This is a genomic window from Pseudomonas sp. GW821-FHT03A09, from assembly GCF_059421065.1.
In genome coordinates, this window is sequence record NZ_JBWKUX010000009.1 from 229,787 (window position 1) to 276,061 (window position 46,275).

41 protein-coding genes and 1 pseudogene (1 of these 42 running past the window's edge) are annotated in these 46,275 nt (G+C 60.3%); 24 read left to right on the plus strand and 18 right to left on the minus strand.

All coding sequences use genetic code 11. The features are described from left to right. The 3 genes from AC07V4_RS18315 to AC07V4_RS18325 form a co-directional block, all read left to right on the plus strand. Positions 1 to 1,250: the 3' portion of an ATP-binding protein gene (locus AC07V4_RS18315; protein WP_492637919.1), read on the plus strand. The gene continues 517 nt to the left of window position 1, outside the view; only the last 1,250 of its 1,767 coding nucleotides appear in the window; the start codon falls outside the window, past its left edge; its stop codon occupies positions 1,248 to 1,250. Then, positions 1,244 to 2,569 carry a sigma-54-dependent transcriptional regulator gene (locus AC07V4_RS18320; protein WP_492637920.1) on the plus strand — a complete coding sequence of 442 codons (1,326 nt, stop codon included), beginning with the start codon at positions 1,244 to 1,246 and terminating at the stop codon, positions 2,567 to 2,569. The genes AC07V4_RS18315 and AC07V4_RS18320 overlap by 7 nt, the downstream gene beginning before the upstream one ends. Positions 2,570 to 2,958: 389 nt before the next feature. Next, complete coding sequence (locus tag AC07V4_RS18325) at positions 2,959 to 4,278, plus strand: MFS transporter (protein ID WP_492637921.1); 1,320 nt, start codon at positions 2,959 to 2,961, stop codon at positions 4,276 to 4,278. Positions 4,279 to 4,416: 138 nt separating this feature from the next. Here the strand turns inward: AC07V4_RS18325 and AC07V4_RS18330 are convergent, their stop codons facing one another. Next, positions 4,417 to 5,172 (minus strand): COG4705 family protein, encoded by a 756-nt coding sequence (locus AC07V4_RS18330; RefSeq protein WP_492637922.1) that lies wholly within the window; start codon positions 5,170 to 5,172, stop codon positions 4,417 to 4,419. A 191-nt stretch (positions 5,173 to 5,363) separates the two neighbouring features. Here AC07V4_RS18330 and AC07V4_RS18335 point away from each other — a divergent pair, with 191 nt between their 5' ends. Next, entirely contained in the window at positions 5,364 to 5,984 is a 621-nt protein-coding gene (locus tag AC07V4_RS18335) for a flavin reductase family protein (protein ID WP_492637923.1), read from the plus strand. 159 nt (positions 5,985 to 6,143) lie between these two features. On the opposite strand, the gene AC07V4_RS18340 is transcribed toward AC07V4_RS18335, so the two are convergent. Beyond that, complete coding sequence (locus AC07V4_RS18340; RefSeq protein WP_492637924.1) at positions 6,144 to 6,389, minus strand: hypothetical protein; 246 nt, start codon at positions 6,387 to 6,389, stop codon at positions 6,144 to 6,146. A gap of 42 nt (positions 6,390 to 6,431) precedes the next feature. Then, positions 6,432 to 6,773 (minus strand): antibiotic biosynthesis monooxygenase family protein, encoded by a 342-nt coding sequence (locus AC07V4_RS18345; protein WP_110621500.1) that lies wholly within the window; start codon positions 6,771 to 6,773, stop codon positions 6,432 to 6,434. Positions 6,774 to 7,101: 328 nt separating this feature from the next. Here AC07V4_RS18345 and AC07V4_RS18350 point away from each other — a divergent pair, with 328 nt between their 5' ends. Beyond that, positions 7,102 to 8,031: an AraC family transcriptional regulator gene (locus tag AC07V4_RS18350; protein ID WP_431751193.1), complete on the plus strand. Its 930-nt coding sequence runs from the start codon at positions 7,102 to 7,104 to the stop codon at positions 8,029 to 8,031. A gap of 123 nt (positions 8,032 to 8,154) precedes the next feature. Here the strand turns inward: AC07V4_RS18350 and AC07V4_RS18355 are convergent, their stop codons facing one another. The 4 genes from AC07V4_RS18355 to edd form a co-directional block, all read right to left on the minus strand. Beyond that, the gene (locus AC07V4_RS18355; protein WP_492637925.1) at positions 8,155 to 9,624 is read right to left on the minus strand and encodes an ATP-binding protein; all 1,470 of its coding nucleotides are present in this window, start codon (positions 9,622 to 9,624) and stop codon (positions 8,155 to 8,157) included. Further along, positions 9,614 to 10,348: a response regulator gene (locus AC07V4_RS18360; RefSeq protein WP_492637926.1), complete on the minus strand. Its 735-nt coding sequence runs from the start codon at positions 10,346 to 10,348 to the stop codon at positions 9,614 to 9,616. Before AC07V4_RS18360 ends, AC07V4_RS18355 begins: the two co-directional genes overlap by 11 nt. 129 nt (positions 10,349 to 10,477) lie before the next feature. Then, positions 10,478 to 11,434 (minus strand): glucokinase, encoded by a 957-nt coding sequence (locus AC07V4_RS18365; protein WP_492637927.1) that lies wholly within the window; start codon positions 11,432 to 11,434, stop codon positions 10,478 to 10,480. Continuing rightward, positions 11,431 to 13,257: a phosphogluconate dehydratase gene (gene edd, locus AC07V4_RS18370; protein ID WP_492637928.1), complete on the minus strand. Its 1,827-nt coding sequence runs from the start codon at positions 13,255 to 13,257 to the stop codon at positions 11,431 to 11,433. The genes AC07V4_RS18365 and edd overlap by 4 nt, the downstream gene beginning before the upstream one ends. A 221-nt stretch (positions 13,258 to 13,478) precedes the next feature. Here edd and gap point away from each other — a divergent pair, with 221 nt between their 5' ends. The 8 genes and pseudogenes from gap to AC07V4_RS18410 all read left to right on the plus strand — a co-directional run bounded on the left by gap (position 13,479) and on the right by AC07V4_RS18410 (position 22,506). After that, positions 13,479 to 14,480, plus strand: coding sequence for a type I glyceraldehyde-3-phosphate dehydrogenase (gene gap / locus AC07V4_RS18375; protein WP_492637929.1), 1,002 nt, complete (start codon positions 13,479 to 13,481; stop codon positions 14,478 to 14,480). 221 nt (positions 14,481 to 14,701) lie between these two features. After that, complete coding sequence (locus tag AC07V4_RS18380) at positions 14,702 to 15,220, plus strand: RNA polymerase sigma factor (protein WP_492637930.1); 519 nt, start codon at positions 14,702 to 14,704, stop codon at positions 15,218 to 15,220. A gap of 62 nt (positions 15,221 to 15,282) precedes the next feature. Next, on the plus strand, positions 15,283 to 16,251 hold the full coding sequence (locus AC07V4_RS18385; protein WP_492637931.1) for a FecR family protein: 969 nt from the start codon (positions 15,283 to 15,285) through the stop codon (positions 16,249 to 16,251). Positions 16,252 to 16,367: 116 nt separating this feature from the next. Further along, entirely contained in the window at positions 16,368 to 18,926 is a 2,559-nt protein-coding gene (locus tag AC07V4_RS18390) for a TonB-dependent receptor (RefSeq protein ID WP_492637932.1), read from the plus strand. A 135-nt stretch (positions 18,927 to 19,061) separates the two neighbouring features. After that, the gene (locus AC07V4_RS18395; RefSeq protein ID WP_492637933.1) at positions 19,062 to 19,670 is read left to right on the plus strand and encodes a biliverdin-producing heme oxygenase; all 609 of its coding nucleotides are present in this window, start codon (positions 19,062 to 19,064) and stop codon (positions 19,668 to 19,670) included. Between the two features lie 156 nt (positions 19,671 to 19,826). After that, positions 19,827 to 20,228 (plus strand): YbaN family protein, encoded by a 402-nt coding sequence (locus AC07V4_RS18400; RefSeq protein ID WP_492637951.1) that lies wholly within the window; start codon positions 19,827 to 19,829, stop codon positions 20,226 to 20,228. A gap of 280 nt (positions 20,229 to 20,508) precedes the next feature. Continuing rightward, positions 20,509 to 21,648: pseudogene (locus tag AC07V4_RS18405) on the plus strand (methyl-accepting chemotaxis protein); the annotation flags it as partial. A 102-nt stretch (positions 21,649 to 21,750) separates the two neighbouring features. Further along, positions 21,751 to 22,506 (plus strand): methyl-accepting chemotaxis protein, encoded by a 756-nt coding sequence (locus AC07V4_RS18410; protein WP_492637952.1) that lies wholly within the window; start codon positions 21,751 to 21,753, stop codon positions 22,504 to 22,506. A 134-nt stretch (positions 22,507 to 22,640) separates the two neighbouring features. Here the strand turns inward: AC07V4_RS18410 and AC07V4_RS18415 are convergent, their stop codons facing one another. After that, positions 22,641 to 23,204, minus strand: coding sequence for a nitroreductase family protein (locus AC07V4_RS18415; protein ID WP_431750533.1), 564 nt, complete (start codon positions 23,202 to 23,204; stop codon positions 22,641 to 22,643). 139 nt (positions 23,205 to 23,343) lie between these two features. Between AC07V4_RS18415 and AC07V4_RS18420 the strand changes: the two genes are divergently transcribed. The 3 genes from AC07V4_RS18420 to AC07V4_RS18430 are packed head-to-tail and all read left to right on the plus strand — an operon-like array spanning position 23,344 to position 26,967. Beyond that, complete coding sequence (locus AC07V4_RS18420) at positions 23,344 to 24,771, plus strand: di-heme oxidoreductase family protein (protein ID WP_492637934.1); 1,428 nt, start codon at positions 23,344 to 23,346, stop codon at positions 24,769 to 24,771. Positions 24,772 to 24,802: 31 nt separating this feature from the next. Further along, positions 24,803 to 25,867 (plus strand): imelysin family protein, encoded by a 1,065-nt coding sequence (locus AC07V4_RS18425; RefSeq protein WP_492637935.1) that lies wholly within the window; start codon positions 24,803 to 24,805, stop codon positions 25,865 to 25,867. A 2-nt stretch (positions 25,868 to 25,869) separates the two neighbouring features. After that, on the plus strand, positions 25,870 to 26,967 hold the full coding sequence (locus AC07V4_RS18430) for a DUF1513 domain-containing protein (RefSeq protein ID WP_492637953.1): 1,098 nt from the start codon (positions 25,870 to 25,872) through the stop codon (positions 26,965 to 26,967). 53 nt (positions 26,968 to 27,020) lie between these two features. Here the strand turns inward: AC07V4_RS18430 and AC07V4_RS18435 are convergent, their stop codons facing one another. The 5 genes from AC07V4_RS18435 to colR form a co-directional block, all read right to left on the minus strand. Continuing rightward, positions 27,021 to 27,248: a hypothetical protein gene (locus AC07V4_RS18435; protein ID WP_431749745.1), complete on the minus strand. Its 228-nt coding sequence runs from the start codon at positions 27,246 to 27,248 to the stop codon at positions 27,021 to 27,023. Then, on the minus strand, positions 27,245 to 27,964 hold the full coding sequence (locus AC07V4_RS18440; protein WP_492637936.1) for a lipopolysaccharide kinase InaA family protein: 720 nt from the start codon (positions 27,962 to 27,964) through the stop codon (positions 27,245 to 27,247). Before AC07V4_RS18440 ends, AC07V4_RS18435 begins: the two co-directional genes overlap by 4 nt. Before the next feature lie 4 nt (positions 27,965 to 27,968). Further along, positions 27,969 to 28,649, minus strand: coding sequence for a class I SAM-dependent methyltransferase (locus tag AC07V4_RS18445; RefSeq protein ID WP_492637954.1), 681 nt, complete (start codon positions 28,647 to 28,649; stop codon positions 27,969 to 27,971). Positions 28,650 to 28,837: 188 nt separating this feature from the next. After that, positions 28,838 to 30,118, minus strand: a complete 1,281-nt coding sequence (locus AC07V4_RS18450) for a sensor histidine kinase (protein ID WP_431749748.1) — start codon at positions 30,116 to 30,118, stop codon at positions 28,838 to 28,840. Continuing rightward, positions 30,108 to 30,791, minus strand: a complete 684-nt coding sequence (gene colR, locus AC07V4_RS18455; protein ID WP_431749749.1) for a two-component system response regulator ColR — start codon at positions 30,789 to 30,791, stop codon at positions 30,108 to 30,110. Before colR ends, AC07V4_RS18450 begins: the two co-directional genes overlap by 11 nt. A 205-nt stretch (positions 30,792 to 30,996) precedes the next feature. On the opposite strand from colR, the gene AC07V4_RS18460 reads away from it, so the two are divergent. The 4 genes from AC07V4_RS18460 to AC07V4_RS18475 all read left to right on the plus strand — a co-directional run bounded on the left by AC07V4_RS18460 (position 30,997) and on the right by AC07V4_RS18475 (position 36,519). Beyond that, positions 30,997 to 32,937, plus strand: a complete 1,941-nt coding sequence (locus AC07V4_RS18460; protein ID WP_492637937.1) for an LTA synthase family protein — start codon at positions 30,997 to 30,999, stop codon at positions 32,935 to 32,937. A gap of 78 nt (positions 32,938 to 33,015) precedes the next feature. Further along, positions 33,016 to 33,714, plus strand: coding sequence for a response regulator (locus tag AC07V4_RS18465; protein WP_431749751.1), 699 nt, complete (start codon positions 33,016 to 33,018; stop codon positions 33,712 to 33,714). Then, positions 33,704 to 35,005, plus strand: coding sequence for a sensor histidine kinase (locus AC07V4_RS18470; protein WP_492637938.1), 1,302 nt, complete (start codon positions 33,704 to 33,706; stop codon positions 35,003 to 35,005). The genes AC07V4_RS18465 and AC07V4_RS18470 overlap by 11 nt, the downstream gene beginning before the upstream one ends. A gap of 86 nt (positions 35,006 to 35,091) precedes the next feature. After that, complete coding sequence (locus AC07V4_RS18475; protein ID WP_492637939.1) at positions 35,092 to 36,519, plus strand: family 8 glycosyl hydrolase; 1,428 nt, start codon at positions 35,092 to 35,094, stop codon at positions 36,517 to 36,519. A 76-nt stretch (positions 36,520 to 36,595) separates the two neighbouring features. On the opposite strand, the gene groL is transcribed toward AC07V4_RS18475, so the two are convergent. The 5 genes from groL to AC07V4_RS18500 all read right to left on the minus strand — a co-directional run bounded on the left by groL (position 36,596) and on the right by AC07V4_RS18500 (position 41,221). Beyond that, entirely contained in the window at positions 36,596 to 38,242 is a 1,647-nt protein-coding gene (groL, locus tag AC07V4_RS18480) for a chaperonin GroEL (RefSeq protein ID WP_492637940.1), read from the minus strand. Positions 38,243 to 38,291: 49 nt separating this feature from the next. Next, positions 38,292 to 38,588 (minus strand): co-chaperone GroES, encoded by a 297-nt coding sequence (locus tag AC07V4_RS18485; protein WP_016975516.1) that lies wholly within the window; start codon positions 38,586 to 38,588, stop codon positions 38,292 to 38,294. 247 nt (positions 38,589 to 38,835) lie between these two features. Further along, positions 38,836 to 39,312, minus strand: coding sequence for an FxsA family protein (locus AC07V4_RS18490; RefSeq protein ID WP_053257817.1), 477 nt, complete (start codon positions 39,310 to 39,312; stop codon positions 38,836 to 38,838). Positions 39,313 to 39,378: 66 nt separating this feature from the next. Beyond that, positions 39,379 to 40,110, minus strand: coding sequence for a HugZ family pyridoxamine 5'-phosphate oxidase (locus AC07V4_RS18495; RefSeq protein ID WP_431749755.1), 732 nt, complete (start codon positions 40,108 to 40,110; stop codon positions 39,379 to 39,381). Between the two features lie 103 nt (positions 40,111 to 40,213). Then, complete coding sequence (locus tag AC07V4_RS18500) at positions 40,214 to 41,221, minus strand: DUF481 domain-containing protein (protein WP_492637941.1); 1,008 nt, start codon at positions 41,219 to 41,221, stop codon at positions 40,214 to 40,216. Positions 41,222 to 41,366: 145 nt separating this feature from the next. On the opposite strand from AC07V4_RS18500, the gene AC07V4_RS18505 reads away from it, so the two are divergent. The 4 genes from AC07V4_RS18505 to AC07V4_RS18520 all read left to right on the plus strand — a co-directional run bounded on the left by AC07V4_RS18505 (position 41,367) and on the right by AC07V4_RS18520 (position 46,190). Continuing rightward, positions 41,367 to 41,729 (plus strand): MGMT family protein, encoded by a 363-nt coding sequence (locus AC07V4_RS18505; protein WP_431749757.1) that lies wholly within the window; start codon positions 41,367 to 41,369, stop codon positions 41,727 to 41,729. A gap of 43 nt (positions 41,730 to 41,772) precedes the next feature. Then, on the plus strand, positions 41,773 to 43,305 hold the full coding sequence (locus AC07V4_RS18510) for an AmpG family muropeptide MFS transporter (protein ID WP_492637942.1): 1,533 nt from the start codon (positions 41,773 to 41,775) through the stop codon (positions 43,303 to 43,305). Between the two features lie 195 nt (positions 43,306 to 43,500). Further along, positions 43,501 to 45,216 carry a proline--tRNA ligase gene (locus tag AC07V4_RS18515; protein WP_492637943.1) on the plus strand — a complete coding sequence of 572 codons (1,716 nt, stop codon included), beginning with the start codon at positions 43,501 to 43,503 and terminating at the stop codon, positions 45,214 to 45,216. A gap of 20 nt (positions 45,217 to 45,236) precedes the next feature. Further along, positions 45,237 to 46,190: a hypothetical protein gene (locus AC07V4_RS18520; protein WP_492637944.1), complete on the plus strand. Its 954-nt coding sequence runs from the start codon at positions 45,237 to 45,239 to the stop codon at positions 46,188 to 46,190. Positions 46,191 to 46,275 lie beyond the last annotated feature (85 nt).

The following is a 46,275-nucleotide window of genomic DNA, read 5'->3' on the forward strand; positions in this document are numbered from 1 at the left end:
AGCAGTTTCTCGGCGCCATGGTGGTCAAGCTGGAGTTCCCCGAGCTGGAACGTGAATGGGCCCAGGGCAATGACCTGCTGCTGGTCAGCGATGCGCGCGGCATTGTGTTTATCGCCAACCAGCCGGGCTGGCGTTATCGCAACCTGCGCCCGTTGTCGGACAGAGATCTTGCCGATCTCAAGGCCACCCGCCAATACGACAAAAAGCTGCTGCAACCACTGGAAACCCAGGCCCTGCAACGCTTCGATGAAAACAGCCACCTGATGCGCGTCAACGGCCCTGACGGCAGCGCCAATTACATCTGGGAATCGCTGCCGCTAAAAGCCGAAGGCTGGACTCTGCACCTGCTGCGCAAACCTCAGTTTGCCTTTGAAGACCAACGCAACGCCGGCCTCGCCGCCGCCGGTTCCTGGCTGGCGCTGGTGTTCCTCGTGTTGTTCTTGACCCAGCGCTGGCGCCTGGCCCGTTTGCGCCAGCGCAGCCGCGAAGAACTCGAACAGCTTGTGGAAGAACGCACCCAGGCCCTGCGCACGGCCCAGGACGGCTTGGTGCAGTCAGCCAAACTGGCGGCGCTAGGGCAGATGTCTGCCGCCCTCGCCCATGAAATCAATCAGCCCCTGACTGCCCAGCGCATGCAATTAGCCACACTGCGCCTGCTGCTGGACCACGGCCGCGTGGACGATGCCTACAAAGCGCTGACTCCGCTAGACGACATGCTCACGCGCATGGCCGCGCTCACCGGCCACCTCAAGACGTTCGCCCGCAAAAGCCCCAGTGGCTTGCGCGAACGCCTGGACCTGGCCACGGTCGTGGACCAATCCCTGCACCTGCTCGACGCACGCCTGCGCGATGAAACCATTGGCGTGGTGCTGGACCTGACCCGCCCCGCGTGGGTACGAGGCGATGCGATCCGCCTGGAACAGGTGTTGATCAACCTGCTGCGCAACGCCTTGGACGCTATGGCCGACAAGCCGCGCAAGCGCCTGCAGATCCGCCTGCACGCCGATCAGCAACTGTGGCAACTGACGGTCAGCGACAGCGGCGGCGGAATTGCCGACGAACACCTCAGCAGCGTGTTCGACCCCTTCTTCACCACCAAGCCGGTGGGTGACGGGCTGGGCCTGGGGCTGGCCGTGTCTTACGCTATCGTGCACGAACTGGGCGGACGCCTGACTGCCGGTAACCGGGGCGATGGCGCCGTGTTCACCCTCACCTTACCCATCGCACTGGAGACTCCCGCCCCATGTTGAACGCGGTGATTGTGGTCGATGACGAAGCCAGCATTCGCACGGCCGTCGAACAATGGTTGAGCCTGTCGGGGTTTGACGTGCAGTTGTTCAGTCGCGCCGAGGAGTGCCTGGCGCAACTGCCCAAGGACTTTCCCGGCGTCATCTTGAGCGACGTGCGCATGCCTGGGCTCAGCGGCCTGGAGCTGCTGGCCGAAGTGCAGCGCCGCGATGCCGACTTGCCGGTAATCCTGCTCACGGGCCACGGCGACGTACCGATGGCGGTGGAAGCCATGCGTGACGGTGCCTACGATTTCCTGGAGAAACCCTTCAGCCCCGATGCCCTCCTCAATGGTCTGCGTCGTGCCCTGGACAAGCGTGGGCTGATCCTGGAGAACCGCCGCCTGCATCAACAGGCCGACCATCGGACGCAGTTGGAATCGACGCTGCTGGGCGTGTCCCGTGGCCTGCAAACCTTGCGCCGCCAAGTGCTCGACTTGGCGACTTTGCCGGTCAACGTGCTGATCCGTGGCGAGACCGGCTGCGGCAAAGAAATGGTCGCCCGTTGCCTGCATGATTTTGGCCCGCGGGCGAAGAAGCCGTTTGTGGCGCTCAACTGCGCCGCCATACCCGAGCAACTGTTTGAAGCCGAGCTGTTCGGTCACGAAAGCGGTGCCTTCACCGGCGCCCAGGGCAAACGGATTGGCAAGTTGGAATACGCCCATGGCGGCACACTGTTCCTGGATGAAATCGAAAGCATGCCCCTGGCCCAGCAAGTGAAACTGCTGCGTGTGCTGCAGGAACAGAAGCTGGAACGGCTGGGCTCCAACCAGAGTATCCACGTGGACCTGCGCATCATCGCCGCCACCAAACCCGACCTGCTGGAAGAAGCCCGCGCCGGGCGTTTTCGTGAAGATTTGGCCTATCGCTTGAACGTCGCGCAATTGCGCCTGCCGCCGCTGCGTGAACGCCGCGAAGATATCCCACTGCTGTTCGACCACTTTGCACAAAGTGCCGCCGAACGCCTGGGCCGTAGTGTGAAACCGTTGAGCGGCAGCCAGCTCGGGCGGCTGCTCAGTCATGACTGGCCGGGCAATGTGCGTGAACTGGCCAACGTAGCCGAGCGTCAAGTATTGGGGCTGGGCGAACCAGAGCCGGAAGGTATCGAGGCAGGGCAATCCCTGGCCGCGCAACAGGAAGCCTTCGAAGCACATTGTTTGAAGGCTGCGCTGACCCGGCACAAGGGCGATATCAAGGCGGTGCTGGCGGAACTGCAACTTCCGCGACGTACCTTCAATGAAAAAATGCAGCGGCATGGGTTGGTGAGGGAGATGTTTCTCTAAACAGATTTTTGCATCACCCCTGAAGCCGCCATCGCAGGCAAGCCAGCTCCCACATTTGACTGCGTTCACAATTCAAGATGTGGGAGGGGCAGTGTGATTCTCTAAGCCAATTTTTGTGGCGCCTACCAGGCCGCCATCGGGGCAAGCCCCCTCCCACATTGTGATCTGTGAACACATTCAAGTGTGGGAGCGGGCTTGCCCGCGAAGAGGCCGGCAGCCATAAGCGGATTTCCGCTCACCACCTGAAAATAATCAGCGAATTTCCGCTCAAAAAAATCCTGTAACCCTTCTAGACCGGGCCTTCACCTACCTGGCACAGCTTCTGCTATAGCTCGGACCAGGCTGCGCTCGCGCCGCTCCATAAAAACAACTAGATGAAGGATCCTTCAATGGATAACTCCAACGCCCTGCCTCTGGGGTCGGCGGCCGCGCCGGCGAAAGAGCGCACTACCTCCAGCCGCATCAAGTCGATTTTCAGTGGTTCCGTCGGCAACATGGTCGAGTGGTATGACTGGTACGTCTACGCCGCCTTCTCGCTGTACTTTGCCAAGACCTTCTTCCCGAAAGGCGACACCACCGCCCAATTGCTCAATACCGCCGCGATCTTCGCCGTGGGCTTCCTGATGCGTCCGATCGGCGGCTGGCTGATGGGCCTGTACGCCGACAAAGTCGGGCGTAAAAAGGCCCTGATGGCCTCGGTCTACCTGATGTGCTTCGGCTCGCTGCTGATTGCCCTGAGCCCGGGCTATGAAATCATCGGCATCGGTGCACCGATCCTGCTGGTGTTTGCCCGCTTGCTGCAGGGCCTGTCGGTCGGCGGCGAATACGGCACCTCCGCCACTTATCTCAGCGAGATGGCCACCAAGGAGCGCCGTGGTTTCTACTCCAGCTTCCAATACGTGACCCTGATCTCCGGCCAGCTCATCGCCCTGGGCGTGCTGATCGTGCTGCAACAATTGCTGACCACTGAGCAACTGTACGCTTGGGGCTGGCGCATCCCGTTCGCCATCGGCGCGCTGTGCGCGGTCGTCGCGCTGTACCTGCGTCGCGGCATGGAAGAAACCGAGTCGTTCACCAAGAAGGAAAAAGCCAAGGAAAGCGCGATGCGCACCTTGATGCGTCACCCCAAGGAACTGATGACCGTGGTCGGCCTGACCATGGGCGGTACGCTGGCGTTCTATACCTACACCACCTACATGCAGAAATACCTGGTGAATACTGTCGGCATGAGCATCTCCGACTCCACCACCATCTCGGCGGCGACGCTGTTTCTGTTCATGTGCTTGCAACCGATCGTCGGCGGACTGTCGGATAAAATCGGCCGTCGCCCGATTCTGATCGCCTTCGGCATCCTCGGCACCCTGTTCACCGTGCCGATCCTCACCACCTTGCACACCATCCAGACTTGGTGGGGCGCGTTCTTCCTGATCATGGCAGCGCTGATCATCGTCAGCGGCTACACCTCGATCAACGCCGTGGTGAAGGCCGAACTGTTCCCGACCGAGATTCGTGCCCTGGGCGTGGGCCTGCCGTATGCGCTGACGGTGTCGATCTTCGGTGGTACCGCTGAATACATCGCGCTGTGGTTCAAGAGCATCGGCATGGAAACCGGCTACTACTGGTACGTGACGGCGTGTATTGCAGTGTCGTTGCTGGTCTACGTGACCATGAAGGACACCCGCAAGCATTCGCGGATTACCACCGACTAACAGCGCAATGCAGTAAAAAATGTGGGAGCGGGCTTGCTCGCGAATGCGGTCTTTCAGTCACTGATGTATTGACTGACACTCCGCTTTCGCGGGCAAGCCCGCTCCCACATTTCGTTTTTTTGCGCTTCCTGAATAGCGTCAGGACAGCTCAGCAACCTCGCGTCGCCCATACCGCCGCTGCGCATACGACGCCCCGGCAATCATCACCACCAGTACCGCCGCCAATACCGCCGACGAACCGATGGTGCCGAAATCCAACCCGCCTTTTTCATAAGGCTTGGTGAGGAAGTCGCCCAGGGTCGCGCCAAACGGCCGGGTCAGTACAAACGCCACCCAGAACAACAGCACCGACGAGATCTTGGTGAAGTACTTGAGTGCCACCACCACCGCAATCGCCGAGCCAATCAGCAAGGCACCGCCAGCAAAGCCCAACCCGGAGTCATCCGCCAGGAAGTCACCCAGTGCAGTGCCCAAGGTATTGGAGAACAGGATGGCCATCCAGTAGAACAACTCGCCCCGGAAAGTCTGCACTTTGTTCACGTTCAGCGAGTCGCCGCTGAGGTGCCACAACGCGAAGATGATCATCAAGATTGCGATCAGGATCATCGAGCCCGTGGCGTAACCGAGCCCCAAGGTGCGATCCATGAAGTCGGACATGGTGGTGCCCGCCGTACTGGTGGACAAGATCACGATCCAGTACAGCACCGGGTTGTAGGTTTTCGACCAGAGTTGCGTCAGCAAGGTGACGAGGAACACGCTGATCAGAATCATCGAGCTGATGGCATAGCCAACATTCAGGGTCATCGACAGCAAATCCCCGGCGGTCTCGCCCAGGGTGGTTGCGCAGATTTTCATGACCCAGAACGCCAGGGTGATCTGAGGAAGTTTGTTCATGGTGCAGAAGGCTCCGAAGCTCAGTCTTTCAATGCGCCGACTTAGAGGGGGTCGACTAGGCGCGCAGACTGAACGCCGGGCTGTGAAAATTCAGTGGGCAATCAATGAAAATTCCATACAGCCAATGGAAATTCAACGCCATGACTTGCAGTATGAGCGCCTCATCGAAGCCAACCGCAGGAACTCCGGCCATGCCTGACGATATCCACTTCTACGAACCCGCCAACGGTCACGGCCTGCCCCATGACCCGTTCAACGCCATCGTCGGGCCACGCCCCATCGGCTGGATTTCCTCCCACGACCGCGACGGTCGCCTGAACCTGGCGCCCTACAGCTTCTTCAATGCGTTCAACTACATTCCGCCGATCATTGGGTTTTCCAGCGTCGGGCGCAAAGACAGCCTGAACAACATCGAACAGACCGGCGAGTTTGTGTGGAACCTGGCCACCCGCCCGCTGGCCGAGCAGATGAACCAGAGTTGCGCGGCGGTATCACCCGAGGTGAACGAGTTCGAGTTATCCGGCCTTACGCCGGTGGCCTCGAAAATCATCAAAGTGCCACGCGTGGGCGAGAGCCCGGTGTCGTTCGAGTGCAAGGTGACGCAGATCATTCAGCTTCAGAGAGCCGACAAGGCATTAGTACCTAGTTGGCTAGTGTTGGGCGAGGTGGTCGCGGTGCACATTGCCAAGTGGCTGCTCAAAGACGGCGTCTACGACACCGCTGCCGCCGAGCCGATCCTGCGTGGTGGTGGTCCGGCGGATTACTTCCAGCTGGGCCCCGAGGCCCTGTTCAAGATGCACCGCCCCCGCTGATTGATCACTGCTCAACAAACACGACAAAACAGTGTGGGAGTCGGGCTTGCCCGCGATAGCGGAGTGTCAGCTACCCAATGAGTCGGCTGTCATGCCCTCATCGCGGGCAAGCCCGGCTCCCACATTGGTTCTTTGTCTGGCAGTAGAAAGTGTTCGGCTTCAGCTAGCTGCTGCTGCCCAGGTCAGTTGACCCTCTTCGTCCACATCGACCAATCGCTCCAATTGCACAGTCGCTGCATCGTCGGCATCGGAAGCGGTCTTGAACGTCTGGCCATCAAGGATCTTGTGAAAGCGCGGTGCACCCATGCCATCGAGTGCCTTGACGGCAACGGCGGCGCTGTAGCCCCCTTCACCCGGTACTACGGCGGAAACGGCTTCGTGGTGGGCAAATTGTTTACGTGCCATGTTGCAGGTCCTGGCCAATGGAAAGTCGGCCATTCTAGACCTTCAGCCGGCGAGTTGCAGGTACTCGCCGTAGGCTTTCACGGCAGATGCATCGGTAAAGGTCTGGAAGTCCATGCTGCGGACCACCATGTCGTTCAACAGCTCGGTAAAGATCATCAGGGCCGGCGAATTGAAGTAGGCGCTCATCGCCTGCTCGCTGCTCCAGAAACCCGAGACCAGCCACACATCGGGATCGACCTGGGAATGCTGCAACGAGAATTGCAGGCAACCCTGAGCCTGACGGCCCGGTTCGATCAAACTGCTCAAGCGTGCACCGAGTTCGGTGCTGCACCCGGTACGGGCACGGATAAAGGCCATATGGCTCGCGGGAATGGGGGTGGACATGTTCGACTCTCCCGTTGAGAAGTGATGCTCGGCAAACACTGTGAGGGCGTGCTGCCACAGGATCAAAGATAACGGCGCGGGTACGGATGCGGTTAGTCGATTCCTGCAGGCTTATTGCACAATCCTGCGAGAAGCGTAAGCAGTACGTTTGGCCGGCAGCACTTATTACACGCACCCACTCAGTGTTTCAGGGAGATGACAGGCCCTGTACTTGCCTGATTCACGATGTATCGCAGGATCAGGCAAGGATTGTGCAGAATCGACGTAACACTTTTTCAAAAGCCGCCGCTAAGCTGAGCCCATCAAAGAAGCGTGTAGAGGTCATTCCATGCCGTCGCCTGAACATCCGTTGATTCCCCTCGATGCCGAGATGGAAAAGCAGCGCGCCGAACTGGCCAGCATCGTGCAACGCCATACCTGGGAAGATGGTTCCTACGGTACGGCAATCACGTCGCTGTACCTGAACCGCCACAACACACCGCGCGACTTCATGCCGGTGCTGGTGGAACCGGCCTTGTGCATCCTCGCCAGTGGCAGCAAGGAAGTGCGCCTGGCCGACGAGATCTTTGCCTATGACCCACTCAACTACCTGGTGTTCTCGGTCGCCATGCCCGTGGCCGGGCGGATCATCGATGCCACACCGCAAGACCCCAACCTGTCGGTGCGTATCAACATCGACCCGGCGCAGCTCACCGCCCTGATCGCCGAAGCCGGGCCGATGGGCGTGCCCTCACGTCCGACATCCCGTGGCATGTACGTCGACCGCATCGACAGCCAACTGCTCGACGCCGTGCTGCGTCTGGCGCGCCTGTTGGACTCGCCCAAAGACATCGCCATGCTTGCGCCGTTGATCAACCGCGAGATCCTCTACCGGTTGTTGCGCGGTCCACAGGGCTATCGGCTGTATGAAATCGCCGTGGCCAACAGTCAGAGCCATCGTGTCAGCCAGGCAATCACCTGGCTGAACGGCAACTACGAACAACCGTTGCGCATCGATGACCTGGCCAAGGAAGTGAACCTCAGCGTTTCAACCTTGCACCATCGCTTCAAAGCGATCACTGCCATGAGCCCGCTGCAATATCAGAAGCAGTTGCGCTTGCAGGAGGCGCGACGGTTGATGATCGCCGAGGGACTGGAGGCGTCGGCGGCCGGATATCGAGTGGGGTATGAAAGCCCATCGCAGTTCAGCCGGGAGTACAGCCGACTGTTTGGGGCACCGCCCCTGAGAGATCTGGCCAGACTGCGCCAAAGCATCTGACCTAACAGAGATCAAAAATGTGGGAGCTGGCTTGCCTGCGATAGCGGTGTATCAGTAGCAGATGAGCCAACTGACCGACCGCTATCGCAGGCAAGCCAGCTCCCACATTGGTTCTGCGTGTATTCAGTCCAGACCGCGAGGCAGTTGCAAAGTCACCCGCAACCCACCCTCACGCAAATTCTGCAAACTCACCTCGCCCCCATGGCTGTGGGCAATATTTCGCGCAATTCCCAGCCCCAGGCCGTAACCCTGCTGCTGCCCGGCCAGGCGAAAGTGCGGCTCGAAGACTTGTTCCAGACGCTGCTCAGGCACACCGGGGCCTTCGTCGTCGACGTGCAGGATGAACTCCGCGCCATCGTCCTCGATATGCAAATGGGCGTTCTGTCCGTACTTCAATGCATTGTCGATCAAGTTGCCGATGCAACGCTTGAGCGCCAACGGCTTACCTGGGTACGGCGCGAGGGCGCGGCCGTCCTGGGTGATACGACCATTACCGTTGGGCGCCAGGTATGGCTCGACCAGGCAATCGAGCACGTGGTTCAAATCCACCGGTTCGATGTTTTCGTGAATGTCGGTGTCTTTCACACATTGCAGTGCACCTTTTACCAGCAGTTCCAACTCATCCAGGTCACGACCGAACTTGGTTTGCAGGTTCTCGTCTTCCAGCAGTTCCACGCGCAAGCGCAAGCGGGTGATCGGCGTGCGCAGGTCATGGGAAATTGCACTGAACAATTGGCTACGTTCGGTCAGGTAACGGCTGATGCGTTCACGCATGGTATTGAACGCACGCCCCACTTCCACCACTTCACTGCCACCGCCTTCGGCCACCGGCTCTACATCGGCGCCCAGGGACATGTCCCGTGCCGCCCGCGCCAGGCGCTTGAGCGGCCGGCTCTGCCAGTGCACCAGCAGACCGATGAACAGCAACAGAAAGCCGCTGGTCAGCACGATAAACCACACTTGCTGGGCTGGCAGGCCCTGCTCTTCCAGGCTGGTGTAGGGCTCGGGCAACAGCGAGGCGATGTACAGCCACTCGCCGGGCGCGAGCTGGATCTGGGTCACCAGCACCGGCGGGTTGACCGGCTCCAAGGTCAGCGCGTAGTGCGCCCAGGAGCGCGGCAATTCATCGAGCTTCAAGCCGGCGTTGAAAATCCGCAGGTCTTCGGCGCTGACGAACTCGACCGAGATATGCACATCGGCACCCAGGGTCTGGCGCAGCACTTCATCTACCGCCTCAAGGACCGCCTGTTTGCGCGGGGTCTGCGGCAGTATCGCCATGTCCAACGGCCGGTCGTTGAGGGTCACCACGAAACGGGTGCCGCCCATGCTGCGCAGTTGATCGAGCACCAACGGGCGATAGGCCACCGGCAACGAACGGAAGTAACTCACACTAGCGGTCATCGAGTGCGCCAGGCTGCGAGCGCTGGTGACCAGGCCTTCGAGCTGGGTGGCGCGCAATTGCGAGACCCAGATCACGCTGGACAGTGCCTGGGCAAACAGCACAGCGAGCAGGGTCAGCAGCAGCATGCGCCCCAGCAACGAACGTGGTACCGGGAAGCGGGCGCGGCGTTCGCTCAAAGGGTCAATGGGCATTGCCGGCAACCACGCTGGCTGCCAATTGATAACCGCTGCCGCGCACAGTGCGGATCAGCCTCGGGGGCTTTTCGGTATCACGCAGGCGCTGGCGCAAGCGGCTGACGGCCATGTCGACGATTCGGTCCAGCGGCATCAGGTCGCGGCCACGGGTGGCGTTGCCGATGGTGTCGCGGTCGAGGATTTGTTGGGGGTGATCGAGGAACAGCTTGAGCAGGGCAAAGTCCGCGCCGGAGAGAATGACTTCTTCGCCATCCACGTGAAACAGGCGATGGCTGATCATGTCCAGGCGCCATTCGTCGAACACCAGCACGTCACCCGCGCCACTGCGTTCCTGGCCAAATTGGGCGCGGCGCAGCAAGGCCTTGATCCGTGCTTGCAACTCGCGAGGGCTGAACGGTTTGCCGATGTAATCGTCAGCGCCCAACTCCAGGCCGATCACCCGGTCGGTTTCGTCGGAGCTGGCGGTGAGCATGATAATCGGCACCTGGGCCTGGCGCGGGTGCTGGCGAATCCAGCGGCACAGGCTGAAACCGTCTTCGTCGGGCAGCATCACATCAAGGATGACCAGGTCGCACGGAGCCTCATTCATGGCCTGGCGGAACCCCGCACCATCGGACACGCCACGGACTTGGAAACCGGCACGGCTGAGGTAGGTTTGCAGCAATTCGCGGATTTCCTGGTCGTCGTCGACGAGGAGAATCGATTTACTGATTACGCTCACGGAGTCCTCCTTGTTGTTATGGGGGTGCTCTTGAGGGCCTCATCGCGGGCAAGCCCGGCTCCCACACTTTGACCGTGTGAACCCGATCAACTGTGGGAGCTGGCTTGCCTGCGATAGGGCCATCACTGCCTACGCAAAAGCCTGCTCAAGCGCCACACCCGCTCCGGTCAAGCCGGAATACGGCGCGGTCACCAACCACACAGGAATGCCTTTGAAGTAGTCGCTCATGCAGCCTTTGTCACTGAAGCTCTTGGCAAAACCGCTGTTGATAAAGAAGTCTGCAAACCGCGGAATCACCCCACCCACGATGTACACGCCACCGCGTCCACCGGTGGTCAGCACGTTGTTGCCGGCAACCCGCCCCAGCCAGATGCTGAACTGGTTCAAGACTTCCATCGCCACCGGATCGCCGGCCAGGCCCGCCGCGGTAATGGCTTCGGGGGTGTCCAGCACCGGCGTATGGCCGTCCACCGCACAGATCGCGCGGTAGACACGCGGCAGGCCGCCACCGCTCAGGGCTGTCTCGGCGCTGACGTGGCCGATCTCATTGTAGATGTGCTGCCACAGCTGGGTTTCACGTGGGCTGCTCAGGGGCAGGTCGACGTGGCCGCCCTCCCCAGGCAACGCCGCCCAGCGACCGCTACCCAAATCCAGCAACGTACCGACGCCCAGGCCAGTGCCCGGGCCGATCACCACCGCTGGGCGAAACGCTTCCGGCGTACCTTCGCAGACCACACGGAATTCGCCGGGCTTGAGACGGGTCATGCCCAGAGCCATGGCCGTGAAGTCATTCACCAACAGCAGCTCATCCACCTGCAGGGCCTGGCAAAACGCAGTCTTGCTCAGGCGCCAATGATTGTTGGTGAATTTAAATTCATCGCCGCTCACCGGCCCTGCGACCGACAGGCACACCGCTCCGATGTCCCCGATTTCCAGGCCCTCTTCCTTGAGGTAGACCTTGATGGCCTCCTCTGGGCTTGAGTGATCCGCCGTGGCGTGCACCCGGATCGAATGCAGCTCCTGATCCCGCCACAACGCAAAACGGGCGTTGGTGCCCCCGATATCACCGACCAGCGCAAGCTTCACTTAAGCGTCTCCAAGGCAGAGGTAAAGGCGCTGGCGCCCTGCTCTGCGGAGCTTGCGGCCAAGCGCATAAATGCAAACAGCTCACGACCGGCCCCCACGTTGTTGCCCAACAGGCCGGTGGCTGGTGTGCGCGCTGCGAATACTTCGGCGTCCACCTTAAGCTCCAAGGTGCCCTTCACGCCATCCACGCGAATGATATCGCCATCCTGGACCCGCGCCAGTGGTCCGCCGCTCTGGGCTTCGGGGTTGACGTGGATCGCGGCGGGGATCTTACCCGAGGCGCCAGACATACGCCCGTCCGTTACCAGTGCCACTTTGAAGCCACGGTCCTGCAGCACGCCGAGGAATGGGGTCATCTTGTGCAATTCGGGCATGCCATTGGAGCGCGGGCCCTGGAAGCGCATCACGGCGACGAAGTCTTTTTCCAACTGACCGGCCTTGAACGCGTCCGCCAGGTCTTGTTGATCCTGGAACACCACGGCCGGCGCTTCGACGATTTGATGCTCAAGGGCCACGGCCGAGACTTTCATCACGCCACGGCCGAGATTGCCTTCCATCACGCGCAAACCGCCTTCGGCCGAGAACGCACGAGCCACGGGGCGCAGGATGGTTTCGTCGAGGCTTTCGATGGGGCCGTCACGCCAGATCAGTTCGCCGTCGACCAGGAACGGTTCCTGGGTGTAGCGGCTCAGGCCCTTGCCCGCCACGGTGTTGACGTCTTCGTGAAGCAGGCCGGCTTCCAGCAGCTCGCGGATCAGGAACGACATACCGCCCGCCGCCTGGAAGTGGTTGATATCCGCCTTGCCGTTTGGATACACGTGGGACAGGGTCGGCACCACCTCGGAGAGGTCGGCCATGTCCTGCCAGGTAAGGATGATGCCCGCCGACATGGCAATGGCCGGCATGTGCAGGGTGTGGTTGGTGGAACCACCCGTGGCATTGAGGGCGACGATGGAGTTGACGATGGACTTCTCGTCGACGATCTCGCCGATGGGCGTGAAGTTGCCGTTGGCCTTGGTCAGGCGCGTGACCTGGTGCGCGGCTTCGCGGGTCAGCGCATCACGCAGCGGCGTGTAGGGGTTGACGAACGACGCGCCCGGCAAATGCAGGCCCATCACTTCCATCAGCAACTGGTTGGTGTTGGCGGTGCCATAGAAGGTGCAGGTGCCGGGGCTGTGGTAGGACTTCATCTCCGATTCCAGCAGCTCTTCGCGGGTGGCCTTGCCTTCGGCATAACGCTGGCGCACGTCGGCCTTCTGCTTGTTGGAAATACCCGATGGCATCGGGCCGCCCGGGACGAAGATCATCGGTAGATGGCCGTAGCGCAATGCGCCCATCATCAGGCCGGGGACGATCTTGTCGCAGATGCCCAGCATCAAGGCTGCATCGAACATATTGTGGGACAGCGCTACCGCCGTGGACATGGCAATGACTTCACGGCTGAGCAGGCTCAGCTCCATGCCAGGCTCGCCCTGGGTCACACCGTCGCACATCGCGGGGGTGCCGCCGGCGAACTGGCCGACCGAGCCGACTTCACGCAGGGCTTTCTTGATCTGTTCAGGGAAATGTTCGTACGGCTGGTGTGCCGAGAGCATGTCGTTATATGACGAAACAATTGCCACGTTGGCGGCATTCATCATACGCAGACTATTTTTATCTTCAGTACCGCAGCCGGCCACGCCGTGGGCGAAGTTGGCACATTGCAGCTTGCCCCGCATCGGACCGTCGCTGGCCGCGCCGCGAATGAGTGCAAGGTAAGCCTCGCGGGTTGCACGACTGCGGGCGATAAGCCGTTCGGTGACCTCAATAACGCGGGGATGCATGTGTAGAACTCCAGGCTAACGGATGTGGCGACCTGAGTGTCTATGCTGATCAAACGCCCGCAGCGCATGGGATGGCAGGGTGTCGTTTAAATCATCGGACCAGTTGATTCAGGTCACTCGTTGTAGATTGAACAAAATATTGCCACTAAAAAGGCTTGTTTTCTATTTTTATGCGAATAATCTTGTAATTCTTACAACAAATCGACGACAGGCACTTTCCAATGACTCTTCGCATCGCAATCAATGGTTTTGGCCGAATTGGCCGTAATGTCCTGCGCGCACTGTATACCCAAGGCTATCGCCAGGATTTGCAGATCGTCGCCATCAATGATTTGGGCGACAGCGCCATCAATGCCCACCTGCTCAAATACGACACCGTGCATGGTACTTTCGAAGCAGAGGTCGCCCACGATCAGGAAAGCCTGACCGTCAATGGTGACCGGATTGCCGTCAGTGCCATTCGCAACCCAGCCGAACTGCCATGGGCTGCGCTGAAAATCGACGTGGTGTTCGAATGCACCGGCCTGTTCACCGACCGTGCCAAGGCTGCCGCCCATATTACCGCCGGCGCGCGCAAGGTGATCATCTCCGCCCCCGCCAAAGGCGCAGACGCCACCGTAGTCTACGGCGTGAACCATGACATCTTGCGTCAATCCCACCAGATCATCTCCAACGCTTCGTGCACCACCAACTGCCTGGCGCCGGTTGCCCAGGTGTTGCACCGTGAACTGGGGATCGAAAGCGGCTTGATGACCACCATTCACGCCTACACCAACGACCAGAACCTGACCGACGTCTACCACACCGACCCGTACCGCGCGCGCTCGGCCACCCAGAACATGATCCCGAGCAAGACTGGCGCCGCCGAAGCCGTCGGCCTGGTGCTGCCGGAACTGGCGGGCAAGTTGACCGGCATGGCCGTGCGTGTACCGGTGATCAACGTGTCGCTGGTCGACCTCACCGTGCAATTGAAGAAGGACGTCACGGCCGAGGAAGTCAACGCACTGCTCAAAGAAGCCAGCCAACACTCGAAAATCCTCGGTTACAACACCCTGCCGCTGGTTTCCAGCGACTTCAACCATAACCCGCTGTCGTCGATTTTCGATGCCAATCACACTAAGGTCAGTGGCAAATTGCTGAAGGTGCTGGCGTGGTATGACAACGAGTGGGGCTTCTCCAACCGTATGCTGGATAACTGCCTGGCGTTGTGTAACGCCGAATAACCCCCGGGCCATCTGGGAGCGGGCTTCTGTGGGAGCTGGCTTGCCTGCGATAGCATCACTGCGGTGTAACTGAAACACCGAGGTGCCTGCATCGCGGGCAAGCCCGGCTCCCACACAAGTCCCCTTTCACATTTGATCTGGGCAGGCTCAGGGAAATAGCCACTTGCCATTTCAGTTGATGATAAGCATTATCATTAACTGCAAATCGATCTGGTATCACTGTGAGCCAATCTCGCTTCAACCAAGTCTTTCTCACCCAACGGGTGATTCTGCTACGCACCTTGCAGCGGATGGTGAATAACCACAGCACCGCCGAGGACCTGTTGCAGGAAACCTACCTGCGCGTCACCCGCGCCCTCAGCGAGCGGCCGATCGATCACCTCGAACCCTTCGTCTATCAGACCGCGCGCAACCTGGCGCTGGATCATCTGCGCGCGCGTCGGATTCAGGCCCGCACGCTGCAGGAAGATGTCCCGCTGGACGTCCTGCAAAGCGTTGCCGCCCCCATCAGCACCCCGGAAGACGCGACCCAGGCCGAGCAACTGCTCGAGCACCTGAGCGTCAGCCTCGGCCAGTTGAGCGCCCGCCAGCAGCAGATTTTCATTCTCAGCCGCCTGCACGGTTGCAGCTATCAAGAGATTGCCGATCAACTCCAAGTGTCCTTGAGCACCGTGCAAAAGGAACTGAAATTGATCATGGCCATCTGTGTAGGTGTGGCCGAACGGCTGGATCAGCCTTAAGCTGCACCCGAATCTGGCTGTACGAAAGATGAATAGAACGTGGCGAAGACCCGAGGAACACCGTGACGGACCCGAATAAACTGCGCCCCCATGAGCTGGCTCATGAGGTGTTGCAAGACACGGCCATGGACCAAGCCCTCGATTGGCTGATCGCCTTGCAGTGCCCGCAGCCCGGGCAGCAGGCCGAGTTCGACGCCTGGCTGGCCAGCGACCCGGCGCATCTGCAGGCCTTCGCCAAAGCCCAGGCCGCCTGGGGCGGCGCGCCAGTGCATAGCGCCGCCGTGGCCCTGGCCGTGCCGCGCAAGCCCAGCGCCTGGCGCCGTATCAAACCGCATTGGAAACCCTTGGCCACCGCCGCCGTGTTATTGATCGGCCTGTTCAGCTTCAGCAACCTGCCTGTACGCCTGCAAGCCGACCACCTCACGGTCGTGGGCGAACGCCAACGCCTGCAACTGGACGATGGCTCGAAAGTGTTGTTGAACACCAACTCGGCGTTCTCCAGCAGCATCAAGGATCACCAGCGTGTCGCCCGCCTGTATCAGGGCGAGGCATTTTTTGAAGTGGTGCCCAGCCGTGGCCTGCCCTTGGAGATTGATGCTGGCCCGGTACGCGCCAGCGTGCGCGACACCGACTTCGCCGTGCGTTACCTCAACGGCGAGGCCCAGGTGCAGGTACAGCGCGGCGATGTCGACTTGAGCAGCACCTTCAACGATGCCCGGGTGCGCCTGAGCGCCGGTGAAAGCATCCGCATCGGCCCCAAGGGCTTCGGTCAGCCGGCCAAGCTGGATGCCCACAAGGACCTGGCCTGGGTCCAGGGTCGACTGGTATTCGAAAACTGCCCGATGAGCGAAGTGCTGGCCGAACTGCGCCGCTATTACCCGGGTTGGATCGTCAACAACAACGATAAGCTCGCCAGCGTTGCGGTCACGGGTAATTACCGTCTCGACCAGCCATTGGACGTGGTGCGCTCTCTGGCGCACATCACTTCGGCCAAGCTTTCGGAATACCCGGCGCTGGTCATCCTGAACTAAATGAGAATTATTTTTACTCGATAGAGGAAGGTGGTACGTCTCGTCTTAGCCAATGCAACTGATTCCTATTTGGTTCAGCTCGCAACTATAAGATTCGTACCTCCGGAGCGCTCTCGATGTCCTCTCGTTTCAACCGCCGGTCTTCTTCGCCCGTTCTGTCCTTGCTGACCGCCGCCATCCTGTTGGCCGGCGCGCCCATGACGGCCGCCACGGCTGCCGAGCCGGTCGCCCGCAGCCACGGCAATTACAACTTCAGCATCGAGCAGCAGCCTTTGGTCTCGGCGCTGAATGCCTTTACCGCCGTGACCGGCTGGCAAGTCGGCCTGCCGGCGGAGCTGGGCCAGGGTGTGTCGTCCCCCGGCGTACACGGCCCGCTGTCAGCGGAAAAAGCCCTGGAGCGGCTGTTGGTGGGGACCAACCTGAGCTACCGCAAACTGGGCAATAACAACATCGTCCTGGAAAGACGCGCCGCGGGCAGCACGCTCAACCTGCAACAAGTGACCATCAGCGCCACCCGCAACGAACAGGACATCAACAGTGTGCCCAGCACCGTCACGGTGCATGACCGCGAGGAGCTGGACCGCCAGAACGTGAACACCATTCGCGAGCTGGTGCGTTACGAGCCCGGCGTCTCCGTCGGCGGCGCCGGCACTCGCTCCGGCAACGCGGGCTATAACATCCGCGGTATCGACGGCGACCGCATCCTCACCCAGGTGGATGGCGTCGAGGTACCCGACAATTTCTTCAACGGCCCCTACGCCAAGACGCGCCGCAACTACGTCGACCCGGAAATCGTCAAGCGCGTGGAAATCCTGCGCGGCCCGGCTTCGGCCCTGTACGGCAGCAGTGCGATTGGCGGCGCGGTGAGCTACTTCACCCTCGATCCAGACGACATCATCAAACCCGGCCAGGACGTCGGCGCCCGCCTGAAAACCGGCTACAGCTCCGCCGATGAAAGCTGGCTGACCTCCGGCACTGTCGCCGGCCGTGTGCAGGACTTCGACGGTTTGCTGCACCTGAGCCAGCGTAATGGTCATGAGAGGGAGTCCTACGACGGCAACAACGCCACCGGCCTGGCCCGCACCGGCGCCAACCCGGAAGATGCGCGCACCACCAATATCCTCGCCAAGTTGGGCTGGAATTATGGTGATGACAACCGCCTGGGCCTGACCTACGAGAAGTTCAAGGATGACCGTGACGTCAATTTGAAGAACGCCGTCGGTGGCCCGTTCGTGGGTGGCCGAGGCATGAATCTTTACCGCGACCGCCGCGGCAACGACACCATCACCCGTGAACGCTTCGGGCTGGAAAACACCTTTGCGCTCGAATCGCCGATAGCCGACCGCATCAAGACCAGCCTCAACTATCAGATCGCCAAGACCGATCAGACCACTGCCGAGATCTACCAGGCCGGCCGTCGCGTGTTGCGCACCCGTGACACGCTGTACGAAGAAAAACAGTGGGTGTTCGATGCCCAACTGGACAAGGCTTTCAGCCTCGGCGAGACCGATCACCAGATCACCTACGGCACTACGCTCAAGCAGCAGAAAGTCACCGGTTCCCGCGAAGGCTCGGCGACCTGCCTGGCCGTCGGTTCGGGTTGCACCGCCATCGGCGCGCCCAGCCCATCCGCCAGCGACAGCGTGAAAAAGTCCAGTGACTTCCCGGACCCGACCATCAACTCCTACTCGCTGTTCGCCCAAGACCAGATCGCCTGGGGCAAATGGACCTTCCTGCCCGCCGTGCGCTACGACTACACCCAGCTCAAGCCCAAGCTGACCCAGGAGTTCCTCAACACCGTCAACCCGACCGGCAAGGATACGGTCAATGACAAGGATAAAACCTGGCACCGTGTGACCCCCAAGTTCGGCCTGACTTACGCGCTTACCGATCAATACACCCTGTTCGGCCAATACGCCGAAGGTTTCCGCACGCCATCGGCGAAAGCGCTGTATGGCCGCTTTGAAAACCTCAACCTGGGTTACACCGTGGAGCCCAACCCAGACCTCAAGCCGGAAACCAGCAAAGGCATCGAAACCGGGATTCGCGGCAAGTTCGACGCAGGCTCCTTCGACATCGCGGTGTTCTACAACAAGTACCGTGACTTCATCGATGAAGACAACGCCATCGTCGGCGGCACCGTCGAACAGTTCCAGGCCGTCAACATCAAACGCGCCACCATCAAGGGCGCGGAAGCCAAGGGCCGCCTGAATCTGGATGCTTTCGGTGCGCCTCAGGGCCTGTACACCCAGGGTTCGATTTCCTATGCCTACGGTCGTAACGACGAAACCGGCGAGCCACTCAACAGCGTCAACCCGCTCAAGGGCGTATTCGGCCTGGGCTACGACCAGGACAACTACGGCGGCCTGCTGAGCTGGACCTTGGTGAAGCGGCAGAACCGCGTCGACAGCACCACCTTCCACGCCCCCGATGGCAACGGCGCATTCAAGACCCCGGGCTTCGGCGTGCTCGACCTGAGCGGCTACTACAAAGTCACCAACGACGTGACTATCAACGCCGGTCTCTACAACCTGACCGACAAGAAGTACTGGAACTGGGATGACGTGCGCAGCTACGACAGCGTCGGCGAAGCCGCGGTGACCGGCCCGGCCAACCTCGACCGCCTGACCCAGCCTGGCCGCAACTTCGCGATCAACCTGATCTGGGACATCTGATCGATGCGCCTCACCTCGCCGGAATTAATCGCCGGCAGGTGAGGATTTTTTACTGTGCCGCGTCTTCCTGTTCGTCTAGTTGATAACCGCTCTCTTTAGAGCCACAAGGCGCTCCCCTTCTCAAGGACTTTTTCGATGACTGCTTCTCCTACCGCAGAACGCCCAAGCCTGCGCTCCCAGCGCCTGAACCAGATCACCAACGAGCCACACACCAAGCTCGATGCCCTGGTCAAAGCCCATGCCCCGTTTGAAACCCAGGCCAACTTCGCCCGTTTCGTGGTGGCGCAATACTTGTTCCAATCGGAGCTGGTAGCCCTGTACAACGACCCGGAACTGATCAAGATCGTCCCGGACCTGGCCGAGCGCTGCCGCGCCGAAGCCGCCAAGCTGGACCTGGGCGACCTGGACACCGACATGCCGGCACCGGTTGCAGGCGCGGTGAAGAACCCAAGCAAAGCCGAAGCCTTGGGCTGGCTGTTTGTGTCGGAAGGCTCGAAGCTGGGCGCTGCCTTCCTGATCAAGCGCGCCGTCGGCCTGGGCCTGAGCGAAACCTTCGGCGCCCGTCATCTCGGTGAACCGGCCGGTGGTCGCGCTGAAGGCTGGAAGCGCTTTACCCGCACCCTCGACGGCCTGGAATTCAGCGCCGAAGAAGAAGCCGCGGTGGAAAAAGGCGCGATCGACGCATTCGTGCGCTTCACCGTGCTGCTGGAACAGGCGTACGCTAGCGCCCCTGAACTGGCCTGATGCCCAAATTGAAATGCCATCAACTGTGGGAGGGGGCTTGCTCCCGAAGGCAGAGTGTCAGTCAACTTGTCTGTAGCTGACACACCGCTATCGGGGGCAAGCCCCCTCCCACATTTAGATCCCATTTCATATTGATTTTTTGTGATGTCCCGACCCATGACCGGCAAAACCCAATCCACCTCGAAAATCGCCCGGGTCCTCTTCGGCTTGCTGGCCTACGTCAGCCTGGGCATCGGGTTGGTGGCGATTGTCATACCGGGTTTGCCCACCACCGAATTCATCCTGCTCGCCGCCTGGGCCGCCACCAAAAGCTCACCGCGCCTCAGCGCCTGGCTGGAAAACCACCGGCTGTTCGGGCCGATCCTGTTCAACTGGCGCAATGGCAAGATCATCGCCCGCCGCGCCAAAGTCAGCGCCACCGTGAGCATGCTGCTGTGTGCTGGCCTGATGCTCGTGATGCTCGACCACGGCTGGCCGATCTACCTGGCAATCGCCGGAATGAGCCTGGGCAACTTGTGGATCTGGTCGCGTCCGGAACGGCTTGCAGCCCCCGTATAACGCTGCCTGTAGGATTTCCCCTACCACTCATCGCCTTCCCCTCATGAAACATCACGTTACGCCGATGTTCCGGACATAGCGCCGAATGGACTTGGCTCGCCCTGCTTGCATTTCAACAAGCCCATTCGCGAGTGAACCTATGTTCGACACCCTCTCTATCCGCTTGAAAATCGTGCTGCTGTCCGGCCTATGCCTCTTGGGGGTTATCGCGCTGATTGTCGGCATCAACCTGTATGAAGCCGACCAGAACAACCGCCTGGTCAGCGACTCAAGCTCGCGAATGCTCAACAGCAGTGTGCAGAACCTGTTGCAAGCCAAAGCCGGTGAACAAGCCGTGCAACTGCAAAAAACCTTCGGTGAAAGCCTGGTGGTGATCACCGCGCTGGCCGACCAGATCAAAAGCTTGCGCACCACAGCCGCCAAACGCGGGCTTGAGGCCAGCGCCCTGCGGGAAGAACTCAACCAGAGCCTCAAGACCGCCTTCGAGCGCAACAGCAAGGTGCTCGGCATCTGGCTGTCGTTCGAACCCAACGGTCTGGATGGCAAAGACAGTGAGTTCATCGACGACAAAGCCCGCGTTTCCAACGAAAAGGGCCGATTTTCCAGCTACTGGAGCCGTGCCGGTGGTGAAGGTTTGAACACCATCATGGTCGAAGACGACCTGACCAAGACCACGCCCAACCTCAGCGGTACGCCCTACAACATCTGGTACACCTGCCCACGAGATACCCGTAACGTTTGTCTGTTGGACCCGTACGCCGATGAAGTGGCCGGCAAACAGATGCTGATGACCACGCTCTCGTTACCATTGATCGTCGACGGTAAAGTCATCGGCGTGGTGGGTATCGACCTGGCGCTGACGGCCTTGCAGGCGGCCACGGATACAGCGCAAAAAGATCTGTTCAACGGTGCCGGGTATCTGGAAATTCTCTCCAGTACCGGTTTGATTGCAGCCTTCAGCGGCCAACCGGACAAGGTCGGCAAAAATCTGATCGATACCATCGGCGCCGAGGGCAAGGAGATCGTGCAACTGCTGGCCAGTGATACGCGCATGATCCGCGAAGAGGACGACACCATTCGCGCCGTCTACCCGGTCAAGCCAATCGCCGACGCCAAGACCTGGGGCGTGGTGATCAAGCTGCCCAAACAAGTCATGCTCGGCGACGTGGTGAAACTGCAAGGCATACTCGACAAGGCTCAGGATGCGTCCACCGTCAAAGCCTTGCTGGTCGGCGGCGCTGCAGCGTTGCTCGGTTTGCTGCTGATCTGGCTGACCGCCACCGGCGTCACCCGTCCGATCAACAACGTAGCCGCCATGCTCAAGGACATCGCCAGCGGCGAGGGCGACCTGACCCAGCGCCTGGCCTACGCCAAGAAAGATGAGCTGGGCGAGCTGGCGAACTGGTTCAACCGTTTCCTCGACAAGCTGCAGCCGACTATCGCGCAGATCAAGCAGAGCATCACCGAAGCCCGTGGCACCGCAGACCAGTCATCCGCGATTGCCCGCCAGACCAGCGAAGGCATGCAAGTGCAGTTCCGCGAAATCGACCAGGTGGCCACCGCCTCCAACGAAATGAGCGCCACCGCCCATGACGTGGCCAACAGCGCCTCCAATGCCGCCAGTGCGGCACGCGGGGCGGATCAGTCGGCGCGTGAGGGCATGTCGATCATCGAGCAGAGCACCCGCGACATCACCACCCTCGCCGAAGAAGTCAGCAAGGCGGTGACAGAAGTCGAAGCCCTGGCGGTAAACAGCGAGCAGATCGGTTCAGTACTGGAAGTGATCCGCAGCATTGCCGAACAAACCAACCTGCTGGCGCTCAACGCCGCCATCGAAGCCGCCCGCGCGGGGGAAAGCGGGCGTGGTTTTGCGGTGGTGGCCGACGAAGTACGCAACCTGGCCAAGCGCACCCAAGACTCGGTAGAGGAAATCCGCCTGGTGATCGAACGCATCCAGAGCGGCACCCGCGGTGTGGTGGAGACCATGCACTCCAGCCAGCACCAGGCCCAGAGCAATGCCGGGCAGATCCATCAAGCGGTACAGGCGTTGAGCAAGATCAGCGATGCGGTGACGGTGATCAGCGACATGAACCTGCAAATCGCCAGCGCCGCCGAAGAGCAGAGTGCCGTGGCCGAAGAGGTCAATCGCAACGTCTCGGCGATCCGAACCGTCACCGAGACCCTCACCGGCCAGGCTACCGAGTCGGCGGCCATCAGCAGCCAACTGAATGCGTTGGCCAGCCAGCAGATGAAGTTGATGGATCAGTTCAAGGTCTGACTCGGTTCCGCAACCACTGAGATAGATGTGGGAGCCGGGCTTGCCCGCGATGCATGCAACTCGGTGTACCTAAAGAACCGAGTCGATGCTATCGCAGGCAAGCCAGCTCCCACATAGAGCAGGTCGGCGGTGGTTTAGAGACCGGTCCAAGCGCTGACGAACTGCGTCAGATCTTCTTTAGCTGCGGTACGCGGCGGGTTCTGCGGCGTACCCAGGTAAAGGAAGCCAATCACTTCCTCATCCGCCGTCAGCCCCAGGCCCTTGGCGACGTGGGCCGAATAAGACAATTCGCCCGTGCGCCACACCGCGCCGATTCCCTGTGCATAAGCCGCCAGTAGAATGCCGTGGGCGGCGCAGGCGGCGGCCAGCAATTGCTCGGATTTCGGCACCTTGAAGTGTTCCTGCAGACGAGCAATCACCACCACGACCAACGGGGCACGCAGCGGGCCATTCAGGGCTTTGTCGATGACGGCTTGCGGTGCGGCGGCATCCTGCAGGCGTGCGGCTTCGGCCAACAACACACCCATTTGCTCACGGGCGGCACCTTCCACGGTAAGGAACCGCCAAGGGCGTAACTGGCCGTGGTCCGGCGCACGCATGGCGGCGGCGAACAGCACGTCGCGCTGCTCCTGGGTCGGTGCCGGCTCCAGCAAACGCGGCACGGAAACACGATTGAGCAAAGCGTCGAGAGCCTGCATTGGCCACCTCCAGAAATAAATGTGCGGCCATTCTAGCGGGAATGAATCGGGTTCCACCAAACGATAATTGCTCTTATTCAATCCGCCCTGCCCTGTTAGACTTTGCGGCCTAAATTTAAGCCCTCGTTCAGGAAATTCGATGTTCCGTTCGTTTATTCGCCTGTCCGCTGCACTGATGGCCTTGAGCCTGACAGCCTGCGACGACGCCCCACGCTTCACCAAGGCTGAGCCAGGTGAAGCGCGGGCCGGCGGCGCAACGACGGTGAACAAGCGCGACCAGAACGCGTTTTCCCTGCCCTCGGCCAACCTGGCGCCGAGCCGGCGCCTGGATTTCAGCGTCGGCAACAGCTTCTTTCGCAGCCCTTGGGTGATCGCCCCGTCCACCACCACCGCCCGTGATGGCTTGGGCCCGCTGTTCAACACCAACGCCTGCCAGAACTGCCATATCAAGGACGGTCGCGGTCACCCGCCGCTGCCCGATGCGCCCAACGCGGTGTCGATGCTGGTGCGCCTGTCGATCCCGGCGACACCGGTCGATGCCAAGCTTATCGAGCAGGTCGGCGTGGTGCCCGAGCCGGTCTACGGCGGGCAATTGCAAGACATGGCCGTGCCGGGCGTGGCCCCTGAAGGCAAGGTGCGGGTGGATTACACGCCAGTAAACGTGGTTTTCAAGGACGGCACGGTGGTTGAGCTACGCAAGCCAATCCTGCAAATCACCCAGCTCGGCTACGGGCCGATGCATCCGGATACACTTTTTTCCGCGCGGATTGCGCCGCCGATGATCGGCCTGGGCCTGCTCGAAGCCATCAGCGACGCCGACATACTGCGCAACACCGACGCAAAAACCGCCGACAAAGAAGCCCTCATCGGTCGCGCCAACTGGGTCTGGGATGATGCCCGGCACACCACCGTCCTCGGGCGTTTTGGCTGGAAAGCCGGGCAACCCAATCTCAATCAACAAAATGTTCACGCGTTTTCTGGTGACATGGGCCTCACCACGTCCCTGAGACCCTTTGATGATTGCACGGATGCCCAAGTGGCCTGCAAACAGGCCCCCAACGGCGATGGCCCCGATGGTGAGCCGGAAGTCAGCGATAACATCCTGCGCCTGGTGCTGTTCTACACCCGCAACCTCGCGGTGCCCGCACGCCGTGGCGTCAACACGCCACAGGTGCTGGCCGGCAAGAATCTGTTCTATCAGGCCGGTTGCCAGGGCTGCCACAAGCCGACGTTCACCACGACCGCCTCGGCGTCCGAACCCGAGTTGGCCAACCAAGTGATTCGTCCCTACAGCGACCTGCTGTTGCACGACATGGGCGAAGGTCTGGCCGACCACCGCAGCGAATTCAAGGCCGGTGGCCGCGACTGGCGCACGCCGCCGTTGTGGGGCATTGGCCTGACGCAGACCGTGAGTGGCCACACCCAGTTCTTGCATGATGGTCGCGCCCGCAATCTGCTCGAAGCCGTGCTGTGGCATGGCGGAGAAGCACAGGCGGCGCAGCAGCATGTGTTGTCCTTCAATGCCGAGCAGCGCGCCGCGTTGCTGGCGTTCCTGAATTCTTTATAAGCTTCGCCCCAATTACAGAAGGGAGCTCTACATGTTCCGTCCCAAGTTGTTGTTCACCAGCCTGGCCGCCCTCGCCCTCGGCGCCTGCTCGCCGCAAGACCCGCAAGCGGTGACCTCGGCAGCCATTGCCAAGCAGGTCATTCTGCCCACCTACAGCCGCTGGGTTGAAGCCGACCGCCAACTGGCCGTCAGCGCCCTCGCCTATTGCCAGGGCAAGGAAAGCCTGGACACCGCCCGTGCCGACTTCCTCCATGCACAAAAAGCCTGGGCCGAGTTGCAACCGCTGCTGATCGGCCCGCTGGCCGAAGGCAACCGTTCGTGGCAAGTACAGTTCTGGCCGGACAAGAAGAACCTGGTGGGTCGCCAGGTCGAGCAACTGGTCAGCGCCCAGCCGCAGATCGATGGCGCCGCCCTGGCCAAGTCCAGTGTCGTGGTCCAGGGCCTGTCGGCCTACGAATACATCCTCTACGACGCCAAGACCGACGTCGCCGATGAAGCGCAAAAGGCCCGCTACTGTCCACTGCTGGTGGCCATCGGCGAGCGCCAGAAAACCCTGGCCGAAGAGATCCTGGCCAGCTGGAACAGCACCGACGGCATGCTCGCGCAGATGACCAAGTTCCCCAACCAGCGCTACGCCGACTCCCACGAAGCCATTGCCGACCTGCTGCGCGTCCAGGTCACCGCACTGGACACCCTGAAGAAGAAACTCGGCACGCCGATGGGCCGCCAGACCAAAGGCATCCCGCAGCCGTTCCAGGCCGATGCATGGCGCAGCCAGTCGTCCCTGCAGAGCCTGGAAGCCAGCCTCGCCGCCGCGCAAACCGTATGGGTGGGTGTGGACAACAAAGGCTTGCGCAGCCTGCTGCCGTCGGATCAAAAGCCGCTGGCCGACAAGATCGACGCCGCCTATTCCGCCGCCCTGAAACTGTTCGCCAGCAACCAGCGTACGCTCAATGAGCTGTTGGCCGACGACGCCGGGCGCCAGCAGCTCAACGACCTCTATGACAGCCTCAACGTGGTCCACCGCCTGCATGAAGGCGAGTTGGCCAAGGCGCTGGGTATCCAACTGGGCTTCAACGCCAACGACGGTGACTGATGATGCTCAGGCGACAGGCTTTGGCGGTTGGCAGCGTGTTGCTCAGTGCGCTCACACTGGGTGGCTGGACATTGTTCAAACAGAAGGACAAAGGCCCGCTGCTGCTCTCGGCGCGGGATGATGCCGACGGCAGGCACTACGCCGTGGGTTTTCGCCTGGATGGCAAGCAAGTGTTTGCCACTCAGGTCGGTCAACGTTGCCACGACATCATCAACCACCCGACACTGCCGATTGCGCTGTTCGTGGCCCGTCGCCCGGGCACCGAGAGTTACCTGATCGATTTGCGCGACGGCGGGTTGCTGCAGACCATCACCTCGAACGCCAATCGCCACTTCTATGGCCACGCGGTGATTCACAAAAGCGGCGATTGGCTGTACGCCACCGAGAACGACACATCCGACCCCGGCCGAGGCTTGCTCGGCGTGTACAAGTTCGAGGGTGAGCGGCTGGTGCACAACGGTGAGATCGCCACCCATGGCATTGGCCCGCACCAAGTGTCGTGGATGCCCGACGGCGAAACCCTGGTGGTGGCCAACGGCGGCATCCGCACCGAGGCCGAAAGCCGTGTGGAGATGAACCTCAACGCCATGGAACCGAGCCTGGTGCTGATGCACCGCGATGGCACGCTGATCAGCAAGGAAACCCTCGGCCAGCAAATGAACAGCGTGCGCCACATGGGAATCGCCAGCGATGGCACCATTCTCACCGGGCAGCAATTCATGGGGCCGTCCCAGGAGCGCTCCGAGTTGCTGGCGATCAAGCGGCCAGGCCAACCGTTCGTGGCGTTCCCGGTGGCCGATGAGCAGTTGCAGGCCATGGGGCACTACACCGCCAGCGTCGCCGTGCACAGCGAACTGCGCCTGGTAGCACTGACCGCACCACGGGGTAATCGCTTTTTTATCTGGGACATGGACAGCGGTGCGCTGCGCCTGGATGGGCCGTTACCCGATTGTGCCGGCGTAGGTGCGGTGGCGGATGGTTTTGTCGTCACTTCTGGTCAAGGGCGTTGCCGGTTCTACGATTGCCGTCAGAAACAGTTGGTCGCCACACCGTTAGAGCTGCCGGCAGGGCTTTGGGATAACCATCTGCACCTGGTTTGAAGACAAAAAAAGGGCCTCGCTTCGCAAGGCCCTTCCCGGGGGTTTGAATCGTTTCAACTCTGCGGCCTCATCCTTTGAGACATCCCGAACATGAACAACAGCAGATCATGATCGGGCCTTGCCGTAACGTTCGCCTTGGCGACACGCGGCAGCAGGCATTGCCCGCTACCTTGCACCGCACTGAGCACTTGTGTGCGAGGTTGCTCCCACGCAGCCAGGGCCAGGGCTGCAATACCCAACGCACCGACCAGAAACAAACCTCGTGCTATTTCTAGCTTCATCTGGTTAAACCCTTGATAGCGCTGCCAAACGCCGTCTCGTAAAAGTAGCTGAGTTTTTTCCAGTCGGTATCGTTCCACGACGAGTGGCGGCGCAGTTGCAGCATGTCGTGGGAAGCGGCCCGATAAGCGGTCAGACGCTGGCGGCACTTTTCAAAGTCCAGCAGCGCGACTTCCACATTGGCCGACTCGCCTTCGCCCGTCACCCGCACAAAGATGTGCTTGATATACAGGCAACCGTGCTGCCAACGGCCCTTGTGCATACGCGCCAGGGTGCCGGCCAGCTCCTTGAGGACACGCTCATGGACGATCTCGCCGTACTGTTCACGGCCGCCAGCGGCATACCAGTTTTCGATCTCGTCGAAACCGTCCAGGGCTGCCGTCACCAACAGTGCCTTCCACTGATGCTCCGGGTCGCGACGTGCTTCGCAAAACACCAGGTCCGGTACGCGGACATCGAGTAAACGCAGGCCTTTGAGGGCATCACGCTCACGTAGCACGGTCGGACGGCCGAACGGGTGGAGCCAACTGCGGTAGATGTGCCCGGTCTGGCGTTTGCTGTAGAGCAACCGACCGTTGCTACTGATGACCCGCTGCACACCACTTTCACCGCCACGTCGGCGATTGGGTTCCTCGACCCACTCACCCTTCTGGCGCCAGAAATAATCAAACCGCTCCTCGGGAGCTACGTGACTACCTGCTACGCACTCAACTGCCATCCTGTTACCTCTTACGCAATACATACACTCGCCACATGGCGTAGAGCGGCATGAAATCCAGGGACTCCTGGATACGGAAACCGGCCTGCTCGAATTCTGCCTCGACAGTAGCAGCCGGTAACACAAACCGGTTTTGGTAACCTTCCTGCTCACCTCGTTCGCGACGCCGTGCTTCCGTACGCTTGCGCCTCCAGGCTTTGAAATTGCCATCGACCCAAAGCGAGAGGATCACGCTGTCACGCGTCACACGTTGAAACTCCTGCAATATCGCCAGCCTATGCTCCGCATCACCGATGTGGTGCATCAGCCGCATGCAGAAAATACTGTCGACTGAGTTGTCTGGCAAATCGATATCAAAGGCAGACGTCTGCAAAGGGCGTACCCGTTTCACCACATCCGCCGGTTGAGCGGTCGTGGCAACCTTCAACATCGACGCCGAATTGTCAGCTCCGATAATCACACGGTTGGGTTTTTCGGCCAGCAATGGCCAGAAACGTCCGGCGCCGCAGGGCAGGTCCAGGACCAACCCAGGCTCACCGGCCATGGCCAGCGCGCCGCGTGCCAATTGCTCGTCGCGTTTGTGGGACAACCGGCGAGCCAGATTGTCCTGATGCTTGAGCAAATATTCCTGCGCGTGCTGATCGTCGTACTTTTCGGAAAATTCGAGCTTGATAGGGGAAGGCATCGCAAGTCTCCAGTTGCTGATGCCTACAACCTTAAGCAGCAAACTGTGATCAACAGGTCAACCCATTGTGAAAAACTTGTCCTGTCCAACCCCATACATTTCAAGACTTTACAGACACAAACGATATCATCGGGCCATCTTCGCCGAAAAACACGGAAACTGCCGCAGCATAGCGGCAGGCGGGAGGGTCAAGGTTTGACCTGGCTCAACTCGACATGAAAGCGGCAACCATTGGGCTCCATGGTGCTCAGGCTGACGCTCCAGCCCTGGCTCTCGCAGATGCGTTGCACCAGCGACAAGCCCAGCCCCAGTCCCTCGCCGCGCTTTTCACTGCCACGCACAAAAGGCTCGAACATTGCCTCGCGCTTGTCCTCTGGAATGCCGACGCCGGAGTCTTCGACAATGAACCCGCTCGGCTCCAGGGTGAGGCGGATAAACCCTTGTTCGGTGTAATGCAGAGCGTTGCGCAACAGGTTGCCCATCACTGCATGCAAGAACGTGGTGTTGTAGCGGGTAGCCAAGGGGTTGCCCGGCAGGTAAATCAACTCCAGGCCTTTTTGCTCGATGGGTTCGCGCCAGATACCGAGCAAGTCATCGGCCACCTGCGTGAGGTTGACCTGCGGCGACATGGCCGCATCATCATGCTTGGCGCGGGCCAGCATCAGGAAGGTTTGCACCAGTTCACGCATTTCTTCACTGGCACGGGCAATACGCTCGACCTGGGCACGGCCGCGCTGATCAATGGCCGGGTTCTCCAGCAACAGTTCGCAAGAACTGGCCAGCACCATCAGGGGGGTGCGCAATTCATGGCTCACGTCGCTGGTAAACAATTGCTCACGGGACAACGCCTGACGCAAGCGACCGAGTGTGGCATCGAAAGCCACGGCCAGCTCGCCCACTTCATCGGCCGCATAATCCGGGGCCAATGGCGGCGCGAGGCCAAGCAACTGGTCACGATGACGAACCTGGCGGGCCAGACGCACCACCGGAGCCATCACCTTGCGCGCCAGGACCCAACCGAGGAACACCGCCAGCGCCAGGCTGAGTACGAACCCTACCAGCACCACGGCAAACAACACGCGCTCACGCTCTTCAAAATCGCTCTGGTCTTGCAACAGCACATAACGCCGGCCGTCGACCACTTCGACCATGGCGTGATACGACAGCGACTCGCGGAACACCTCATGAAAGCCCGGGTCCAGGTGCCGCAAATCCTTGGGCAGTTCGAAATCGCCGCGCCCGCCGCTGAAATAGAACAGCTGGTCCGGCTCCGGCCGGTGGCTCCAGTCTTCGACACTGTCCATCAACAGCAGCCGTTGCAGATCGCCGCCCAGGCCCGCCGAGATCAACTTCTCTTCCACTAGGTGCACGGTCGCAACAATGCCCATGGCGAAAGCCCCTGCCACCAACGCGCTCATCAAGGCAAAGGCGATGATGATCCGCTGGGCAAGGCTTTGCTTAAACTCCATCACGGCCCTCGGCCAGGCGATAACCCACACCGTGCACCGTTTGCAGCAATGGCTTGGAGAAAGGTTTATCGATCACTTGGCGCAACTGGTGAACGTGGCTGCGCAGGCTGTCGCTGTCCGGACAGTCATCGCCCCACAGCGCTTCTTCGAGAATTTCCCGGCGCAACACATGCGGGCTTTTCTGCATCAGCACCGCCAACAGTTTCAGGCCGACCGGGTTGAGCTTGAGCAGGCGCCCTTCGCGGGTGACTTCCAGGGTATCCAGGTCGTAGTGCAAATCGCCCACCTGCAGGGCGCGACGGCCACCGCCCTGGGCACGGCGCAGCACGGCTTCAATGCGTGCTGCCAATTCGGACAAGGCAAACGGCTTGAGCAGGTAATCATCGGCGCCGGACTTGAAGCCCTGCAGCCGGTCATCCAATTGATCGCGAGCGGTGAGCATAATCACCGGTGTGTCACGGCGTGCGTCTTCGCGCAGGCGCTTGCACAAGGTGTAGCCATCGATGCCAGGCAGCATGATGTCGAGCACGATCAGGTCGTAATGCTCGGTCGCCGCCAGGTGCAAGCCCGACAAACCATCCTGCGCGCAGTCAACGGTATAGCCCTTGAGCCCCAGGTAGTCCGCCAGGTTGGCCAGAATATCGCGGTTGTCTTCAACCAATAAAATTCGCATGGGCAATGTCTCCGTACTGTCGTGCCAGCCTTGTTGGCTCGCGCAGCTTAAGGCCAAGTGGGGCGCAGGGATAGACCTGAGCGGCTCATCGATTAATGATTTCAACCAGCTTTATGATCTAATGAGTTTTTCACTATAGCTTCACGCACTGACGACAACGCAGAGCCGAAGATCATCACCCATCGATATAAGGATTACTCTGGACATGGGGTTTCTCAAAACAGCGCCTATGCGCTATCTGCTGCTCGTCACGGGCGCGTGGCTGGTTATTTTCCTGCTCACCCGCAGCGTCCTGCTGCTGACGCACCTTAACGAAGTCGATGGCAACCTGCTGCCGGTGTTTGGCGTGGGTTTGCTGTACGACTTGGGCTTCCTGACCTATGCAGCCTTGCCGCTGGGCCTGTATTTGCTGCTGTGCCCACCGGGTTTGTGGCGCCGCCGCGGCCATCGCTGGTTCCTGCAAGGGGTGCTGACGGTCAGCCTGTTCGCCATGCTGTTTACCTCGGTGGCCGAATGGCTGTTCTGGGACGAGTTTGGTGTGCGCTTCAACTTTATCGCCGTGGATTACCTGGTGTATTCCGACGAGGTGTTGAACAACGTGCTGGAGTCTTACCCGATCGGCAAGCTGCTCAGCCTGTTGGCGATGCTGGCCGTGGTACTGAGCGTGGCGCTGCGCAAACCGTTCAACGCCGCGTTGAATGCCCCGTTGCCGCCAATGCGCGGCCGCTTGCTGAGTGCCTTGAGCCTGTTGATCGTCGCCGGCCTCAGCTTGCAACTGATCAGCCAGGACAGCCCGCGCACCCAAGGTGGCAATGCCTACAAGAACGAACTGGCCAGTAATGGCCCTTATCAGTTCTTCGCAGCGTTCCGGAACAACGAGCTGGACTACACGCAGTTCTACACAAGCCTGCCCACCGAGGTCGTTACCAAACAGTTGCGTGCGGAACTGAGCGAGCCCAACGCGCGGTTTGTCGGCAAAGACCCGCTGGATATCCGCCGTGCCATCGATAACCCCGGCACCTTGCGCAAACCCAATATCGTACTGGTGACCATCGAAAGCTTCAGCGCCAAATACATGGGCAGCAACGGTGATGGGCGCAACCTCACGCCTAACCTCGATGCGCTGCGCCAACAAAGCCTGTACTTCAATAACTTCTACGCCACCGGCACACGTACCGACCGTGGCCTGGAAGCTATCACCCTGGCCATTCCACCGACGCCTGGGCGCTCGATCGTCAAGCGCATCGGCCGGGAAAGCGGCTTTGCCAGCCTGGGCCAACAGCTCAGTGCCATTGGCTACGACAGCGTGTTTGTCTACGGCGGGCGCGGTTACTTCGACAATATGAACGCCTTCTTCAGCGGCAACGGTTATCGAGTCGTGGACCAGAGCAGCGTGCCCGAATCGGAAATCTCGTTCAAAAACGCCTGGGGCATGGCCGACGAAGATCTCTACCGCCAGACGCTGAAACTGGCCGATGCCGACTACGCCAAACAGCAGCCGTTTTTGCTGCAATTGATGACCACGTCCAACCATCGCCCTTACACCTACCCGGACGGGCGGATAGATATCAAATCCGGCAAGGGCCGCGACGGTGCCGTCAAATACACCGACCACGCCATCGGCCAGTTCCTCGAAGCCGCACGCCAGAAGCCATGGTTCGATAACACGATCTTCGTGTTCGTCGCCGACCACACGGCGGGCAGTGCGGGCAAGGAAGACCTGCCGATCACCAATTACCAGATCCCGCTGTTTATCTACGCACCGAAGCTGATCGAGGCACGGGAAACCGCGCAACTGGCCAGCCAGATCGACTTGGCGCCGACCCTGTTGGGCCTGCTCAACCTGAGCTACGAGTCGACCTTCTTCGGTCGCAACCTGCTACAGGACAACTCGCTGCCACCGCGCGTGGTGGTCGGTAACTACCAGCACCTGGGGTTGTTTGACGGCAAGGACCTGGCAATCCTCAGCCCGCGCCAAGGCTTGCGTCGTCACGATCAAGCCCTGGGTGAGAGCCAGGAGTTGCGCGTCGGCAGCGATGACCCGTTGATCCAGCGGGCCATCACCTACTATCAAGCCGCCAGCTACGGTTACACCCAGCAGCTGTTGAGCTGGAAAGCGCCCAAGGACGCAACACCGGCCCACTGATAAATCCTGCTGCGCCCTTGCCTCCCCCCAGGCAAGGGCGTAACACTTGCGGCCTTGCTCCGGCGACGGCCCCATTTCATGTCCGACACCCTCCTGCTGATTGAAGACGACCGCCCACTGGCTGCACTGACGGCCGAGTTCCTGCGCGCCGAAGGTTTTACCGTCGCGGTGGAGCACCGTGGCGATCGAGCCGCCCAGCGCATTCTCGACGAACAGCCGGCCCTGTTGATCCTGGACGTGATGTTGCCGGGTATAGACGGTTTCACTCTGTGCCGACAAATTCGCAGCCAGTACCCCGGGCTGATTCTGATGATGACCGCACTGGATGAAAACGCCGAACAATTGACCGGCTTCAATGTCGGTGCGGACGACTATGTGGTCAAACCCGTCGACCCACTGCTGTTGCTGGCGCGTATTCGCTCGCTGCTGCGCCGCCACCCGCAAGCACCCCGCGCCACTTACCAATGGGGCAGTTTCCGCTTGGACCTGAACAGCCATTTCGCTTGGCTCAAAGACACCCCTTTGCAGTTTTCGGTGGCCGAGTTCGAATTGCTGGCGATTTTCGCCCGCCATTGCGGCGTGTTGCTGACCCGGGAAAAACTGCTCCAGAGCCTACGCGGCCTGGAGTACGACGGGCTCAACCGCTCCATAGATATGCGCGTGTCGCGCCTGCGTAAAAAACTGATGAACCTGGCCTGCCCGGTGACCATCCAGACCATCACGGCCCAAGGCTATCTGTTTGTCGAAATCCCACAGGGCGGCCAAGATGCTGTCTAAAGTGCGTCCTTGGATGGCCGTCGTGGCGGGCACAGCTTGGGCGACCTTGACGTGTTATCTATTGTGGCTGTGCGCCAACGCCTCGGTGTTTGTCGGTGAAGACAGTTTTTTGCGCTTGATGGCAGGGCCAGGCTATCTGGTGGCCGAGCAGCTCAAAGCCTTGCCGGCCGACCAACGTGAAGCGCGCATGGACACCCTGCGTGCACATTTCCAGTACCCCGTGGCGCTGGTCACGCTGGATGAGGTCGAGCTGCCGCCAGAAGCCTTGGTCATGCTGGAACATCAACAGCCGGCGCTCAATAGCGACGAAGACATCACCTACTTCCCGTTGGACGACGACACCGTGATCCAATTCGGCCCCATGTGGGGCACGGCTGAGGTCGATGACCTGCTGAAGTTTCCCATTTACTGGATAACGGCAGGCGTCGCCGGCCTGCCGGTGCTATTGCTGCTCTGGGTCGGCTTACGCGCGCACCACCGGCGCACCATCGAACTGAGCCGGCTCAATGCCTGCCTGGGCACGCTGGCGCACACGCCCAATGTGATGTTGCCCGCCATGGGCAAGGAATGGGCGCCACTGCTGCAGACGCTGCAACAACATGCCCAGGACATCAGCGCCATGGGCGAACGCCACCGCGAAGTCTCCCAGGCCGTGTCCCATGAACTGCGCACGCCCCTGGCGCGCATGCGCTTTGCCTTGACCCTGCTGGGCAAAAGTGAAGACCCGCCCACGCGTACCCGACTTCAGGAGCGCTTGCTGACCGACGTCGAAGAACTGGAAGCCTTGGTGCGTGCCAGCCTGGCTTTCGCGCGAATGGCCGGTTCTCCGTCAGACCTGCACCACGAGCCCATCCGCATCCGCGAGTGGCTGCATCAGGAATTTGCTTTGCTGGATGGACATCAACGCCGCCTGAGCCTGGAGACCGACCCACCGGAGCTGGAACTGATCGGCGACCGTGCACTGCTGCACCTGATTGTGCGCAACCTGTTGAGCAACGCCATCACCTACGCCCGCGACCAGGTGTGTGTCAGCGCGGCCTACCACGACCAACACCACCTGATCCTGCATGTCGATGATGACGGCCCAGGGATCGTGGCGGAGAACCGCGAAAAAATCTTCGAACCCTTCGTACGGCTGGCCATGGGCGGCGATGCGCCAGGCGGCTTCGGCCTTGGCCTGGCGCTGGCTAAACGGGCGACCCAGTGGCACCGCGGCGAACTCTCGGTGGCCCGCAGCCCGCTGGGTGGCGCACGCCTGAGCCTGATCCTGCCGCTGCGCCCACCTCTATAGCCCATCGCGTGTTACAGCCTGTGACAGCGAACAGTTCGCATCGCCCGTAACCTCGCCACCTGAATTCCAGGTTGGAGAGCCCGTTAATGCGTCCCCCGAAAAAACATCTGCCCAGGCTGATGGGGTCATTGTGCATTGCCGCCAACGCATTGCTGGCCAGCGATGCCTGGGCTTTTAACCAGGCGGCGCCCTATCACGCCGGCTCGATCAAGCCCAACCACCTGTCCCAGGCAGTCATGGACCAGCAACTGACCCGGTTCTACAAGGAATGGAAGGCGCTTTACCTGTCCACCGAGTGTGGCAACGACCGCTATTTCATTAAGGTCAACGCCGACGGCAAACCGGTGGGCGGCGGCACGGCCCCGCACACCATTACCGTGTCCGAAGCCCACGGCTATGGCATGTTGCTCAGCGTGATGATGGCCGAGCAAGACCCGGACGCGCAGAAGATTTTTGACGGTATGGTGCGCTACTTCAAAGACCATCCGGCCAAATCCGACCCCGGGCTGATGGCCTGGAATCAGGTCGAAGGCTGCGGCAATTCCACGGGCAAGTTCCGTGGCAACGCCAGCGCCACTGACGGTGACCTGGATATCGCCTACGCCCTATTGCTGGCAGACCAGGCCTGGGGCAGCCAAGGTGCGATTGACTACCGCAGCCAAGCCAATCAAGTGCTGGCGGCGATCATGCACCATGAGGTACACCCGCGAACCCATCATCTGCTGCTGGGTGACTGGGCAGGCACCGACGGCGATTCCGAACTCGAATATGCCACCCGCAGCTCGGACTTCATGCAGTCGCACCTCAACAGTTTTTTTGCGATGACAGGGGATAAACGCTGGTTGGCCGTTCGCGACAAGACCTACTCGATCATCAACACGTTCACTGAGCGTTACAGCGCGGGCAGCGCCCTGCTGCCCGACTTTGTCAGCCATCTGGATACGTCGATTACGCCGGCCCGCGCCGACCTGTTGGAGGGTAAAAACGATGGCGATTACGCCTGGAATGCGGCGCGCTATCCGTGGCGCGTCGGCCTGGACTACCTGATGTATGGCGACGCACGCGCACTGGACACCTTGACCACCTTCAACCAGTGGGCACGCGCCACCACGGGCGATCAGCCAGACCGGTTCAACAACGGCTATCGGGTCGACGGCAGCACGTTCGACGAAGACCAGAATGATCCGGCGTTTATCTCCGCCTTGGGGGTCAGCGCCATGATCAGCCCCGGCAATCAACCCTGGCTCAATAACATCTGGGACAATTTGCAACACCGCCCGCTCAAGGCCCATGACTACTACGCCAATACACTCAAGTTGCTGGGCATGGTGGTCATGTCCGGCCACTGGGAGCGGCCCAGGCCTGCACCCACCAAAAGGACCGCGCACCTGCCTGTTCATCAGCCACTCGACCAAGCTGTATCGCAACCCTTGGCACTTATGCCGAGTGCCCAACTGACCTTGGCACGCGGCTTCATGTTCAAGAAGCTGTTACGGCGCCGCTCAATCGGCTGAGCCATGAACACCCCCATAAAAAAACCCCGCCTGCATCACTGCAGGCGGGGTTTTTCAGGTGCAGGGTAAGGCTGGCTTACATCATGCCGCCCATGCCACCCATGCCGCCCATGTCTGGCATACCGCCGCCAGCTGCGCCTTCAGCCTTCGGCTTGTCGGCAATCGCAACTTCGGTGGTCAACAGCAGACCAGCGATCGAAGCGGCTGCTTGCAACGCCGAACGGGTCACTTTGGTTGGGTCCAGGATGCCCATTTCAACCATGTCGCCGTATTCGCTGGTTGCAGCGTTGTAACCGTAGTTACCTTTGCCGTTCTTCACTTCGTTGACCACAACACTTGGCTCGTCGCCAGAGTTGGAAGCGATCTGACGCAGTGGGGATTCAACGGCGCGACGCAGTACAGCAATACCGACGTTCTGATCAGCATTGTCGCCTTTCAGATCAACCAGAGCTTCCAGAGCACGGATCAGCGCAACGCCACCGCCAGGTACCACGCCTTCTTCAACGGCTGCACGGGTAGCGTGCAGGGCGTCTTCAACGCGGGCTTTCTTCTCTTTCATTTCGACTTCGGAGCCAGCGCCAACCTTGATCACTGCAACACCGCCGGACAGCTTGGCCAGACGCTCTTGCAGTTTTTCACGGTCGTAGTCCGAGGAAGTTTCGGCAACCTGGGCGCGGATCTGAGTGATACGAGCCTGGATGTCCTGCTCAACGCCAGCACCGTCAACGATGATGGTGTTTTCTTTGGAGATGGTGACGCGCTTGGCGCTGCCCAGGTTTTCCAGGGTGGCGCTTTCCAGGCTCAGGCCGATCTCTTCGGAGATAACGGTACCGCCGGTCAGAACTGCGATGTCCTGCAGCATGGCTTTGCGACGGTCGCCGAAGCCTGGAGCCTTGACGGCTGCGACTTTAACGATGCCACGCATGTTGTTCACAACCAGCGTCGCCAGGGCTTCGCCTTCAACGTCTTCGGAAACGATCAGCAGTGGACGGCCGGCTTTGGCAACGGCTTCCAGCACTGGCAGCATTTCGCGGATGTTGGAGATCTTTTTGTCGACCAGCAGGATCAGCGGGCTGTCCAGCTCGGCAACCATGGTTTCTGGCTTGTTGACGAAGTACGGGGACAGGTAGCCACGGTCGAACTGCATGCCTTCTACAACCGACAGTTCGTTTTCCAGGCCAGTGCCTTCTTCAACGGTGATCACGCCTTCTTTACCGACTTTTTCCATGGCTTCGGCAATGATGTCGCCGATGGAGTTGTCGGAGTTGGCGGAGATGGTGCCTACCTGAGCGATAGCCTTGGTGTCAGCGCATGGCTTGGACAGGTTTTTCAGCTCTTTGACGATGGCGATGGTCGCCTTGTCGATGCCGCGTTTCAGGTCCATCGGGTTCATGCCGGCAGCGACGGCTTTCAGGCCTTCGTTGACAATCGACTGAGCCAGAACGGTCGCGGTGGTGGTGCCGTCGCCTGCGTCATCGTTGGCACGGGAGGCAACGTCTTTGACCAGCTGCGCGCCCATGTTTTCGAAACGGTCTTCCAGTTCGATTTCTTTGGCGACGGAAACGCCGTCCTTGGTGATGGTCGGAGCGCCGAAGCTCTTCTCGATGATCACGTTACGGCCTTTCGGGCCCAGGGTCGCTTTTACCGCGTCAGCCAGGACGTTGACACCAACGAGCATTTTCTTGCGGGCGGAATCGCCGAATTTAACTTCTTTAGCAGCCATGATCGATAATCCTTAAATACTTTGAAGTAACGGGAAAATGAGCGGGGAATTACGCTTCCAGTACGGCGAGAATCTCGTTCTCAGCCATGACCAGCAGGTCTTCGCCGTCGACTTTCACAGTGTTGCTGCCGGAGTAAGGGCCAAATACAACCTTGTCACCGACTTTAACGGCCAGCGCACGTACTTCACCGTTTTCCAGAGTCTTGCCTGGGCCTGCAGCGACGATCACACCGTGGTTGGCTTTTTCAGCAGCCGAACCTGGCAGAACGATACCGCCAGCGGTTTTCTTTTCTTCTTCGCTGCGACGGATTACGACGCGGTCGTGCAGAGGACGAAGCTTGCTCATTGTCGATCTCTCCTAATTGTGTTTTTCATCGGCCGGTGTCAGTACCGGCGGGTTGTATTCCGGCTGTGCCGGTCGCGGCTCGCCAAGCAAGACGCGGAAGTCTGTCTGGTGTCGCCACCAGAAACCTTGCGGTGACCGTTACATAAGGGCGCATATGCTTATTACAAGGGGCCGCAAAGGAAATTTTTTGTGTCTACGGCGGGGTATAAGCAACACGGCACCCGAAGGTGCCGTGCCAATAAAGCGGTTATTTGGAGTCGCGGTGTTCGAACTCGCCTTCGATCACATCACCCTCGCGCCCCAGGGGCTGGCGCGGAGCCGGACCGCCACGGGGTTGTAGGTCATCGGCGAAGGCTCGCTGGCGAATCGCAGCCTCTTCGGCGCGCTGGCGCATCTTGCCGGCCAGCAGTTTGCGAGTGAACGGCAGCAGCATGACCAGGCCGACCACATCGCTGATGAAACCCGGCAGGATCAACAGGCCACCGGCCAGGGCCATCATCAAGCCTTCGAGCATGGTCTGGGCCGGCAATTCGCCGCGATTCAGGCTTTCACGGGCACGCAGGGCCGTGGCCAGGCCAGCGACGCGCAGTACCAGAACGCCAAGCATCGAACCGGCGATAATCAGCAACAGTGCCGGGAAAAACCCGATCGCGCTGCTGACTTGAACGAATACGAACAGCTCCAACACCGGGAACAGAAGAAAGAGCAATAAAAAAGGGCGCATCAAATGGTTCCTCAACGCAAGAATGCCTTGCTAGTCCACCTTAGATGACGTCGCCATTTCGTGAATTCAAGCGTTGGCCGCGGCTTTTTTCGGCCACACCTCGGCGTGGGCCAGTGAAACCAAGGCTTCGCGCACTTGTGTCGGCGTGTTGCAAGACTCCGCAAACGGCAACCAATATAAGGATTGGCCTATACGCAGGTGCATGCCTTCGCTGTCGATACCGGCCAACTGTGCGGGCTCGGAGGTTGGCAAACCGGTTAGGTCGACGTAATGGGCGATAGCCTTGGTGTGATCGCTGTTCATGTGCTCGATCATACTGCGCTCAGCTTTGCCGGCGAATGGGTTGGCCAGGGTCAACTGGTCGACCCAGTGAATCGCGCCAAACCCGCCGATGTAACGGTGGCGCACCGGCTTGAGTACCCAGAAATCGAAATCATGGGCTTTGTGGTAGTTGGCGGAGTCGGGGAAGTAGCGGTAATAACGCTCAGCGGCTGCATCAATTGCCGCTTGATCGTCCAGTTTCTCGGCTTCGGCCAGATAGGTCAGGCGTCCGACTGCCTGCACATCATCAGCCTCACGCTCACCGACCAACAGCGAGCACTTCGGGTCTTTTTGCAGGTTATGGGTGTGCTGCGCAATGCGGCTGATCAGGATCAGCGGCCGGCCCTGGTCGTCCAGGCAATAAGGCACGACTGAACCGAAGGGAAAGCCAGGCATGGCTTTGGACAGTGTGGAGAGAGCCCCACGGTATTCCTTGAGCAACAGCTCTCGGGCGTTCTTGGCAACATGCGCGCTCAACGTATGACTCCTCGGGTATTCAGCCGCCCATAGCATATGGGAATGGATCTCAACACAAGGTAATCAATATCCGCGCAGGTTGCCAGAGCGCCTGGTGCAGGTTTTACCAGGCCACGCCAAACCCAGCGGTGTAGCGTGTCTTGCTCAAGCTGCTTTCCGAGTTGCCGCTGATGATGTCGCGCTCGGCCTTGAGGTTGAGCGATGCCCATTCGGTCACTTTGTAGCGTAAGCCCATTTCCGCATCCAGGGAGTATTCGGATGGCCCGGCCAGTGGTTTGCCGAGTTCACCGTTGGTGAAGAACTCAACGGTCTTGCCAACCAAGTAGCGGTTGTAGTTCCACTTCATGGCCAGGGAATAGAAGTTGTCCTTGCCACCGGATTCATATTCGTAATCGGTACGGTTGACCAGCGACCCGAGGGAGAACGCCCCCAGTTCATCATCCCAGAACTGGTAGCCCGGGCCGGTGCCCACGGTGCGCTGGCGGGACAGGTCTTCCACTTTGTCACGCTTGTAGGTCAGGCGACCCTGCCAGAACCAGTGTTCGGTGATGAAGCGGTCCAGGTCATATTCCAGCGCCCAGTTGTCAGTGGTGGTGACGTCATCCTGGAACTCGCGGTTGTACTCCCCCTTCGCTGTATGGCGCCATTGACCATGACGGGCGGTGGTCTTGAAGTCGATGTCGTAGTCGTTGGTGTCTTTGTCGGCACGTTTGTAGTCCAGTGCCAAATCGACGTTGCCCTTCCACACCAGGTCTTCGATGACTGGCTTGGGCTTGATGATCTGCTGGATACTCGCCAGTTCCACGGTCTTGGGCGCTTCGCCGTTGGCCAGGACGACCTTGCCGTCGTCCGCAGCTTTCAGCGATTTGGCTTTCTCGCCGGTGTAGGCATCCTGCTTGACCAGCAGCTCCTGATCGCTCTCCAGGGTTTTCACCTGCTTCCAATCCACCGGGATCGAGCCCGCGTAGTCCGTCTGGATCAGCAGCTTGCCGCCGTCGAAGACTTTGATCTTGCCGGTCAGGCGGTCACCGTTCTTCAACCACACGGTATCGGCGAGCAAAGGTGTAGAGGCGCTGAAAACAGCAAGGCACAGCAGGGTTCTGGACAACATAAGCAGGTTCGGGACTCGGGAGTTGGCGAAAAAGGGGCGTTATCGTGTTAGATAGCAACGACTGACTCAAGGATTTATATTGAGTTCAATTCTCATCGCCATGTTTACAGACGTTTCTTACAAATCCACGAAGATCTCAACGGATATGCCCACAGTGATTCCACCTGCCGATACACCGCAAAGCCCCGCCGAGATGCGCCGCACCGCGCTGTACCTGACGCTGGCGCAAGTTCCTGAAGGCTGCGTGGTGAGTTACGGAGAACTGGCGCACTTGGCTGGCCTGGGCCGGGCCGCGCGCTGGGTGGGGCGCACGTTGAGTCAGTTGCCTGAAGACACTCGGTTGCCCTGGCACCGTGTATTGGGTGCCGGCGGTCGGATAAGCCTGCCGGTGGGCAGTGCCTCAGGCGACGAACAACGTGCGCGTTTGCGCAGCGAAGGCGTCAGTATCCTGAACAATCGCGTTGATATTCAGCGTCATGGCTGGCGCCCGGTAGAGCACAGCGGTTAGAGTGCGCGCTTTGTTTCCGCAAATCTGAGGCAGACTCCAGCCCATGCCCCGTAAAACCTGGCGCGCCGCGCTCGCCGCCTATGCCAGCCCCTCGACGTTAGTGTTGTTGTTGCTCGGCTTCGCCGCCGGCTTGCCTTACATGTTGGTGTTCTCGACGCTTTCCGTATGGCTGCGCGAAGCCGGTGTGGCCCGCGAGACCATTGGCTATGCGAGCCTGATCGGCCTGGCCTACGCCTTTAAATGGGTCTGGTCGCCGCTGCTCGACCAATGGCGCCTGCCGCTCCTCGGCAAGCTGGGGCGTCGTCGCTCGTGGCTGGTGCTTGCGCAGTCGCTGGTGATCCTCGGGTTGATCGGCATGGGCTTCTGCGACCCGCAAAAACACTTGTCCTGGTTGATTGCCATCGCCGTGATCGTGGCCTTCGCCTCGGCCACCCAGGATATCGCCGTAGACGCCTACCGCCTGGAAATCGCCGACGACAGCCGCCAGGCCGCCCTGGCCGCCAGCTACATGTCCGGTTATCGCATCGCAGCCCTGCTGGCCACGGCCGGAGCACTGTTCTTTGCCGAAGGTTTCGGCTCGACCGGTTTCAACTATAAGCACTCGGCCTGGACCGGCACCTATGTGCTGTTCGGCGTGCTGATGATCCCGGCGTTGCTGACCACCTTGTTCATGCGTGAACCCGACGTGCCACTGCGTACCCAACTGCAGGCCGGCCGCTACACCTTCATGCACCAACTGGTCTCGGTGTTCGTGTTGATCGTGTTGCTGGTGTCGGTCCCGGCGATGTTCACCCAGTTGTACAACACCGATTTCGCCAGCGTGCTGTTCCACGGCGTTACGCTGTGGGAGCTATTGATGGAAGACCGCGCGTTCCTGCGCGCCATCCTGTACATCATTCTCACCACCCTGTGCCTGTCGACCATGGGCCGCCGTGGCCTGGCGCCGGTGCTGACGCCGGTCAACGACTTTATCCTGCGCTACCGCTGGCAGGCGCTGCTGCTGCTCGGGTTGATTGCGACCTACCGCATGTCCGACACGGTGATGGGCGTGATGGCCAACGTGTTCTATATCGACCAGGGTTTCACCAAGGACCAGATTGCCGGGGTCAGCAAGATCTTCGGCCTGATCATGACCTTGCTCGGCGCCGGCATGGGCGGCCTGCTGATCGTACGCTTCGGCATCCTGCCGATCCTGTTCATCGGCGGCGTCGCCTCGGCGGCGACCAACCTGCTGTTCGTGATGCTCGCCGACATGGGCCCGGACCTGCAGATGCTGATATTCACCATTTCCCTGGATAACTTCAGCTCGGGCCTGGCCACCTCCGCGTTCGTCGCCTACCTGTCGAGCCTGACCAACCTCAAGTTCTCGGCCACCCAATACGCACTGCTCAGCTCGATCATGCTGTTGCTGCCGCGCCTGATTGGCGGGTATTCCGGCGTGATGGTGGAGAAGTTCGGCTATCACAACTTCTTCCTGATCACCTGCCTGCTGGGCGTGCCGACGTTGTTCCTGATTGCGTTGCACTGGTTTCAGGAAAATCGACGGGCGCGATTGAGTCCTCCCGCCGAGGACTGACACACCTCGGTCAATGTGGGAGCTGGCTTGCCTGCGATAGCATCGCTGCGGTGTAACAGATACTCCGCGTCGTCGGCATCGCAGGCAAGCCAGCTCCCACACAAAACACCCCACGACCTCACGCCTGTACTCCGGCGACAACCGCCCGTACAATCCAGAGTCATTTCAAGTCCAAGCAACCGACAACGGCCTACCATGCGTACCAGTCAATATTTGCTCGCCACACAGAAAGAAACGCCTTCCGACGCGGTTGTGATCAGCCATCAGCTGATGCTGCGCGCCGGTATGATCCGCAAACTGGCCTCCGGCCTGTACACCTGGCTGCCCATGGGCTTGAAGGTGATGCGCAAGGTCGAAGCCATCGTTCGCGAAGAAATGAACGCCGCTGGCTCTCTGGAAGTGTTGATGCCGAGCACCCAACCGGCTGAGCTGTGGCAGGAATCCGGGCGCTGGGAAGAGTACGGCCCTGAATTGCTGCGCTTCAAGGATCGACATGGCCGCGACTTCTGCGCCGGCCCGACCCACGAAGAAGTGATCACCGACCTGATGCGCAACGAGCTGAGCAGCTACAAGCAGCTGCCGCTGAACCTGTATCAGATCCAGACCAAGTTCCGTGACGAGATCCGCCCACGCTTCGGTTTGATGCGCGGCCGTGAATTCATCATGAAGGACGCCTATTCGTTCCACGCCGACCAGGCTTCCCTGCAGGTCACCTATGACCGCATGCACCAGGCCTACTGCAACGTGTTCACGCGCCTGGGCCTGAAGTTCCGCCCGGTTGAAGCGGACAACGGTTCCATCGGTGGTGCTGGCTCTCACGAATTCCACGTGCTTGCCGAGTCCGGCGAAGACGATATCGTGTTCAGCAACGGTTCCGACTACGCGGCAAACATCGAGAAAGCCGAAGCCGTGCCACGGGAAACCTCCCGCCCAGCGCCGTCTGAAGAACTGCGCCTGGTAGACACCCCGGATACCAAGACCATCGCGGCCCTGGTGGAAAAATTCAATCTGCCGATTGAAAAGACCATCAAGACCCTGATCGTGCGCGCCGAAGAAGAAGGCAAGCTGATTGCGCTGGTGATCCGTGGCGACCACGAGCTCAACGAAATCAAGGCCGCCCAGCAACCTGGCGTGGCCAGCCCGCTGGTCATGGCCACCGATACCGAACTGCGCGACGCCATTGGCGCCGGTGCCGGCTCCCTTGGCCCGTTGAACCTGCCGCTGCCGATCATCATCGACCGCTCGGTCGAACTGATGAGCGACTTCGGTATCGGCGCGAACATCGACGACAAGCACTACTTCGGCGTGAACTGGGAGCGTGACCTGCCGGTTCCGACCGTGGCCGACCTGCGTAACGTGGTCGCTGGTGATCCAAGCCCGGACGGCAAAGGCACCCTGGAAATCAAGCGCGGCATCGAAGTCGGGCACATCTTCCAGCTGGGCAACAAGTACAGCAAGGCGATGAAGTGCGAAGTGCTGGGCGAGAACGGCAAGCCGATCACCCTGGACATGGGTTGCTACGGCATTGGCGTTTCCCGCGTGGTGGCCGCTGCCATCGAGCAGAACAACGACGAGAAAGGCATCATCTGGAGTGACGCCCTGGCGCCGTTCCAGGTAGCCCTGGTGCCGCTGCGCTATGAAACCGAGCAAGTACGCGAAGCCACTGACAAGCTGTACGCCGAACTGACTGCGGCTGGTTTCGAAGTGCTGCTGGATGATCGGGACAAGAAGACCAGCCCGGGCATCAAGTTCGCCGACATGGAGCTGATTGGCATCCCGCATCGGATCGTGGTCAGTGACCGTGGCCTGGCGGATGGCAATCTGGAATACAAGAGCCGGACCGAAGCCGAAGCCCAACCGTTACCGGTGGCTGACGTGCTGTCTTTCCTTCAGGCGCGTATTCGTCGCTGAAAACCAGATCAAGAGAAGTCATGTTCAAGCGAAACACCAGAGCCCTGGGGGGCGCCGCCTTGTGCGGCGCCCTGCTGGTCAGCGGCTGCGCCAACCAGATGTCGCAACGCAGTGAGCACGAGGAACGGATCGAGCGTAAGTTGCTCGATCACAGCCTGCAGATCGATGTAGGCGATCCCAAAGTGCTGGAGCTGCCGCAACGCCGGGTGCGAATTCACGAGCAAAAGACCTTTGAGGTCACCGAGTTCGAAGTTACCCGTCGTTACGACCGCTACACGCCCTACCAACCCTGGCGCAAAGTCTACGAGATGCCTTTGGGCGCCGTGGCACTGGTGGCGGGTGCAGGGGCCAACGTGGCGAATATCTTCGCCCTCGGCAACTTGCCCACCAGCATGACCCGCGACTGGCTGAGCTACGGCGTGGACGGCATCAACCCGTTCATGAACGTGCAATCCCATGGCCGTGCGCAACAGAACCTGGCGGGTATCGATGAAGTCCAGCGCGACAAGCACTTGGAGTATTCGAGCCTGCCCTGGAGCGAACGCCCGGTACAAGTCACCGCTGGCAAGCAAACCCATGATCTGACCACCGACCGTGATGGCGTCTTGCGCCTGAACCTGTTGGACAGCCCATTTGCCGAGCAGGATCTGAACCGCGTCACCACCTTGAAGATCAGCGTTGAAGATGGCCAGGACGATGTGCATTCGGACTCGACCCTGGCGATCAGCAACACCCTGCGCAGCAAGTTGCTCGAAGCCCATGACCTGATCTACGACGACCTGGAAGACGATGAAGTCAACCAATGGGTGCACCGGGTCAAGCGTCTGTCGGAGCTGGGTCTGGAAGAGGAAGCCAGTGAACTGGAACAAAGCCTGATCGAACTGACCCGCAATGATCCTGAGTTGCAGCAGGAATTCCTGCAGGCACTGACCAAGGATGCGGGGCGGTTGGTGGCGGATCCTGGGGCGCGCTGATATTTTTAGACCGCTGAAAATCTAAATGTGGGAGCTGGCTTGCCTGCGATAGCGGTGAGCCAGCTTGCATACACAGTGGCTGCCC

Bases quoted from the DNA above. Each gene is read 5' to 3' on its own strand.
- groL (WP_492637940.1), bottom strand. From the start codon at position 38,242: ATGGCTGCTAAAGAAGTTAAATTCGGCGATTCCGCCCGCAAGAAAATG.
- AC07V4_RS18485 (WP_016975516.1), bottom strand. From the start codon at position 38,588: ATGAGCAAGCTTCGTCCTCTGCACGACCGCGTCGTAATCCGTCGCAGC.
- AC07V4_RS18415 (WP_431750533.1), bottom strand. From the start codon at position 23,204: ATGCAGGCTCTCGACGCTTTGCTCAATCGTGTTTCCGTGCCGCGTTTG.
- AC07V4_RS18500 (WP_492637941.1), bottom strand. From the start codon at position 41,221: ATGTTGTCCAGAACCCTGCTGTGCCTTGCTGTTTTCAGCGCCTCTACA.
- AC07V4_RS18510 (WP_492637942.1), top strand. From the start codon at position 41,773: ATGCCCCGTAAAACCTGGCGCGCCGCGCTCGCCGCCTATGCCAGCCCC.
- AC07V4_RS18515 (WP_492637943.1), top strand. From the start codon at position 43,501: ATGCGTACCAGTCAATATTTGCTCGCCACACAGAAAGAAACGCCTTCC.
- AC07V4_RS18520 (WP_492637944.1), top strand. From the start codon at position 45,237: ATGTTCAAGCGAAACACCAGAGCCCTGGGGGGCGCCGCCTTGTGCGGC.
- AC07V4_RS18330 (WP_492637922.1), bottom strand. From the start codon at position 5,172: ATGAACAAACTTCCTCAGATCACCCTGGCGTTCTGGGTCATGAAAATC.
- AC07V4_RS18395 (WP_492637933.1), top strand. From the start codon at position 19,062: ATGACTGCTTCTCCTACCGCAGAACGCCCAAGCCTGCGCTCCCAGCGC.
- AC07V4_RS18475 (WP_492637939.1), top strand. From the start codon at position 35,092: ATGCGTCCCCCGAAAAAACATCTGCCCAGGCTGATGGGGTCATTGTGC.
- AC07V4_RS18465 (WP_431749751.1), top strand. From the start codon at position 33,016: ATGTCCGACACCCTCCTGCTGATTGAAGACGACCGCCCACTGGCTGCA.
- AC07V4_RS18490 (WP_053257817.1), bottom strand. From the start codon at position 39,312: ATGCGCCCTTTTTTATTGCTCTTTCTTCTGTTCCCGGTGTTGGAGCTG.
- gap (WP_492637929.1), top strand. From the start codon at position 13,479: ATGACTCTTCGCATCGCAATCAATGGTTTTGGCCGAATTGGCCGTAAT.
- AC07V4_RS18420 (WP_492637934.1), top strand. From the start codon at position 23,344: ATGTTCCGTTCGTTTATTCGCCTGTCCGCTGCACTGATGGCCTTGAGC.
- AC07V4_RS18440 (WP_492637936.1), bottom strand. From the start codon at position 27,964: ATGGCAGTTGAGTGCGTAGCAGGTAGTCACGTAGCTCCCGAGGAGCGG.
- AC07V4_RS18505 (WP_431749757.1), top strand. From the start codon at position 41,367: ATGCCCACAGTGATTCCACCTGCCGATACACCGCAAAGCCCCGCCGAG.
- AC07V4_RS18345 (WP_110621500.1), bottom strand. From the start codon at position 6,773: ATGTCCACCCCCATTCCCGCGAGCCATATGGCCTTTATCCGTGCCCGT.
- edd (WP_492637928.1), bottom strand. From the start codon at position 13,257: ATGCATCCCCGCGTTATTGAGGTCACCGAACGGCTTATCGCCCGCAGT.
- AC07V4_RS18325 (WP_492637921.1), top strand. From the start codon at position 2,959: ATGGATAACTCCAACGCCCTGCCTCTGGGGTCGGCGGCCGCGCCGGCG.
- AC07V4_RS18470 (WP_492637938.1), top strand. From the start codon at position 33,704: ATGCTGTCTAAAGTGCGTCCTTGGATGGCCGTCGTGGCGGGCACAGCT.
- AC07V4_RS18460 (WP_492637937.1), top strand. From the start codon at position 30,997: ATGGGGTTTCTCAAAACAGCGCCTATGCGCTATCTGCTGCTCGTCACG.
- AC07V4_RS18320 (WP_492637920.1), top strand. From the start codon at position 1,244: ATGTTGAACGCGGTGATTGTGGTCGATGACGAAGCCAGCATTCGCACG.
- AC07V4_RS18435 (WP_431749745.1), bottom strand. From the start codon at position 27,248: ATGAAGCTAGAAATAGCACGAGGTTTGTTTCTGGTCGGTGCGTTGGGT.
- colR (WP_431749749.1), bottom strand. From the start codon at position 30,791: ATGCGAATTTTATTGGTTGAAGACAACCGCGATATTCTGGCCAACCTG.
- AC07V4_RS18400 (WP_492637951.1), top strand. From the start codon at position 19,827: ATGACCGGCAAAACCCAATCCACCTCGAAAATCGCCCGGGTCCTCTTC.
- AC07V4_RS18340 (WP_492637924.1), bottom strand. From the start codon at position 6,389: ATGGCACGTAAACAATTTGCCCACCACGAAGCCGTTTCCGCCGTAGTA.
- AC07V4_RS18355 (WP_492637925.1), bottom strand. From the start codon at position 9,624: ATGCCCATTGACCCTTTGAGCGAACGCCGCGCCCGCTTCCCGGTACCA.
- AC07V4_RS18335 (WP_492637923.1), top strand. From the start codon at position 5,364: ATGCCTGACGATATCCACTTCTACGAACCCGCCAACGGTCACGGCCTG.
- AC07V4_RS18425 (WP_492637935.1), top strand. From the start codon at position 24,803: ATGTTCCGTCCCAAGTTGTTGTTCACCAGCCTGGCCGCCCTCGCCCTC.
- AC07V4_RS18390 (WP_492637932.1), top strand. From the start codon at position 16,368: ATGTCCTCTCGTTTCAACCGCCGGTCTTCTTCGCCCGTTCTGTCCTTG.
- AC07V4_RS18430 (WP_492637953.1), top strand. From the start codon at position 25,870: ATGCTCAGGCGACAGGCTTTGGCGGTTGGCAGCGTGTTGCTCAGTGCG.
- AC07V4_RS18450 (WP_431749748.1), bottom strand. From the start codon at position 30,118: ATGGAGTTTAAGCAAAGCCTTGCCCAGCGGATCATCATCGCCTTTGCC.
- AC07V4_RS18445 (WP_492637954.1), bottom strand. From the start codon at position 28,649: ATGCCTTCCCCTATCAAGCTCGAATTTTCCGAAAAGTACGACGATCAG.
- AC07V4_RS18410 (WP_492637952.1), top strand. From the start codon at position 21,751: ATGCAAGTGCAGTTCCGCGAAATCGACCAGGTGGCCACCGCCTCCAAC.
- AC07V4_RS18350 (WP_431751193.1), top strand. From the start codon at position 7,102: ATGCCGTCGCCTGAACATCCGTTGATTCCCCTCGATGCCGAGATGGAA.